This window comes from Citrobacter sp. CK189, assembly GCF_030333505.1.
In the GTDB taxonomy this organism is placed as follows: domain Bacteria; phylum Pseudomonadota; class Gammaproteobacteria; order Enterobacterales; family Enterobacteriaceae; genus Citrobacter_B; species Citrobacter_B koseri.
Genome location: NZ_JAOWFV010000031.1, coordinates 57,672 through 114,029 on the forward strand (window position 1 = coordinate 57,672; position 56,358 = coordinate 114,029).

Consider the following 56,358-nt stretch of genomic DNA (forward strand, 5'->3'; position numbering starts at 1 on the left):
TGACCCGAAACTGATTGGCGCCACTAACGTGCGGCTGATTGCCAATAAGATTGCCGGTGAACCTACGCCTGCCACTTACGATTTTAAAGCCGCAGCCATTCCGCAGGCGCTGCTGGCAGCGCAGCCGGGGGCGGTTAACGTCGCCTCATTAGGCAAAATCATTCCGGGCTGGGGCCAGACGGAAGACTTTATCGCGCCGTGGTTTGCGACGCTTGAAGCGAAGAACAAATAATGCCCGCTGGCGCTGCGCTTACCGGGCCTACAATGCACTCTCTGTAGGCCGGATAAGGCGGTTACGCCGCCATCCGGCGTAATGCCCGGTGGCGCTGCGCTTACCGGGCCTACAATGCGCTCCCTGTAGGCCGGATAAGGCGGTTACGCCGTTTGGCAAAAGGAGATTAAGGTGACTGAATTACCGCGCCCCGACTATAGCCGCAATATGCGGCTGATTGGCCATAGCGACCAGGGCGGTCGCCCGGACGGCGTACAGCTGATGGTACATCGCGGTTTTGCCTATATTGGCCATATGGTGTCGCAGGGGGTTTCGATTGTTGACGTGCGTGACCCGAAAAATCCACGGGCGGCGGGCTATGTGCCTGCACCGCCAGGCACCTGGAACGTGCATTTGCAGGCGCATGACGATCTGCTGCTGGTGATTAACGCCCGCGATTTGTTCGCCGATGCCCGCTTTGCCGATGAAAAGGTCTACTACACGCGGCAGGTCGGTGAGACGATCAGCGACGTGCAGGACCGGGGCTGGAGCGCAGGGCTGCGCGTGTTTGATATTTCCACGCCGGATAAACCGCGTGAAATCGGTTTTCTCTCCCTGAATGGGATCGGCATTCACCGCATCTGGTACGTCGGCGGACGCTGGGCCTACGTCTCGGCGCTGATCGACGGTTTCACCGACTACATCTTCCTGACCATCGATCTGGCCGATCCGCGTAAGCCAGAGGTGGCCGGGCGCTGGTGGTTGCCAGGGATGAATCAGGCGGCGGGAGAGACGCCAGACTGGCCGGAGGGCAAACGCTATGCGTTGCATCACGCGATTATCGCTGGCGATACCGCCTACGGTAGCTGGCGTGACGGTGGTCTGACGCTGCTGGATGTGCAAGACCGTACGCAGCCGAAACTGATTAGCCATCGCAACTGGAGCCCGCCGTTTGGCGGCGGCACACACACTGCGCTGCCGCTGCCGGACCGCGATCTGCTGGTGGTGCTGGACGAAGCGGTGCTCGACAATCAGGAAGACGGCGAAAAGCTGATCTGGCTGTTTGATATCCGCGAGCCGTCGAATCCGGTGAGCATCGCCACCTTCCCGCAGCCGGATGAGGCTGATTACGTGGCGAAAGGGGCGCACTTCGGGCCGCATAACCTGCACGAAAACCGCCCTGGCAGCTTTATTAGCTCGACGCTGATTTTCGCCACTTACCAGAACGCAGGGGTGCGCGCTTATGATATTTCCAATCCTTATCGTCCGGTAGAAACCGGCGCGCTGGTGCCTGCGGCGCCTGAGAAGATGATGGATACGCGGCCAAATCGCCCGCAGGTGATCCAGTCCTGCGATGTGTTTGTCGATGCGCGGGGGATTATCTACAGCACGGATTACAACGGCGGGTTATCAGTGATTGAGTATCTGGGGTAAGTATTTGCCGGGTGGTGGCTTCGCCTTACCCGGCCTGCATTCGGATCGTAGGCCCGGTAAGCGTAGCGCCACCGGGCAAACAGCCCGCACTTAGCTGTACTGCCGCACCCGCGCGATCAGTGCTTCCACGCTCTCAATCCGGTCGGCAATCACAATCAGCGCTTTTCCGAGGGTAATGGCATGGCGCAGGCATTCATGGCGCATTTCCGCATCCTGAATGGTATCGATATCCGCTACGTGCGACAGCCCGACGCTGCGGCGAATCAGCTCGGTGCCGCAAAAGCCGATGGCGTCCGCCCAGACTTTTTTCAGAAATTCCGACGCGTAGCCCGGCGCGCGTAGCGCCGCGTCGCGGGTTTTCTCCGTCGCCAGCACCTGAAAACGTTCAGCAAAGGTGTTCCACAGCGCCTGAATATCCGTCAGCCGCTGCTCGCGCGCGGCGGCGGCGTCGCGAATGCCCAGATGGCCCGGCAGGCCGCAGAAGTTCAGCAGCAGATTGCCGATGGCGGTGCCCACATCAAAGCCTATCGGCCCAAAGTAGCCGAACTCGGCGTCGATGGCTTTCAGGCGACCGTCGGCGACAAAGATCGAGCCGCTGTGGATATCGCCGTGCAGCAGCGCTTCGGCATGGGAGAAGAAACGATGTTTGAGCGCCGCCACCGCCAGCTTAAGCTGAGCATCACTGCGCAGTGCGGCGACGTCGCCTTCGATCTCCGCAGGATAGCTGTTGCGCTCGTGGATCTGGTAGGGATCGTTGAAGAACAGATCTTCGGTGATCTCACACATCTCCGGGTTAATAAATGTCGCCACCTGCGCTTTTTTGTCATGCGGGTGGAGATAAAAATCGCTGGTATGAAACAGCGTTTGCGCCAGATATTCGCCGAGCTGGCGTGCCGCCTGCGGATACCAGGCGCCTTTAATCAGTTCGCCGCGCCAGATGTTATGGTCGGAGAGATCTTCCATCACCATCACCGCCAGTTCAGGGTCGAAATGGTGGATTTTCACCGTATGCTGCGGGCAGTGCTGGTAATGCGCCACCAGCGTTTGCGCTTCAAGACGAGCGCGATCCAGCGTCAGCGGCCAGGATTCGCCGACGCAGCGCACGTAAGGCAGCGCCTGTTTGACGACAATGCGGCTTACGCCTGTGGTATCGAAAATCTTAAACACCAGATTAAGGTTGCCGTCGCCCACCTCCTGTGCCTCTACCAGTGTGGATGGATCATCGATGCTGCCAAACGTTCGGGCGTATTCCACGGCATCCTGGGCGGTAAAGGTACGGTATTGCGACATTGCCTGTTCCTCACTCATTTCACTAATAAAGACATGTAGACGTCTATACATCTGTAATTCATCCTGACACAATGTGATACAACAACGCAACAGAGAATTAACGACATGCAGACATTACAGACGACCAGCCTGCGAGTGGCGGATAATCAATTATTTATTCTCGATCAGCAGGCGCTTCCGCAGGAGAAACGCTGGCTGGATGCCTCAACGGTAGAAGCGCTGGTCGGGCATATTCACGCGCTGCGCGTGCGCGGTGCGCCGCTGATTGGTCTTTCCGCCAGTCTGCTACTGGCGCTGCTGGCGGAGTCAGGCCATCGCCGGGATGAACTGGCGATAGCGCTGGAAACGCTGCGCGCTGCGCGCCCGACGGCGGTCAATCTGATGAACAATCTCGATCGTATGAAGCAGGCGCTGAGGCAAGAAGACTTTGTTCCGGCGCTGGCGGCGGAAGCGCTGCGTCTGATCGATGAAGACAAACAACTCTGTGACGATATCGCGCGTGCGGGAAGTGCGCTGGTGAAACCGGGCAGCCGTCTGCTGACCCACTGCAACACCGGCGGGCTGGCGACAGCGGGCACGGGGACGGCGCTGGGGGTGATTGCCCGCGCGTATGCACAGGGCAACGTGCAAAACGTCTGGGTGGATGAAACGCGCCCGTTATTGCAGGGCGGCAGACTCACTGCCTGGGAACTGGGCGAACTGGGGGTTCCCTATCAACTGATTACTGACTCAATGGCTGCCAGCCTGATGGCGAAAGGGCTGGTGGACGCGGTGTGGGTAGGAGCCGACCGTATCGCCGCAAATGGCGATGTGGCGAATAAAATCGGCACCTATTCGCTGGCGGTGCTGGCGAAATTCCACGGTATTCCGTTTTACGTTGCCGCGCCGCAAACCACGCTGGACCCCCACTGTCCGAATGGCGACGCAATCCCGATTGAGCAGCGCGCGGCAGGAGAAGTCACCGGCGTGGCGGGCAGTTTTGGCTCGGTACAGTGGGCGCCGGAAAATGCGCAGGTCTATAACCCGGCGTTTGACGTGACGCCAGCAGCGCTGATTAGCGGCTGGGTGCTGGATAGCGGTGTGGTGACGCCAGAAAACGTGGCGGAGGGGGTTTTCAGGACGGAGGCGGCCTGATGCAGAGCAGGCCTGGCGTACGATAGCGTCGCCCGGCCAGATCGTTAAAGCAGGCGCGGATAGGCATCCGCAATGGCGTCGCCAGTAAACTGCGCCACCCAGCCTTCCGGGTTATCGAAAATACGGATCGCGGTAAAGTTTGGCTCTGAGCCCATATCAAACCAGTGCGGCGTACCAGCGGGCACTGAAATCAGATCGTTTTTCTCACACAGCACCTGGTAAACCTGGTCGCCAATGTGCAGGCAAAACAGTCCTGCGCCTTCAACGAAGAATCGCACTTCATCTTCGCCGTGGGTGTGTTCATTGAGAAACTTTGCACGCAGCGCCTCTTTTTGTGGATTGTCGGCGCGCAGGCTGATCACATCCCAGCTCTGATAGCCTTTCTCGGCAACCAGCTTATCAATCGCATGTTGATAGGCGGTGATCACCGTTTCTGGCGCGGGGGCCTGGCCTAAGTCGCGGTCTGCAACCCAGCGTTCGAAGCGGACGCCTTTCGCGTTGAGCTGTTGGGCGATCTCTGCGGCGTCGGTACTGTGCCACTGGGGCTGGCTGGCGTCTTTATCGGAATAAATAGTCAATGCGCTCATGAAAGGATCTGCTCCGGGTTAATGTCGTCGAATTGATGTACCTGGTGGTGGCGGCTGGCGCCATCACCCTCGCCACGAATCAGTTGCAGGGTGCGAAGACCCGCCTCTTCAGCGGCGTCCAGCTCCTGATATACATCGGAGAGGAACAGGATTTGCGACGGCGCGACGCCGATATATGACGCGATATTGCGGTATGACTGCGTTTCTCGCTTTGCGCCGATATGGGTATCAAAATAGCCGCTGAACAGATGAGTAATATCACCTTCGTCGCTATAGCCAAATAACAGTTTCTGCGCCGCGACGGAGCCGGAGGAATAAACATAGAGATCAATGCCTTGTGCTTTCCATTTCTCCAGCGCTGGCAGAACGTCCGGGTAGAGATGACCGGTGAAGTCGCCATTGACGTAACCATCGTGCCAGATAATGCCTTGCAGGGCTTTTAGCGCCGTCGATTTGCGATCTTCATCCATAAAGGTGAAAAGCGTTTCGATAAGTTCTGCGGTACTGGCGTCCGGCCGGGCAATCTCGTTGCGCAGATTATCAAGAATTGATTTTACCGGTTCGGCATACTGCCGGGCGGTGACAAACGCCGCCAGCCGCTCGCGCGCATAGGGGAACAGAACATTGTGAACAAAACGGATATCGCTGGTGGTGCCTTCAATATCCGTCACAATCGCGCGAATCATAATCTCTCCAGTTGTCGCAAACGCATTTCGCATTCAAATAAAAATTCCAGCCCCTCCAGATGACGGCGGGCCTCCTCCACTGAGCGTCCCCAGCAGGTTAAGCCATGACCGCGCAGAAGAAAACCGTAATTCAGAGAACGCTCTTGCGCGTAATGCGCAATACGTGACGCCAGCGCGTCGATATCCTGGTCGTTGTCGAACACCGGCACGCAGACGGTATCAAGATGGGTGGTCTGCCCGCTAAGCGACTTTTGCATTTCAAAACCGCTGATATATAGCTCCGGCGTTTTAACGATGCGCGAGAGCACCGTGGCGTTGACGGTGTGGACGTGCAACACCGCGTTTGCCTGGGGAAAGAGGCGATAAATCAGGGTATGCAGCCCGGTCTCCGCCGATGGTTTGCGACCGGATGGTGCGTGACTGGTGGCGATTTCCACCTGCAAAAAATCGTCGGTAGTCAGGTTGCCTTTATCTTTTCCCGACTCGCTGAGCCAGCAAAATGCGTCGTCCTGGCGGACAGACATATTGCCGCCAGTGGCGGGAGCCCAGCCTTTTGCCCCTATCCAGCGGCAGGTCTCGACCAGTTGTGTGAGTTGCAGGTTATCTGTCATCTTCCTTTTAGCCTCTCTCGGGGTCAGGAATGGGGTTTTTAGACATCTAAGCGTCTTGATTGCCAAATGCTAACATCGTGTTACGGCAGCAGCAACACAACTCTTCCAGGCAGGAGCAACAACATTGTCCTGGTGGCAGTGTGACTTGGTGGGGGAGGTGGTTGAGTTTGTCAGGAGCGGGAGTTTTGCGTATTGATTGATGCTTTCAATGGAAGCTGTAGGTTTGTCGCCCATAGCAGACCTGATAGCCCTTCGTTCAAACCGCTTTGTGCCAGGAGGGGGCATCCCTAAACTACTACAGGTATTAATCGGCAAGGTGCCGATGATCCGCTTAAATGTTCAGGGAAAGCAATGCAGGAAGTGCGCGGTTTTTTATCATGTTATTTAACAGACCCAGATACCAGACATAAATCTCCTCCTTGATATTAAGAACATTCGGGTGCACGGATGGAAAGTGGTTTATTCTCTTTTTCACAGAACAGGAATGTCAGGGCCGGGAAGAGGGGATTAGCGAGAGATTAAAACAGGCAACTCAGGAGTTCAGTAAATGGATACTAAAAAATGGCGCTGTGTTTGCGCCATTTTACCACATTAAGAATTTGTCACCGGCTTGTTCCCAAAGGGATCTCCGGGTCTGGTTGATGAGTAATCCTGTTACGCAGATCCCGACGGATAATTTCGATAGACCAGAACCAGATTAAATGTCCAAAAATTTCGGATACATTCTCATACCATGGAAGGTCAACCAAAGGTGGAGTCAGCCCCATGAGAGGGAAGGAAATCATATGGACGAAAAGCTGTGCCAGCGCACCAGCCAGCAAACCCTGCCAGAGTTTAATTTTGGGGAAAACTTCAGCAACAACACAGTAACCCACTGCGAAGACAATCGAAAAGATGATGTGTGTTACACCAACCCAGTTAAACACATGCCCGGCAAAGGTGTAGACGGCAGCGTTAGGATCAGCAAGCCCCATCCAGTCACGAAGGAAAATATAAGGGGGATTCAGGAAATTGCGGGAACAGTCAATTTGCCCGGCAGCCCTGATTAATGATTCCGGCCCGCATGCAGCAGTGAACATATCAGTCGGACTGCGGGGTGGCAAAGGTACTTCAGCGCCCCATTTAACAAATGCTGATACGATACCAGCGATTAACCCAATAAATGCAGCCAGGCCATAACGCCTGCGGTTTGGTGGAGTTTGTTCAAATATATTCATATTTCATCCGTTGAATTTCATCGTGTTAACATAATCATTTAGTAGTATTCATGAAAACCACCAAATGTAAAGATGTGTATGTGATTGTATGTTCCGTATTTGCGTCAGTAACTGGAAATTCTCAATTGAGTTGCTTTATATGGTGTAACAGGAAGGCTGTGAAAGTGGTGAGAGCGGCAAGGTCGTATGCGATCTACAGCAATATTCTCATCAGTAGAATTAATAGAGCAGCAACCACGTCGCATGGAAGAGCATGGTGCAGACAGCTGGCGTGCGAATATAGAATGGTTGCCAGCCACCGCGGATTGTATCTGCCCGGAATGACGGATCAATGTGTTTTAAGTATTAATGCCACGTCTTTTTGCTCAGGCTTGTTATAGCTGAAATGGCATGTGCTGAATCATCAAAAAGCCGGGTCAGTACAGGAACCCACTGTCTGTTTTTGTACTCAAGCACCAGATGTCCAGGCAGGTCTTTGCTGACGATGGCAAATGTCCTGAGTTCAGGCGTTGGAACAGGGAGTTCGGTTTTACCCCGAAGCTTCCCGTGCAAAAAACAGGCATAAAAAAACCAACCGTAAGAGGTTGGTTTTTCTAAGGGATTTTGGTCGGCATGAGAGGATTTGAACCTCCGCCCCCGACACCCCATATCTGCGATAAGTTAGGCTTGTACCAACGCATCAGATTCAGTGAGTGAGGTCTGATAGCGTTTTACTGCCTCAGCAAAGGCTTGCGCGGCATCTGCATTTGATACCATATATTCTTCAGTTACTCCTGTTTGAGAATGGAAAGTAATATTTCCATAAATGCAAATAGGGATTTGGTAGTTGTCTTTAAATCGACGGTCTGGCGAGCCATTCTTATTCGTTTTCGCCCATGTATGCCCATCTATGCGTGAATCACTGGGAACACCTTCTTCCTCATGGAATCTTCGATATTCTGAACTGACTTGTAATTCGCGTAAATCAATCAGAGCGAACGCCCCATCAGCTCGTGGTATGACTGCAACTCCCGGATAAAGCAAAATATCGTCGCCATTCACATTTTCAAACCGCATTGCACGACCTGTAAATTGAATGAGATCCGTTGAACTGAAATCAAAGGTAACTGGGTGACGATTAACAGACCGGGTTGCTAATGTTCTTTCAGCAAACTGGTCTGTAGCTTTATCTGCAGTAATATCCCATTTTTTGACACTCGATTTTAATATATCGAATGCACGGACCATTGCTGCATATGCGCGCTGTGAAGTATCACTGCTCTCGAAGGTTATGGCTATTTTTGTGTTGCCTTCCCAGGATATCAGGCGAGATATCTCAGCTTGCGTTAGGGGGAGTTCTGTCTCAAGTTCTGTGATGCGTCGTTTGTAAAACCAACGGAATAGACTTGATTTGCGTCGAACCAGCTCGTTCTTTTGTTTTGATTCTTCAGTAAGAGCCTCTTGTAGATCTGCTTTTATCTCTGCCCTTTGTTCTCGCGCTTTAGCAATCAAATCTCGTAAAGGTAAAAGGGAGGAACTTGTCAGGACTTCTACCGAAGCGCTGGAAATTTCATTCATGCCAGCCATGGGCATATATATTTTAGCGTTCGATGGGATGTTACTTGGGGATGCCTCCGGCATTCCAAAATGAGGTTCTGTGGAGGACGGAATTAATGGATTGGTAACAGAGTGCCCATCATCATAGGGCAGGGTAGGTGTAGTATAAGATAAGCCTGTACCCGGTAGTCCGACGGTCGCTCTGAGTCCTTTTTTCCCAACATTGACAGTTGCACCAGGTACACCGATGCTTGCGCTTATTCCACGCTTACCAATGTTGAGCCTAACGCCAGGAAACAGAGTAAAGGTTTGTCTGAAACGAAGAGACATGAAGTTATCCCTATGTAGTTTTGTGCACCAAAGTTCGAAATGTTTTTATATGAACATTGAGCTGATACAAAAGCCTATCCTTAGCTCATCTTCATACCGCCATGATGCGGCGGTTTGCTTGCTGGTGAAGTAAAACGAAAAAGCCCGCATCAGCGGGCTTTTTTGTCACTCGGGAGCCGCGGCTCCTTTGCGTATCCTTTTTTGTCCCCTCACCGTCTGGTCGGTGTCTTGCCGAGACTGCTAACTTCCTGTTTTTGCTAGTGCCGTCCTGGCACTGTCCAATCATGATTGGTGGGCTGGCGTCCCTGTAACTACAGTTTTAATATATTGATTTATATGTATATTTTATGTTTTTCTTCAATTGAGGGTTCAATTATGGAACCATTAAGCGAAATTGCTGAACGTTTGACGTCAAACTATGCCGAAAGATAATACATGCAACAGTTCAGCTACCAACTGGAAGTTGAACTCAGATCATCCGTGTCAGCTTTTCTTCCTTTAACCAGCCGAATGCGTTAGCGTCATTGAAACAGTTTCTCATGGTCATTGATGGAGAAGGTATGAAGGATAGGATCGTCGAAATACTACAATACACCCTGAAAAAAGATTCTGGTGAGGAGTTTCATCAGATCATGCATGAAGTCAGTGTTCCACTTCATACCCGGAACGGTATCGATGTGGTTGCGTACGGAAACTCTCTGCACGATCCTGACAGCTACTACCTCATACGGGCTTTTGAAAGTGAAGAACAGATGGAAAGCATTCTTGATGATTTCTATGCGAGTGCGGGTTGGCGTAGTGGCCCACGAGAAGCAATCATCAGTCGAATTGAACTCAGTTTAAAATCAGTTCTATCACTACCACAAAGCGTTATTGATGGATTGAGATAAAGTGAGCAAAGGGGGATGCGCTGTTCAAGGGGTATCCTCCGCAGTACAGAATTTAAACTGAATTATCATAATTAATTGATAAATAGATACATTTCTAAAATCCTTTTTCCGCTTCTAAAAATAGCACTTTTTGCTAAAGCCCTCTAAGTCCCGTCTTGTAACAGCATTCAATCTATTCCTTTGTGATTTGTACAAAAATCACTCACTTACGCAATAATTCCGAAAAAACAGGTGTTGATTGTCATAAGCGATATTCGAATAATAACCTCATCAAAACAACGACGAGGAAATATATGAACGAAAGAAAAAGATTTATCCGTTTACCTGAAGTATTAAATAGAACTGGCCTTTGTAAGGCTTGGATTTATCGCCTGATTAGTCGTAATGAATTTCCGGCCCAAGTAAAACTTGGTGAAAGAGCAATAGCATTCTTAGAGAGTGATATTGATAAGTGGATTGATGAAAAGATTTCTTTATCACGTAATAAAGTAGCATAAAAAGCAAAATCACAATGGTTTCGATACAGCCAGTTAGTCTATTAACCAAAAAATATAAAGTAGGAGGTCATATGTAAACACAATCGAACTTAGCATCAGCATAAAACAAAAAATATAATCTGCTCTCAAATAATGCATGAAAGTGTAGGGGGCTATACATTCAAAAATAAGGAGTAACCATATGAATACTGAAGAACTGAATAACATTAAGGACTCATCGACTAAAGCTTTTACTGCTATGGCAAAGAATCTTTATATCACAGGAATACGCATATATAAAGAACAAGAAGAGCATGAGTTATTAGCATCCATTATGTTGGATAGCAACAGAACGGAATCATATATTTCGCATGTTAAAGAATATCTGGCAAAACGCTTCGATGAACATATGGAAGAAGCTGGTAAAAGAGAAAGACTTATCTATGTTGATATGGATAAAGTTATGTTTGAAATGAGATATGTGCATACTAAAGCATTACTTTTTAGTATGAGTTAATAATAGCATACTCGGCCCTGAAAGGGGCTAATAAAAACACAATGAATTAAATAAGCATTTAACTATGAGGGTATAAATATGTCTAAAGAAAGTATTGCTAGTAATAAATCAACTGAACTGTTCTATGATCTTGCCTGCAGGTCGTTTACCGCAAGCTGGAATATGTTCATGGAAGTCAATGGTGATGGGGATGCCAATGATTATCTGGATGATCAAGAGTTTATGAGCCCATTTATTATTTATGTTATTGACCATATTCAGAACAACTTTGAAAGATTCACTGTCCAAGAAGGAAATAGTGGTGATATTAATCAAGTTGACTTTGAACTAGTCGCTGCCATGTTAGTTGAGTATTCAGAATGTTTTAGAAAATAAGAACCAATCTTGCCCCACAACGGGCCAAACCAAAACATAAAAAGGGAAATATAAATGGCAAATACAATATCTGTCGCAGTAAATATGTTTTGTGAAGAAACTCCAAAAGTAATGAATGCTATTCAAGAGCGTTATGAAATATTTGTTGCCATTACGGGATATTCAGTAGAAGAAATCATGGATGACAGCAACTTGCTTGAAGAGTTAAATCGATTTATTAATAACGAACTAGTTAATGATTTAGGGTTGGAATATGGTTCCGTTATCATAAATATCGGTTATAACAACTGATTATTTTTACTAACTATTAACATGAAAAAAGGATTAAAGATGAAAGAGATTATATTTAATAAAAGAGAAAAAGAAAAAAACGAACTTATTGCTAACATCTTACAAGGATACTGTGATGAGATCTATGCTATTTATGAAAAACATCCTGAAACAGCAATCGATATCTTGAATGGTGGGTTTCTCTCTGGCGTCATATATGATATTTTGATAACTCGTGAGATGAAGAAATACTCTATCAAAAATGATATATCTGATATCGATAGAAGAGATTTAAAAGCCACAATATTATATTGGCATCAAGAACACATTATTGAACTTGTTATGAGAAATCTAAAGCAAGATAAAAATCAAGATCCTATTTATTGGAAGTTAAAGTTCACAGTGATTTGATATTAAAGTATGATGAACATTCCCTCGTGCAGAGGGAAATAATCCTGTAAAGAATCGGAGATAACCAATATGATTGATGAATTCCATGTTATGTATATGTACAAAAAAATCCAAGTTGAAGCGGCTACTACCGACATCAAAACACTGGAACAGTTTTTGAAGAAGTTCCGCCAAGTTGTCGCGGAGCGCCGGGAAGAATACTATCGGGAGATTGGTGAGAAAAAAGCACGTAAGTTGAGAATGAAAAAAGCACAAAGATTACTTGAGAAAATGACATGTGATCGTGTTTCACCAGAGGATCTCAAGGAATGACTATTTGAGTTTATTAGAACATAAACATAGAAGCGATAATCATTATCATTTACAATGATTTTTATCGATAGTTAGGTGAATCTGGAGGAAACTGTATGAGCTTTGAAGCTAAAAAGGAACACTCCATTGCCATTATGGAAAGCAAGAAGATGTGGCGTTGTAATTATGCCCCTCCCTTGCTACGCCTCGCATGGAAAGCTGGATTCAAGATACCACCGCTACCTTTTGCCTCATTCTGGCAAATAACCTTGCTGATGGGGGTATGGTTTGGTCCGGCATGGGGGATCTGTATGTGGTTTTTTACTTGGAAGGACGAAGGGATGCAACCGGGCGCAGCATTTGTCTTAAGCATAGTCGCAGGTATTTGCTTTGGTGTTCTTATGGCTGCGTATCATTGGTGGCGAAAGGTAGTTAACAATCTCCCAGACTGGGACAGTCTGGAGTAAAGATCTCTGTAGAGGCTATATAGTATTTAAATGGACTAGGTGTGACATGGGAAAAATAAAATATTGGCTAATAGCAGGATTTATTATACTTCTTTCGATTGTTTACATTACGACCATTCAAAGGGACTCTCAGTTTTCTAAGTTGAAATCAGCAGGCGAAAAAGGAGATGTAGAAGCTCAATATGCCTTGGGTCTTATGTATTTATATAGAGAAATACTGGATATTGACTATCAGTAATCAAAATCATGGTACGAAAAAGCGGCTGCGCAAAATGATGTCGACGCGCAATTTCTGCTTGGGGAGATGTATGATGATGGTCTCGGCATCAGAACGTAGTTTATCATATTGTTTGTGTATTCTTCTTTCGGGAATTGATTTTTTAGTTCATTGGCTATATCTAAATATTAGATTAACTCACTGTTATCTGTTTTTATTTTTCTCATATAAAACCTCATTGTAAAATGATTGTTATATTATATATTGCGAGTTGAAAATTAAGTGTAAAATTACAGTGAAGCGCTCAATATAATACCCTTGATAAAATATCTATTATTCTACTTCATTAAATAGACATTCGGGTATCTTAGGGCGTTGTAGAGACAAGACTTCATCATCCGTAGATAGCTGGCTATTGCTGTCTACGTCATTATTTTCATCCGTATCTGTTCTAAAAGTATAAACGTTCTCAAATCTTTCCTTTTCATCAACAACAAATCCCTGTGCCTTTTTGACATTAGGTCGCTGTTTTGCGTTAATAGAATGAGCTTGTCCTTTAAGGAATATGTTGGAGTTCATAAAGAGATCTCCTTCTTTATCAATAATGATCCCTTTCTTTTTGAGTTTTTTAAAGACAAGGGACATATTTGACTTTTTAATATCTAACTCTCGGCATAGCTTTGCCTGTGAGATATGAAAGCAGTTTCCAAACTCCATGATATTTAAGATCCTTGCGATAACTTTTAACTCATTCTTTGAGATATCAAGTTCTGCGAGCTGCTGGAAGTTTTTCGTGAACATATGAACATAATCAACATCTTTCTTGATGGATTTGATGTTTTCTTTTCTTGAATAGATATTGGTAATATCTTTATGTGTGCTGTGGTAATGTTCGAATATCTGCACTTTCTGTTCAGTAGTAAAATGATGGTCATCAATATACTGTGTTAGCTGAAAGGGTGATAAACTGCTAAGGGATTTAAAATCTATCTGTGTCATCGTATATTTCCTTTTATTGTTTTTTATTAATACATAACAGATTAAACACTATCGTCAATAACAAAGTCAAAAATAAGTGGAAAAAGTTATAAAATAGTGGAGAGCTATCCATTGAGTATGATGGATAAAAAGCTTATTACTTTCTGGCTGGAATAAGTTTACTTAGAGTGGAATGTCCGCCAGTTATTGAATAATAGTTTTAGTGCGGAACTATAGTTATAGTTTTTGCTAACTATGGTTATAGTAAACTATAATCCGAGTTATAGATATCGATAACCATAGTTATAGGAACCTATAACCTTTATTCTGTAATATATTGTTTTATATGAGAAATAACAGCTGTAATATAGTAATAAGTTTAATATAGTAAAAGGGAATGTGTGCCTGTTGAATGGCACCTGCTGTTTTATGAATGGCGTTGGAGGTTTTCAGCAATGAAGGATGAATTGTATTGAAATATTTCTTAATTGATCTGTCCAGAAACGTTTTGCGATGAAGTTTATTTGTGCCTTATGAAAATGGCACCAATGGTGTAATCTGTTTATTTTTCTTATTCTGTTATTACAGCGGAGTGATTGTTTTCTACAATCACGAATCGCTGCTTTTATTGTGAGAGATTAATTAATTTGCCTTTGACTTTGTGTGCGTCTTCGACGCGATCTTTTTTGGATAAATCCATCACTAACAGGGATAAACCCTGCTCCAGCAATGTGATTGTCTTGAACAATCACTAAGTGCTGCTTTTATGAATATAGTTTTCCTATACGATCAAGAGAGAATGTTATATTTTATCACAGTAATGCTATGTTCAAACATAGGATCATTTTTTTATAACTGAATGATAAAACGATCTAAAACCGATCTTTTACGTCTTTACTAGAAATATTGAACTACTTTATCAAGAAAAAATATATTAATGTCAGAGTCAGGGCGTAGCCGTGCGTCAGCACATGAGCTTCAGCTCATAGATGGTGGATATTATCAAAAAAGGATTTTAATCAAACAGAGAGGAACGCTTTACAATAAAAATATAAATTTCATTCATAAGTACCTAATCATTTTTAATGTTGAAACCCTGTATGGCGATCATAAAAATCGCCCGGTTTCTTTTAATCCTCTTAAGTATTACCTCTTACTTCTTGCAAAATTAAATTAAGAAAAAATCGGCCTGTAGCCCTTGCGGTATAAGACTTATGACGAAAATACGTGACTGACTGTACGGTCAGTGTTCCTGACTCTGTGGTCAGTATTCCTGACTGTACAGTGAGCTTTCCTGACTCTGTAGTCAGTTTCTATGTCATTTTATAAACTAAAAATGACTGTGTTTTAAATTCTAGTCACTGGAATACTTGCGATTTCTAAAATATTTTCGCAAAAAAATATGCAAAAAACTTGATATCTATTTTGTGCATGGTATTTAATTAAAGATAAAATGATAAGAGGTAATAACGTGATGAATGAAATAGAAGTTGATTTAGATTTAGGCTTAAACCCTTTTTGCTTTGAGACAGAGATAAAGATTGAAACAAGAAAGAAAAATCTAACTGTTTCAAGAGGCACAGAACTTATCGAAAAGAAAGATACAGGTAAAAGCTACTTCGCCAATATCGTGCATACGCAAGAGGTCGATAAAGAAGAGTTCATTAAACTCTATACCTCTCAGATAAAAGCATACTTTGATCTCACGAAAACTGCATACAAAGTGTTTTTCATATTTTTACGAATATATCAGGATGCGATAGGCAAAGATCATTTCTACCTGAGCTGTAAAAAGGCAATGTCTCTTGCGGAAAAGATAGATCACTTTGTCTTGTCTGAATCTATCTTTTACAGAGGGATCAAAGAACTCATCGAAAAACGTATTATTGCTAAAACCAATGAGAAAAACTGGTATTTCATAAACCCTGCTATTGTCTTCAATGGTGATCGTGCTCGCTTTGTTTCAGAGATTATAAAAAAGAAAGAAGCAATGGAAGAACAACCCGAAAGCACAGTTGTCAATGGCGGCGGCAATAGCACACTTAAAGATAAAAACAGGTCCATTGAAGCAGTTATACAAGAAGTTAATAACCAAGATGACATAGATTTGTTAATCGCAAGATTGCAGTCTAAAAAGTCTCAAGGGTTAGTGAAGAGTCAAAGTATAAATGAAATCCCTTCTGTAGAGAACACAAGTCTTGTGCCACCAGAAGAACCGTTAGATTGGGATAATATTTAGTGATCCATTAACGCGACTTCTCTGAACTTTTTATACACATATATTCATATTTTAAACGTTGGGATGTGGAAGATGAAATCCTTATTAAATTAAAAGAAGCCAGATGAACTGGCCTCTTCAGAGTATTGTAATAAATTTTTTGGAGTAATCATTTATTTACTTTTAAACAGTAATCAAAAATAAAGTCATTGTCAAATTAAATTATCGTTCTCTTGATTAATTCTATTTTATTTAATATATATTAATAAGGCATTGTATTTTTATTTAATCAGAAGAAGAAAATATGGTAAATAAAATGTAATAAATTAAAGGAGTATCAAATGAATAAACTTAATAAAAATAAATGGCGAACAAATGTCTGTGTCCGCATTTTCAAAATAATCCTTCCCGCAACAATATTAATTTCAGCAACCACAGCTAACGCAGCAGTCTGTAGCCCGGATGTCAGCTCATCATTAAAACAAGCGCAATATAACGCAATGAAGCAGGATGCGGCTCAGTTAGAGCCGGTAGCGAAGAATTTCATGGATAACATCAATCAGTCACTTGAGACGATTGGTTGTACGGACGCTTGGCCTGTGGGAAACCTCGGCATCAGCCTGCCATCTGTGGATTCAATAATTAAAAAAACGAAGGAAGCAGCAATAAGTAAAGCCTGTTCGATTGCGAGAGAAAAAGTCACTCAACTGACCGGAAGTATATCCGAGAGCATTTCTATTGATATGCCCGTGATTGGGAATATCGCAAATGGAAGTGTTTCTACAGGAACTGGCTCTTCATCAGGATCGGGAGCAACCGTCAATGGAACCGATGTCTGGAGCAGCATCAGTAATTCAATGAAGTAAGAGGCAAAGGAATGTAATGATGATAAATATAAAGAAAAAAGAAGTGTCGATACTATTAGCAATATTAGCTAGTCTGTTATTAACTCAGTCAGCTTATGCCGCCGACTTATTTACCGTTCCGGAGACAGACAAATCAAAGCTGTGGTTTCTGGATATCTTATTCCCGGACAATTTAGCGGAAAGTCCCTTAGCCAGCACAATGACAATCCTTAACAGCGCCGTTTTGCTGGTTGGTGGTATTTTAGCTGCCTACACGCTGATTGCCGGAACCATGTCAACGGCACATGACGGAGAAATGCTGGGTAAGAAATGGTCTTCCATGTGGTTGCCCGTAAGAACTGCATTAGGCACGGCAATGATACTTCCGGCAGCAGGTGGTTTCTGTGCCGCTCAGGTTATGGTGCTGTGGATGATTAATCAGGGAGTCGGTCTGGCGGATACCGTCTGGAATACTTATGCCTCCAACCCCTCAGATGGAGCAGTTATCACAACATCAGCGTCTTATCAGGAACTTGACCGTATAGCGAAAACTGCGTTTATCAATAACGTCTGTATGTTGAAGGCAAGTGAGTTATGGAAGAAATCAGCGGCAGCCGATCCCTTCCCGCACGTCACGCCTGCGTTTGAAATGACGCCAGAGAAAGGTGCCTATTTATACACATACAGTTATGGAGCCAGCAATGCCGGTAATGATATGAATAAAAATTTACTGGTATCCAAGGCTGCATGTGGAAGCATCACGCTTACAGACCCCAAGGCCAAAGCTTCTTATGACGAACAGGCTAAAGCTCAGGCAACCATCGCTGCTGGGGGCATGTATATGGCTTATATGCCACAGGATATAAAGACAAATATTTCAGATGTTATTGAGGCACACAATACTGCATTCATCGGTCTTGATAATAGTATGAAAACGCTGGCTGAACAGTATGTGGCCGATAATAATATTGATATTCAGACCGGAATAAACAGCGCAACGGCCTCATATGTATCCATTATTGATACTGCAGTACGAACAGTTTTCTCCACTGGCGACCAGTGGGATGATTTCAAAGAGAATGTCCAGAAAGATGGATGGTTTATGGCTGGCGCATGGAGTATGAAACTGATCCGTGTGCAGGATGCGATTAATGGAGCAGCTCATAATCTTCCTGTAGGTGGGCAAGCGACAATGGAATACGGAGATATATTTGATAACAGTCTGAACGCGATTATGGCAAAAGTAGCTCAGGATATGGCGAAATCAACGACAGCTTCAAGATATGCGAATGGTATTGATGCGCAAAGCCGAACAGAAGCCAATACCAGTGGTAAAAGTGGCGCAGGTCCTAAAACGGATGATGCCGGGAAAATTGTTTCCTCTCTTCAGAGTGAAGCCAATAAGAGCATTTCTGGTGCAATGGCGGGTTTTCTCAGCTCCAGCGTTATCAATGGCAGAAAACAAGGGAAAATTGTTTCGTTTTCAACCGACACAACTGCTGCCAATTTACAGGCGATAAACCCATTATTAGCCGTTAAAGGGCTTGGGGATACGATCAGTGCCGCTGGCTGGACGTTATTAGGAAGTTCTGCGGTTGTTGGCGCAGGTCTTGGTGCATGGACTTCATGGACTGCAAGCTGGGTATCGGGTGCATTTGGCGCTATGGGGATTGTCATGCCACTGGTTATCCCTTTATGGATAGCTGGTGATACCTTAGCCGTCGTTATTCCTATGTTGCCTTACGTCATGTGGTTTGGTGTTTGCGTCGGCTGGATGATCCTGTGCCTTGAAGCAATGGTCGCAGCGCCATTATGGGTAATAACACATTTACATCCAGACGGTGATGGCGTAGTGGGTCGTGGTGGCGCTGGTTATGGTCTGGTTTTATCGTTAACCATGCGACCAGCGCTAATGATAACAGGATTAATAGCAGCCTATACGATGCTCCCTATCCTTGGTGGGATCGTCAATGAAACATTCTCCGGCGCGTTTGGCATGATGTCAGCCAATGCCGGGATAGGTATCATCGAGTCACTGGCTCTCATTGCTGTTTATATTGCGATGATGTTCACGGTAGTGAAGAAATCACTTTCACTGATTCACATCATCCCTGATGAAATTATGAAGTGGCTTGGTGTTCATGGTGGTCAGAGCATGTCGGGTTACGCACAGTCGGCATCAAAAGGTGTTGAAGGTGCTATGTTTACCAAAACCGTGTTGGATCAGGTTTCTCACACCTCAAATGCGATGGGTAATCAGCTCAGGAATGCGCAAATCAACAAAGACCGTGAACAGCAACGTGAGCTTCAACAACAGCAACAGGCTAAACAGGGGAAAGCACAGGCAGCTAATAAAGCCAATGATACGGGATCTGCATTCAGAACTCATATGAGTAATGCTGGCCCACTGGATCAGCAGGATGAATATCAGTCTCTTGAAAGTGCTAACTCGGCTTATAATGCGGCTGAGGCAGCAGATGCTGTTGGTGATACAGCAGGCGCTGCAGGTTATATGAATGTAGCCCAAAAGGCTGCTAACAGAGCGGTATCGTTTGGTGAACATAACAGACCGTTGCTGCCTATAAACCTTCAAGCCCAAGCTTCACCAATTGAAAGCTTTACGGCTCCAGATAAAGGGAATGGTGGTGGATCTTCCGGTGGTAGTTCATCACCCACTGAAAGTAATGACAGATAATGTGATATAAAAAGAGGGCTTTCGCCCTCTTTTTAATTGTTCGTTATCTGGAATGGAACTCACTTTATATGTTTGCTTACCAGCATAATTTAAATGACTATAGTGAAAAATAGAACCTCACCACAGCCTTTATTGAATATGGGCATTTCTCATGCAAGGTTTTATTCTCCTATAAAATGTTTTTTTCATAGGCAAAAATATATAAAAATATCGCTGCATTTATGATATTCACTCCGTTTGTTTTATATGTCCTCTGTTATATTACTTTTCAAGGTAGATGTTAAATAAATGTTTCTGTTAAAATTGACAGATCACATTTAATTAGTTAAATAATAAATTAGGTAATAAGTTAGCGGGAGTATTGTAATGAGGAACAATAAATTTAAATTAAAGAGAATAACAGTGGTTTCGGCTTTGTGTTTTTCTGTGTTATATACAAATACAGCTTTTGCTGTCTGGCCCGTCACAGAAGAGGTTTTGACACCGTATCTTATGGGGGCTTCACCTCAATCTATGGGCAATGGAATAATTGAAACATTAGTTTCAATGAACGACAAGCTGGCACAAGCAACAATAACAGCAAATGAGAATCAGAAGAATGCTGTTGTCAGTAATGCCAGTCAGGCAATCCAAGAACAGCGCATGAAAAATATCTTAAACAGAATACCTGATGCCAATGCCTGTGAAGAAGTCACGAGCGCAGGTGGTCGTGGTGCAGCAGGATCGAATACAAGCTCAGCGAAAGAGGCTTTATCTGAAAACAGCGTTAAGATGTTTACACAAGCAAATACCGGAATAAATGAGGCCAAGAAAAACATCATGGGCAGAGTATCAATAAGTGTTTGCTCCGAAGATGATGTGAAATATAACAGAGGTGGGTGCAATACTATAGGTCAGTATCCTGATAAAGATAAGTCGGCATCAAGCCTAACTACACCACCATTATCTAAATCCGATGCATTGTCTAATAAGGTTTCGAATCAGTCCTATTCTGTTGAGCAGATTGAAGTTGCTGAAGCGGCAAAAAGAAATCTGATAGGGAACTTACCAGTTGAACCATTAAAGAACAAGGGATTAGAAGATACAACTGAAGGACGAGAATATTTATCGGCCTTTTCGAGCTTTGTCTCCAGAAGCACTGCTGGAACAAACGCCATTGATTCCGTACTGGCAATGAAAAAAGCAAGTAATGTATCAGTGAACTCAAGAGGAGCCAAAATAGGATCCACATTAGGTTCTACGCAGGGAGCAAACCTTGCTTGGTCAGATGCTTCCGTAAAAAACAAGTATGCAACTCTATTTCCCGGCACAACATTCCCGGATAATCCTTCAGAGTGGGAAATGTTAAGATATGAGATCTATTCACGCTATGCAGATACAACAGGTGCTGACGCTTGGCAGGTAAAAATCAGTAGTGCTGATGAAAAAGAAACTGCGCATGAGCAGGCAAGAATGCAGGCACTTGATTTAAGATTACAAATGCTTCAAATCGAAAGAACAGAAGACACAAATATTTTGCTTGCGGCTCTGTTAGGACAACAACTACAACCAGTTGATAAGCAAATGCTGAATAATTTAAAAACAAATGCGACAAGAGCGACTCAGGCAACAAAATAATTGAAGTCATTAAAAAAACCGCCAGCGCTGGGCCAGCGGATTTGGTAGACTTGGTATGAAGATTATTTGATCTCGAAATCTTCCAGCGCCTTACCGGCTTCGAGCGCAGCAGCGATAGCACGAGGAGTTCGGCCCTGACCTGTCCATGTCTTTTCAGAACCATCGGTATCGATGTATTTATACTTAGCTGGACGTGGGGCGCGTTTCGCTCCGGTCTTGGAAGAAGATGAGTTAACAGTTGAAAGCAACTCTGCCGGGTCTATGCCATCTTCCAGTAACTTCTGACGGAATGCTTCCAGCTTGGCCTGTTTCTCTTCCTGCTGCTTTAGAAATGAGGCCTCTTCTTCACGACGTTCTTCTACAACGATAGTGAGTTTTTCTAACATCTCTTCCAAGGTTTCGAGTGTCAGTTCACGAGCCTGAGCACGGAGAGTACGAATATTGTTGATGATCTTTAAAGCATCAGACATGCGATTTCCCTAATTTTTGTGGTAAAGAATACAAGCAATAACATCATAGTTTTAATCGTTCCTGTGCACAAAATCAATACATTATATGGTATAGACGTTAGTTCCATCCTGAGTTCAAATTTTTTATTTGGGTTTGTGATTATCTTTAGCCGAGCGTGTTTCTTCAGATGATATATTATCAATGCGATTTTTAAATTTTCTTGAAAATCTGTTTTTCTCAATGCATTTTTTCTCAGCCTCTTCCTGATTATTAATGTAGTATTCGATTGTATTGCCATTATCCAAGTCATAAATGACAGAAATCAAGATATTAATATTTTCATCTCTACTGTCATGTGTAATGTCAAACTTAGATATTAGCTTTGATACAACAACATAATTTGGATGCAAAATAGTTGTCATGGTGAGTATTCCATAAAATGGATGATTAATATTTAGACGTGTCTATAGGAGACACAACGAATAGTATCTTATAGGAAAAAATTATAAATCATGAAGAAGCCAAAGCTCTTTTTATGGTTTCTTTTTTAGCTCGCGTTGCGGATAAGGAAACGCCAAAACACTTTCACCTATATTGTTTTTAGATACGGCATTCCACCATTTTTCGCGATATTCTGGATGATTACAGTAGTCTCGCTGCCGTTGAATTTCATCAAGAATATGGTCTTTTTGGTCAGGCCATTCTTCTTGCAATCTGTTTATCGTTCTGTAGAAAATATTCGACTGCATCATTATTTTGAAGAAGTTAAGCCTAAACCCTTCCAGACGTTGCTCGTAATCAGCGACAACCTTCTTATGGCTATTGATTGTGTTATTCAACTGCATCTGTATTCTACTAACCCTGTCATTAGCCATAGACGCTTCAAACTGCGACTGTTGAGAATCCAGCCTTGCCTCATTTGCCTGTTGGTAAGAGTCTACAATTTCTCTATTACGTTGCGCCGCATTATAATCATAATTCCAAAACGGATTTTTTCCAGACATAAATATACCTCGATATCAATTATTCTATGTGTATATAATTAAACATTAATTCACTTAAAAGCAAATAATTCTATTAATTAATATCATTAGTCAGATGTTTATTTTCCTTTTGTTTAATACTTTGTTTATGAGTCAAAGAAAATATGGTTATTAAATACTTCCACTCATTGCTCGCAAATATAATGTGCGTGAGATGGAACCCTGAACGTCCAGACTGGATTTAATACATCATCAGTCATAATACAGATCTCGGCATCATCGGATCTGCAATCAGGCAGCGAGTAGTTGATTTCCCTGATGTTGCTATATGGATATATAAATGTGCTGATCATATTTTTACGCAATGTCGAAGACATTACGTTTTTCTTTATATTATGGTTAAAGAGAAGAACCGAGCGTTGCATTAAATTAATGGTGAAGCCCGCCTGTTCGTATTCGTAAGACAAAACAGCATCGCTGAACGAGTCAACAAAAGCGATTTTTTGATCTTTTTCGAAGATTTCCATAGAGCTTCGCTCGTTGTTGTTTTCCATGCTCATCCCTCGCTGTTTTACTGCTTTATCTCAGCCCAGCATAGTCGCCAGTGCCAGCATACTCAAGCAAAATGATCTGTAAAATCGATCGATAAATTTATATTGATAGATATTAACGATTAAAAGGGATTTATCGATCGGTTTTTTAATTGATTTAATCGATCGATATATTGATTATGATAGTTTGTGACTATCATTTGTTTTGTATCGATCGATTTAAACGATGTGACGAACACTAAAAATAATTCAATTCTATCAATTGATTAGACGATAGCTCCTGATCTATAGGTCAGTGCGCCGGGATTGGGGTATACGAATCTGACTAAATCCTTGAGGAATAAATGAAAGGACATAACTTCTTACCACTGGCGGTCTCTCTGGTGTTTCTTTCTGGCTGCCAGCAGCTCAACGAAAGCGTGAATAGCGTTAATGGGGCAATTAACTCTTCACTGTCATCATTGAACAGCACCGTTGATAAAGCGCTGGGGGTTTCAGCTTCCGGTCAAGATAGTGGTCCAGCGACGTCCATTACTGGCCTTGGTGCTGTCTGCAAAGACTATGAAGAAAATGCGATGGCAGCAGAAAAAAAATGGACAGGCAAAAGGATCGCTATCACCAATGCCACTGTTCTTGAAGTAACAAAGGGCAGAAGTGCCAGCGACATGATGACGGGAATGCCCAAATCGGCCCCTAACTATTATCTGCTCTTCAAAACAGCAGATACCAGCTACTGCGGTGGAATGGTATGGCTGGATTACTACTCTGGTATTGATGATGCAGTTCTTACCTATAAGAAAGGCCAGAAAGTCAGCGTCACCGGAACGGTAAACAATTTCGAAGTCCGTGGATTCGCTACCGTCAACAATGCCGATATGCCAGTTCGTCTGGTTGTTCTGAGAAACGGCACGATCAATCATAAAAAGGGATAAGAACCATGCGTAAATTTTTAGCCATCGCGGGTCTTGCCGTGTTGTTATCAGGCTGCGGTGAAAAAGGGGATTTTGAGAAAGCGATCAACGCCAAGATTGGTCAATCGAAAACCTGTTTCTCACTACGAAACAACGATGTCACATTCCCAATCCAGCTCTCTAAACCGCGCTTCGATGAAACAGGCACTGGAACAGGGTCTGTGATCCTCGACGGCCTCGTAGAACAGGGCTTAATGGCTTTTGTAAAAGGCTGGGATAACAATACGCTTGGGATAACAGATGAAGGTAAACAAGCCAAAATCTGGGATGCCAAAGAAGGTGTTTGTATTGGTCGCCAAGTTGTTGATGAAGTCAAAGAATGGACTGAACCGGGCAACGGTAATCAGAAAGTTGTTCGCGTATCTTATACATGGAAGCTGGCAGATGTCCCTTCATGGGTGGACAAAAGCGCGTTCTCTGGAGTGAAAGGGATGAATGAATCTGCTGATGGTGCCATGAATCTTGTTAAAACCAGCAATGGTTGGAAAGCGAACTAGGGGACTATTATGGAAAACAATACCATCAGGTGTCCATTTTGCTTAAAGGAAAGCCAGAGAGGTGTTCATGTCTGCACCGGTTGCATGGCGACTGTTTTATATGGAGCCTACCCCGGCTGGTATGCTTTCGTGGTTATATTATTAACCTTCGGCCTGTCTATACTGATCGGAATGTCTACAGGCATGGCGGGAGCTACTATCAGCCTACCAATCATTGCGGCTGTAGGGTTTGTCGCAGGTAAGGCAATTTTCTCTGATAATGTTGTTTTCAGGAGAAGGATGTAAATATCGTTTTTAATAAATACGCCACATTTTAATCAAAGATGTGGCTTTCATAAAAATCGATTTAATTTACATAATTCAATAAATCTTATAGTAAATAAATTGTAAATGAGCAACTTATCTATTCCCTACAAATTAAAGGAAAAGATATAAATGTTATTAAAAATGATTGGGTTTTTATTGTTTAAAATTGATGTTTTTTATGTATATATCTTTTTCATTTCCATATTTTAGATGAAAAGTGGAGTAAGCATATATATTTGGCTTATCTTCTCTTATCTGCATATCTATATGTACAGTAGCAGAAGCTATCTACCAACCTATAAACGCCATTGCGATAATTAAAGTGAATAAGTCACTTGATTTAGGAAGGTTGTTTAAAAAACATAAGAACAATAGGTAGAAGTAAAATACTAATTTTAGAAATATTGTGTAAAACTTCTTACTCTTTACTGGTCATCCCTCAGTCGTGGAAAAAACACACTGTTCTATATAGGTTTTATTTGTGATATAATGAACAAGTTCTTATTTAAGAAACCTATAAATATTAAGCGACGGAAATATATCATGAAAATAGTCAGCAATACCGTTTGGGATGGACTTAAACTGCCTGATTATAGGGCTCGTTTTTTTATAGAAGTTTGGAAGGAGATTTTGTACGTCAACACTCCTTCATTTTATCAATCTAAAATGATTAATACGATGTCAGGTGCCGAGGAGTTAGTCGAAGCCATTGATGATTACATACAAGATGATAAGAGTAAAAAAAGCTTATTATCAATGATAGAAGATTACAAAGGTAATTTAAAAAAAGACTCTATAGCAAAAGACACTTTTAAAAACTTGCATGCAACGCTGTTAAAAAAAATTGAGACTGTTCCTGACCCAATATCTAGTAATTATATTTTAGAATTAAAAACAATTGTTAAATTAGTATTATCCAAAGAAAGTGACTATTATCACGAACTTAAAAAGCAGCTAAAATCATCTATTTTGTCTAACGCTGATTTGAATAAAAAAGCCCGTTTAATGGACTCCATTTATCAATTAACTAAAAGCTTTATTGGCTATCTCCTGTGGAAGGGGTATTCACCAACTTATTTATATAATAGAATGGAGTATCTTACGAGAATTAAAAATTATGGCAGTAGAGACTTTCCCGCTCAATTTAATAGTTGCCTTGATAAATTAACTATTAGGATTCATGATTATACAGTTTATTTTCTTATTACCCCCTTGTCTAAATATCTGATTGAATTGAATAATATCCTTGATGTTAGCTTTATCAATCGAGAAGGTATTATTAATGAAAAAAACTACAATAAAATTTCACAAGGGGTTGAATCTTCGGTATTAGCCAAAATTGTTGTTAATACAACAGACTACGTTTCCGCGGCGTGGCAGGCAAATGAAAAACTGGATAAAGTCATAGATTATTTAGAAATAGAGAAGCCAGAATATAATATTAGATATTCTCCTGTATGTCTTACAGAGTTTTCAAATGGTGGATTCACACACCGTCAGACTATAAACATAGGCAGATTGAAACAATTCATTACAAGTAAAAATTACAGCATTCTTGAAAATATACCTAATGAGTCCAAGGTACTCTTACGAGAGTCTATAAAACTAGACAGATATGATGTACTGACAAGATCTTTAAGGTATTTAAGAGTTGCAAAAGAATCAACTTCACTTGAGCAAAAATTGCTGGGCGTATGGATAGCTCTTGAATGTATTTTCGAGAGCACATCAGGTAATATCATTTCTGGAATAACTAACCATATCCCTACGTTCTATAGCACTCAAAGTCTAGAAATTAGAATTAGATATTCTAAAGATTTATTAGAAGCCCGATTGAAGCCTATTTCAGATAGCCTTTTAGAGATTACAGCCAATCAGAAATCTAAATTTCGAGACCTTTCTTTAAAAGAATACTTTGACATAGTGAAAATCGAAAAAAACAGGCATAAAATTTTCGATGAGTTAGTTTCCAAGGGGGATGAGTTTGCCGTTTTTCGACTAATAAAAATATTTGAATCATTCGGAACGTCAAAGAAAATAAATGATAGATTTAATGATACTAAAAAGGATGTTGAGTCTCAGCTTTATAGAATTTACAAGGTAAGAAATAAAATAACCCATAGAGCATACTACGGAAATATTAGGCCCCAATTAGTGGATCATCTTTATAGCTATTTACTAAGTGCATATAGCACACTAATTTATAGTTTAAGATATAATACAATAAATAAATTTGAACCACAAGATATGTTTAATGCATATATTATCTCGTGCGAGAGTTTAATATTCAATGTTGAAGAAGAAAAAAAACTTGAAAATATAACTATGGATGAAATAATTTTATCATAGTGAATGTTTTCTAGGTGTCGTATTCAGAAAAAATCATAAGGCCATAGTAATTATGGTCTTATATTCATCGATAGCCGGTGAATATCCAATTTTATAGGCCTATCACTATTACGTTTCTCTAAATAATGTAAAGCTGAAAGAAGAAATGATTGTTTTCATCAACAAATACATTTTTAATGAGGATTCCCCACCAAATAATTAGTATTGCAGGCGCTGTCCTCATACATACCTACAATCTTATCAATATCTTGGTGGTTTCAATTTAGATACTGATTTCCTATCTTCCGGGCTTGTTGGTGTGCATTCAAAATCATTTACAGGAGGTATAGGGTTGAGATGACGATCCGGAAAACGCTGATTCTCATTAGGTGGTTGTTCGTCATTTTGACAATTGAAACTAGACATTTTCTCAAATTTAGTTCGAGTAATATGACGGCCTAATACCTCGTCAAAGACGTAGTTTTCAGCAATACGTTTATCATGTTCCTCACTGATAAAATCAACTTTAGATTTATCTTTTTTAGACAATCTTAATTTACCCCTCATAAAATCGAATAAAATGGTAGTGATACGTTTAAAAACATTATCTTGATGTGTAGTAGTCTGTTGCCTCTTAATATGTTCAGGGGCGCTTCTGGATGCCCTGTTTGGGTTTTGAGAGGAGGATGTTTTCAGAATAGTATTTGTTCCAGAATCAGAAATACTTGCCGATGGTTTCTTACCAGCAATGACCTTACTGACTTTGGATTTATCACGGTAAGATTTGACACTACGCACACGATTATGAGGAACTGGTGCTACCAATACAGGCCTTTGTGTTTCATGAGTAGAAGAGCCGGAGTGCTTTTCTGGTAATACGATCTCTTCTGGTTCAGCAAGAACAGCCACAGTAAAGCTTCTGACATCAACAATGATTTCAAGATCAAGTTCACTGAATGTTTTGTAGACTTCAACCGCTTCCTGCTTAGCTGCATCACGAACAGCCTGTTCTGCGGCTCTTTGCTCCTGAGCAGACTTACTACGCCATTTAGCGCTGTGGATACGTTTCATTGCAGGACGATTTATTTCAGCGGCCTTAGCAAGCCATAACGCTTTTTCTTCATTATCTAAAGCTGCTGCTGCTTTTTCTAACGCTTCCTCGTGCTGGGCCTGAAGAGAACGATGATCAATACGTTCTGATGAACCAGCAGCAGCAAGATAGCTGTTAGCTATAGATGCCCATGATTCACGCCACAACACAGACATTTTTCTGTCGTTCCAGCTTCTTTCTTTTTTACCAAAACCTTCAGGGCCTATGGTTTTTAATGTCAACATAACGTGAGCATGAGGATTATCACTATCAAGATCGTGGAAAGCGATATCGGCAATCATGCCTTTATCAACGAAGTTTTTCTGGCAATACTCAAGAACAAGTTTTTTCTTGTCGTCATTATTTAACTCGGCAGGAATGGCGACATCGAAATAACGAGCTGTTTGTCCGTTGCTCTGACGCTCAACCCTTTCAACTTCATTCCACAATGCTGTAGAATCTTTTACGATATGTTCTGGAGCATTAACTGGCGCTAATATGAAATGCCCGTATAAATCGGTACGGCGGCTATAATCATAGGTATCACCCGTTCTTTCATCTGTGATTTTGCAACGAGCATGGTAAGCAGCTTTCGCAACGGAAGACCTACCTTCAGAACGTTTCACAATTTTAAAATCAAGATGAAAAATAGCCATACAATAAAAACAACCTCAATATGAATTTAAATATCAAACCAAAATATAAATCTCCAATGCGACTATGCTGGTTTTAGTTTTTCGTAAGAAAAACTTTGGTGTTGACGTTGACCTTGTTTCCGAAGGAAACGGTGTTAGCCTGCGGCAGCAACCGTCGGTAGACCCCACACACTGCGTAGTAGTGTATAGGTGGGCATTGCTTTATTTTTATATCTCCTAAAGGAGCTAAAAATAACGACAATGTAAAAAGTTTTCTTACTCTTAAATAATAACGCTAGTTTTACAGGCTGTGAAATTAAATGAGGGTGAAATCGGATGAACGGCTGAGGTATTCCAAAAATATCAAGAGTTTTGGTTTTAGAGAGCGCCCGTAAGGGCAAACTTAGTTAAATTAGTATCCCGCCGCGAGGCGGGAAAGCAGAATTTAAGATAAAAAGTGAAAATTATAAATTCTTTTATGTGTTGCACAATTCACAGGTTAAGACCAGAAATCAGAGTCAAAAAACAAGAGGTAAAATTGTTTTCATTGATTCAATAAAATAAGTAACGCGGAGAGTATCAGGTAATTAATGTTAGTGACTGCATTCGTATGTGTTGCATGTTTTTATTTTGAGCTTACTGATATCAATTTTTTAAAACCAAAACATCATTTTTCGGGATGAATCCTATCATTAACAGGAATGAACCCTGTTCCAGCAATGTGATTGTTTTGAACAATCATCTCGCGCTGCGTTATTTAATCTGGAATAAAAAGTATTCAACCTTCTGCCTATGGTTTGACCTTTTCCTTTTTTAATTGTATTCCATGTTTTTGACAACTAAAAGGAAAAGTAATTATGAATACGGATGATAAAGGTAGAAAGCCGAGATCAGAAAAAACCATTAAGCAAAAAATAGCATCAGCTCAAATGCGTCTGAATCGCCTTAAGAGTAAAGAAAAATCTCTATCCAAGAGCGCAGAGACACGCTTAAAGATCATTTTGGGTGCAGAAGTGGCTAAAGCTGTTGGCTGCAAAGTAGAAGAAGTGGATAAAGAGTTAATATTAGGATTGATATTACAATCCTCGAATATTAGCATTGAAGATAAAGCAAGGGTAAAATTAAGAGGAAAAAGATTTCTTGAGGATATGGTTGGGAGGCAGAAATGAAGTGTCTATAGCCGTGAGAAACCTCTATATAATTATATGCGTTATCTTGACATTTATAACCTAATGATTTATTAAAATGGTAGGTATTTTATCCTATGTTGATGTTCCGAGCGCCCCAGCAAGCTGTGAGCCGAGCGATCCAGAGTGAATAGGATAGAAATAAAAATGCTATTATCTATCTCTGGCTCTTTTATAGGAAACAGCGACGGGGAAAGGAGTGTCAGCTAATAGCAGCCTATAAAAATTCTCTGTGGTTGTTATATACCTTGTCCTCATATTCAGAAATATAACATAAGATATAAAAGAGATAAGGCATCAGGAGTTTTTTTTGAACCTCCAGACTTTTTATGGAGTATTAAATTTATTTGTGATTGGTGGCTATGGATAATATTTTCCAAATACAGGAATATATTTGACAATCGATATTTAATATTGTATTTATTAAGTATTCCTTGAGAATATTCACTTAAACGAAGTGTCTGATTGCCCCATATATGGGGAGTAGTTTACAGCCCAATGGGCTGATTGAGTTGCCCCAAGTATGGGGATATGTATTCTACCCAACGGGTAGTTTCCTTCAAGGGAAAAAAAGAGCCGAAAGGCTCTTTTCTCGTTAGATTATTTATATTTTATGATTTATCAGGTAACCGTGTTTTTATATAAAATTGGCGACAATTACACTTCTGGAGTGTAGGCAGTTATTATAGTTTTCCACTTGTAGCATCATGGTTTTATGATCGGGGATGAATTGAACTACTCGATCAGATCTAAAAACATGTGGAGAAAGTGGATTTTTTGCATAGGGATTATGAAATATCATCAAGCCGTCCAGAATGTTTTCATTATATTCTGAAGGCTTACATATTATCCCCTTTGGTTTACCTTCTGGTGGAACTGCCCAAACTGAGCTGATTTGACCATTTGGATTATTTTTATTCGCTAATGCAACAACCTTACCCCAAGTTGCGTTGCAATTAAAAATGATGGCGCTAATATTTTCGTACTGATTATCACAAAAAAAACCGAGCGGCACTTCTGTACCATTATCTTTAGTAATATAATCTAAATGTTGATTTGGAGGCCCTTCAGGATATAGCTCTGGATTATCTAAATAAGCATCTTCGTTTACGTAATCACTATATAGCACAGCTCTGATTGCACGATCATACTGCAAGTTAAAATATGGCTGTTCAAATGGTGCTACGGCCAAAACAAATGCTTTACCTTTGACATGATCCAACTTTGAATAACTGCTATTATATTTTCTGTCTTTTTGCGTTATAGCACTACTGAGCCTTATAATAGCTTCTCTATTCAACTCTCCAAATCGGTTTAACTTTACCATCTCTTCTGGTGTATAATTTTTTTCCCACTCAGGTGTTTTATCCCTTGCCGCATTTGCCGTTGTAGCTTCAATGACAAAGTCTGAATCAGAGATACAGAAATCCGGTGTAGAGAAATTAAAGTTAACATCTAAGCCATAATTTTTCAACACTGCATAAAGATAGACTTCCCAAAATGTTGAGTTGAATGATGTTTGAAATTCTTTTATTATTTTGTTATCTCTGTCCACAAATCCGTTTGCCCATTGATTAAAAAGAGCTTGGGCCAGTTGATCATTCTTTAATAGCACCCTTCTGAAATTTTCATGAAACAAATCCTTACTGATTACTGGCAAGAAAAAGTCCATTACTTAACCTCTCATTGACTTTAAATAAATTAATAAATCTAAACTTTCAAAGTAATAATCTAGAAAACAAAAAATAAGCCACTTCTAAGAATAGAAGTGGCTTGAAAATAGTATTAGTTAGCCATCGAATTTTTTTTATCATCTATTTCTTTGATGAAACGCCAACAACCTGATAAAAATGGTTCTAAGTCATCCCAGTATCTATTTACAAGAGTTTTGTCAGTATTAAAATCAACAGAATGAACAAGAGATTGTATATTATTAATGGATAGCAGGGTTTCTTCATCAGTCCTGCCATACCTTTCAACTAAAAGTTTGACACTATCGGTAATAAAATTATTTTTATTTAGATATTGTGCGATAAAAGCTGTATTTTTCGCAAGTGATTTATTCCAGTTAGCATTCATGCATTTCATTGTTTCCTTCGAAGTTGTCTCCAAAAAAACTCTCAGCATGACAATGCAGCTTATAGGTTCATCTAATGAACTCAAATTGCACAATTCTACAAAAATATGATATTCCTTATTGCGATACTTCGGAACATCGACTGTGTTTCGCCCCCAATCAACAAAGATATCTCTGTTTCGCGGTAGATCAGTGACAGGCCGAGCTTTGGGCCTAACGGGTTTAATTGGCTTTATTGGTCTTACTGCAGCAGGTCCGGTGTTAGCACCAGCATTAGTTACTTTATCGCCTCCTTCGCCACCGGGAATGCCTTTATTATCACCTTTCACTGGGTTTTGAGGTGTATCTTTTTTCTTGTTATAATATCGTTGTTTTATGATCGATCTATAATTATCAGCAATAGGCTGTAAGCGATCTCTCACAGCAAGAAAAAGAGAACTATCAGTACGTAATCCAGTTTTAGCTGTATTCCAAGGTAGCAAAGCCGCGTCTTTTGATACAAATTTTACCCAACAAACATAACCGTTATATTCTGAGTGCCACTTCGTTTTCCAGCCATGCGACTTCTCTGTACTCGCAGATACTATAACTCTGTCATTGCAGGAAAAGTATATACCAAAATAATCTGTTAATTTTCTATTATTTGCAAGACTATAATTATCTTCACCGGGGAATGTATATTCATTATGAATCCCTGTTTCGATAATAACATCTACTCCATCAAATTTTATTACTTCTTGTGTTGGTGGAAATTCACATTTTGTTCTTAAGCTAGGAGCTACACTTTTAATCGGTTCTCTAACATTATTCTTAACATGATGAAGAACTATTTTAAATCCTTTCCGTACATATATAGCATACCTCAAAGAAAATTCACTTACGGCATTAGTGAACCATCTATTATTATGAAGATCATTTTTTATTTCGTTTTTTAAGTTGGAAACGTTAAATAGTGACTTCCTTCTATTCTTTGTAGGAATAACATCAGCATAGACCGGGTCTTCCTTACCACCTCCGATCCCTCGATTATTAAACCTCGACTTGAAACCTTCAATACCATCATCAACATAAAAAGAAAAATCAGTACCCATTTTTAGCAATGAGCGTTTTAAACCTATTCCATATAATCCAATGCCATACTCGTGCTGAGATGGTTTATTCGTATATAATGCTCTTTTGGTAAGAGTTTCTCTATCAATACCAGCGCAATTATCAAGAACTCGAATACTATCTTCATCTATCCTTATGCAAACATAGAATCCATCATAAGTTAGAGGTAAATTATCTTTTCCTCTATTACATTTATTTGCTATTAACCAGTCTCTCGCCGCATCGATAGAGTTATCAACCAAATCAAATATTGCTTCTAAGGTCGTCACATCTTTTGTCAGAGCTTCTTCCAAAAAAGTGGCGCTAACACCGGTGTCTATTGACAAACGTTCTATTATATTATTTTCCATGTTTCTAGCCTACCTTAATAGCATTCGTTTCAATATTATTTAATGCATCATAAATTTCCCCCATGATATGTTTTGACATTAATGGGGATACACTGTTCCCAATCATTCTAAAGCTGTGCCATTTAGTATGATGGAAAACAAACCAATCTGGAAATCCCTGAAGACGGGCGGCTTCTCGAACAGTAATTACTCTTCCTTCTTCTGGATGTAAAGGACGTACAGCCTGATGACTTCCCTTATCACTTCCAGTTCCAGCCCTCAATGTTGGACATAATCCATCCCACAAAAGGCATTTCGATTTACTAACAGGATCAACCATTCCCGGTAATATCGAAGAATATCTTGCTTTAACTTTTGGAGAATGAAGTGTATTAAAAAAACCACTTATTTCACCTATCTTCATTTTATCTATGGCATTTTTCCATCCCATGCCTTTAGGTGGAAGAGATCTCATTTCTTTTGCATATTTTGATAAATTTTCTACATTTACATCTCTATACTTGTGCCAACCGAAATCAGTTATATCATTGTTTTTTGATTTCATTAGTGGTGCGGGAAGATCACTTATCGCATTCCTGACAGTATTTCTCTCATAATTACCAGCTTTGAGCGTCTCACTATTTAATCCACATTCAAACTCTTCAGGAATAAAACCTATAACCACAACCCTGCGTCTTCTCGTTGGTGCACCAAAGTCAGAAGCGTCAATGATCATAGGGTCTAGGACTTGATAATCAGCATCCAATATCTTTAGTGCTGATTTTAATTCATATACGTTTTTCTCATCCATTAAGCCTTCAACATTTTCCATAACAAAAAATTTAGGTTTTATTATATTAACTGTTCTAAAAAAATGTCTCAGAAGTGAACGGCGTGGATCATTAACGTCAGAATGCCCCATTCGGCTGTAGCCTTGACAAGGGGGGCCACCTATTATTCCATCAATTTTCTTTGACAATATTATTGAGTTCCATTCAGATTCTCCCAATAATGAAATATCGCCATTTATAATTTTAGTATTTGGAAAATTGCGGGCATAAGCTGACTGCAAAGTAGCATCTATATCAACAGCGGCTATGACATCAAAGCCTGCTAACTTGGCTCCAAGTCCAAAACCACCACATCCGCAAAAAAGATCTATTACTACGGGTGCTTTGCTCATAACTTTCCTATAAATATCCGTTTGGTAGGGCACTGTTATTCTTTACTATGCCCTTAATATTAAGAGATATTTTAGCAACTTTCTAAACTTATGGGAATATAGATGTGATATTTACATTTCCTTGTGGAGTGGGAAAATCATTTAAAATCAATGGGTAATGTATTTTTGTTGCGTTATCATATTCGAATTTTATGCCTGCTTTTGTAGCATCAACCTGCGCTCATCGAGATGTTCAGCAAGATTGATGTAAGCAGCACGACACTGTTACGCTTCTGATTGCTCATCTGGCACTTAGCAGCGTCCACTGACGGTAATCCAGACTCAATCGGGTATGCAGAAGCAATGACCACGGGGTCTGCATCGTTGTCATAGCACCTTTGATCATGTGTATTATTGATGGTGTTAAATCGACAGCTAGGCATTTGCAAGGCAAGTGGTCCAGTTATCCATTAGTGCCACCAGTTTAGGCCATAAAGTCCTATGTTGATAAGCTACTTTGACGTTGTCTGCCAACTGGTGACTTCAATGACTCTAACACGGTTAGTTAGTAGTTTCGTCAAATCAATCTCGGCATGTTGATCTGAATCCATGCAGTATTTTCATTATCATGCCGCTAGAGCCTTAAATTTCTGCGTCTGAACATAATCACCCCACCATTGCATTAGTGTTGCTCGTTCTGCTAGATACTCGGCACGGTTATAAGCGGCTACGATCTCATCTTTCTTCGAGTGAGCAAGAGCCGCCTCGAGAACTTCTGTTCTGAACTTACCAGACTCCTCTGCTGCTGTTCTGGCGATAGACCGCATACCATGAGCTACCAATTCACCACCGAATCCCATTCTGATTATGGCGGCGTTTGCTGTTTGCTCATGCATATGACTGAGGGGAGCTTTGATGCTGGGGAAAACCCATTCTCTATGACCACTGATAGGGCGCATGTTTTCAAGTATGCGAAGAGCTTCTTTACTCAATGGAACCTTATGTGGGCGTTTCATTTTCATGAATTCTGAAGGGATATTCCAAAATCCGCTCTCTTCATCAATATCACACCATCTTGCCCGAACGGCTTCACCGGGCCTTACCCACGTCAATAATTGCCACTCGATCAGCATACGGGTTTCTAACCGTATAGATGCGTTAGATAAAGCAACCATGAAGCGTGGTAGCTCATCGGGTGGAAGGGCAGGCATGTTTTGCTTCTTAGGCTTACTGAAACGCTGAGCGAGATTGTCGGCAGGATTGAACTCTATAAGCTCTTCCGTGGCAGCATAGCGAAAAATTTCATTCAGGCGAGAAATGATGCGGCGTAGAGTTTCAAGTACACCTCGTTGCTCAATTGGGTCTAGATGCTGCTTGAGCATTTTGGGGCGGATCTCTTTGACAGGAACGTCGCCCAAGCCGGGAAAAATGTTCCGTTCAAGACTACGCCATATATCTTTTGCATAGTCTTCCGTTATTTCAGCGGTTTTTATCTTCTCATCTAACCACTTTCGGGCAACAGCTTGTAGCGTATGCTCCGTGGCATCTTTCAGAGCGTTAGTTTTTTCAGTGATGTGGGCTTGAGGGTCAATACCATTAGCAAGCAAAGACAGATATTCATCACGTAAAGCTCTTGCCTTTGCTAATGAGAGGTGAGGGTAGGTTCCCAAGCTCATCTTAGTGCGCTTCTTGGTCACTGGTACTGGATATCTGAGATACCAGTTCTTCTTCCCTCCTTTTGATGAAGGAGCGATTCGTAGCAGTAGCCCATCACCATCGAAGAGATTGATCTCTTTGTCTGCTGGCTTGGTGTTTTTGATTTCAGTGTCTGTGAGTTTTTTAGTCTGCCTTGCCATGTATTGGACCCTCAAATTATTGGACCCAACCGGTGGGTCCATATAAGGGTCCCATAATGCGTAGCTTCTAGCAATTCTCAGTAGACTTCGCTAGACATGAAAAAGGCCGCAACCCTTGCGAGGTGCGGCCTTGATAGTCTTTAGTAGACTTTGTTTTACTAAAAAGTGGTGGAGCTGGCGGGAGTTGAACCCGCGTCCGAAATTCCTACATCCTCGGTACTACATGCTTAGTCAGTCTTTACATTCGCCTGGCACCTGCGGACGGACACGCCACTACCAAACTAGCCTGATTAGTTTTAACGCTTCAACCCCAGGCAGGGCATCCACGCGATCTCTTTTGGGTTTGACCTCTCTTTGATCCCCGTCTTAAGAGCGGAAGCTAGGGAGAGAGGGCTCAGAGCAGGTTATTAAGCTGCTAAAGCGTAGTTTTCGTCGTTTGCGACTATTTTTTGCGGCTTTTTACGAGGCCAACCGCCCCTCGGCATGCACCTTGGGTTTCGCAAATCCCGTCGAATCCAGAATCAGCCCCAATGTGTTACGTTAAGTATAACAGAGTTGTGACACGCGTGACCAGCCCCCGATTTTCCTTATCTTCAAGGATTTACCGCTCATTTCGCGTGATGGAACGATTTGCTTAAATAGCCAGCAACGAAAGCGGTGTTATCAGGGAACGTTTAGCGGCCTGCATTCTTCATGATACGGGCTTTATCCAGTTGCCACTCACGCTCTTTCAGGTCTGAGCGTTTATCATGCTGTTTCTTACCTTTTGCGACGCCGATTTTCACTTTGCACCAGGCGTTCTTCCAGTACAGTGAAAGCGCGACGACGGTATAACCTTCACGATTGACGCGTCCGTACAGGGAGTCGAGTTCGCGCTGGTTCAGTAGCAGTTTACGGGTGCGAGTGGGGTCGCACACGACGTGCGTTGAGGCGACGGCCATTGGCGTAAAGTTTGCGCCGAACAGATACGCTTCGCCATCCCTGAGAAGGACATAGCTATCGCTAATATTCGCTTTGCCCGCGCGCAGGGATTTAACTTCCCAACCTTGCAGGGCGAGTCCAGCTTCGAACTCTTCTTCAATAAAGTATTCGTGTCGGGCGCGCTTATTCAACGCAATAGTGGCTGAGCCAGGTTTGTGTGCTTTTTTCTTCGTCATAATGCCGCTCAGTATAGGTAATCTGAAATCGAAAAACACCCCATTTCATCCTGCGGGGGATAAGGCGTTATCTTAGCATGAACCTGCGTAGGCCCTGTTGAGGTATAGCGTTTTTTTTACCTGGGGATAAATGGTATTATTTGTTCGATTTACGTTGATGGAAATTGCTATGCCTCAGATTAGCCGGACCGCTTTAGTCCCTTATAGCGCGGAACAGATGTATAAGTTAGTGAATGATGTTCAGTCCTACCCTCAGTTTTTGCCGGGATGTGTCGGCAGCCGTGTGCTGGAATCGACGCCGGGTCAGATGACGGCGGCCGTGGATGTGTCTAAGGCAGGGATCAGCAAAACATTCACGACACGTAACCAGTTGACGAATAACCAGAGCATCCTGATGCATCTGGTCGATGGCCCTTTCAAAAAATTGATTGGCGGGTGGAAATTTACGCCGCTCAGCCAGGAAGCGTGCCGCATCGAGTTCCACCTCGATTTTGAGTTCACCAACAAGTTAATTGAACTGGCGTTTGGCCGCGTCTTTAAAGAGCTGGCTTCTAATATGGTGCAGGCGTTTACCGTTCGGGCCAAAGAGGTTTACAGTGTCGGCTAAAATTGTCGTCGAAGTGGCGTATGCGCTGCCCGAGAAACAGTATTTACAGCGTGTGACGTTGCAGGAAGGCGCGACGGTTGAAGAAGCGATTCGTGCTTCCGGTTTGCTGGAACTGCGCACCGATATCGATCTCGCTAAAAACAAAGTCGGTATCTATAGCCGCCCGACAAAACTTGCCGACGTGGTTCATGACGGCGATCGGGTAGAGATCTATCGACCGCTGATTGCCGATCCGAAAGAGTTGCGCAGACAGCGAGCGGAGAAATCGGCAAATAAATAATCATGGATGCCTGAACGCTTATCAGGCCTGCATTCTTTCGGCAAAGCGGGTTCAGGTTCGTCAATAATTAAAAAAGGTGCCAATGGCACCTTTTTTAACACCAGAAAACAATCTTACTTGTTGTCGGTCAACGCTGGCTTATTGTCGATGTTGGTCAACACGCCGTTGCTGTTAAAGGTCAGCGTTAAGGTTTGTTGCGTTACGCCTTCATGACCCGGTTGCTGACGGAACACATAGAACCATGTGTTAGTGCCAAAAGGATCGGACATCATCGGTGTACCCAAAGCATAAGCAACCTGCTGTTGCGTCATACCGACGCGCACTTTGGCGACATCGTTAGCGGTCAGATAGTTCCCCTGGTTGATGTCAGGGCGGTAAACCACTCGCTCCAGAGTGGAACAGCCTGCGGTCAACATCAGTAGTACTGCTGCGGCAGCAGTCAGCGTTTTACAGCGCATAGTGATTTGATTCCTTTTCGGGCCCGAGCAGTACGCGGCTCATATGTAATATGCCGATGATAATAGACCTTTCACCACTTTAAAACCTTTTGGTGTCGGGTCTTACGGCGATTTTGTTTTGTACTCAGACCTTAAAGGGTCAAAAAAGTTTACGCAGCCAACAGTTCTTTCGCATTTGCGAGGGTATTACGCGTCACTTCGCTGCCGCCAAGTAAACGAGCCAGCTCCTGTAACCGCGAGCGTTTATCCAGCGGTTGCATATGTGTTTCGGTCATGGCGCCGTCCGTTTCTTTGCTGACAAAGAAGTGCTGATGACCACAACCGGCAACTTGCGGAAGGTGGGTGACGCACATTACCTGAGTCGACTCACCTAACTGGCGCAGCAGTTTACCGACAACGGCCGCAGTAGGGCCGCTGATACCGACATCGACTTCATCGAAAATGAGCGCCGGGGTTTCCATTTTACGGGCGGTAATGACCTGGATTGCCAGCGCGATACGGGACAGTTCGCCCCCGGAAGCGACCTTTGCGATTGGCTGCAATGGCTGACCCGGGTTTGTGGTGACTTTAAACTCTACGCGGTCGGCACCGTCGCTGCTCAGATGATGCTCATCAAATTTCACATCAATAGTGAACTGGCCATGCGGCATCGACAGCGCATGCATGCTTTCGGTGATCAACTGCCCCAGTTCCTGCGCGTCATGCTGACGCTGAGTATGCAGCGCTTTTGCCGTCTCCAGCGCCTGCTGGCGATGTTTGTTCACCGCCAGCGTCAGGGTTTCCAGTGAGTCGGCCTGATCGTCAAGCTGCTGCTGTTCTTCGAGCAGTGACTGATAAAACTGCGGCAGCGCTTCCGGGCTGACGTGATGTTTACGCGCCAGTGAAATCTGCTTAGAAATGCGCTGCTCAAGTTCGAACAGGCGATTGGGGTCTAAATCCAGACGGTCGCAATAGTGACGCAGTTCGTCGCTGGCCTCAGTTATCTGGATTGTGGCCTCCTCCAGCATATCCAGAATGCCAGACAGTTTGCTGTCCATGCCCGTTAGTTCGGTGACTAACTGTTTTGCCGTGTACAGCTGGCTTTGCAGATTGACGTCTTCGCCATCAGTAAGCAACGTCAGCGCATTCTGGCTGGTCGTCAGCAACTGGCCGCTGTTTGCCAGTCGTTTATATTCTTCATCAATTTGCTCAAACTCACCGGGCTGCGGGTTAAATTCGTTCAGTTCTTTCAACTGATATTGCAGCAGCTCCATACGTGCGGCGCGTTCCTGGCTTTGCTGTTGATGATGCGCCAGATCGCGGCAGCTTTGATGCCACAGTTGATAGCGTGAGGACATTTCCTGAATCAGAAGCGCTTCGTTGGCGTAGCCGTCGAGCAGGGATTTTTGATGTTCAGACTTGGTCAGTAGCTGATGCGCATGCTGGCCGTGAATTTGAATGAGCAACTGGCCCAGTTCCCGTAACTGGGAGAGAGGCACGGCGGTGCCGTTGATAAAGCCGCGGGAGCGACCGTCGCTGCTAATGACGCGGCGAAGTAAGCACTCACGCCCTTCTTCCAGTTGGTTTTCTTCCAGCCAGCGCAGCGCTGCTGGCGTATCTTTCAGTGAGAAGCGGGCGCACAGGTCTGCGCGGGTTGCTCCCACCCGCACCATGTCGGCGTCTGCACGGCCACCCAGACACAAGCCGAGCGCATCAATCGCAATAGACTTACCCGCGCCGGTTTCACCGGTAATGACGGTCATTCCGCTCTGGAAATCGATCTCAAGTTCACGAACGATAGCAAAATTGCTGATGGTCAGTTGTGCCAACATAGCTGTTTTCCTGTATGAAAAACCATAACTGTAATTACATACAGTATAAACTGGTTTTTTATACAGTAAAGAGGGCGGCGTTAAATTAGAATAATTTTTTTGACCAGCCTAGTTTTGTGCTTAATGTGTTGAAATAACTGTAATCTTTAGGGTGTATCAGGTTCAGATGGTAGTCACAGCGGCGGATCAATACATCTTCGCCTTCCTGTATGGGCAGGGCAATCTGACTGTCGCAACTGATTTCTAGGTCGCTACGGCGGTGTGAGAAACGCAAACGAATCGTGCTGCTGCCGTTAATGACCAACGGGCGTGCGGATAGGGTGTGTGGGAACATCGGCACCAGCGTGATGGCGTCCAGCGACGGCGTCAGAATGGGGCCGCCCGCCGAGAGTGAATAGGCGGTGGAACCGGTCGGCGTGGAGATGATCAGACCATCGGAACGCTGAGAAAAGGCGAAGGTTTCGTCGATATACACTTCAAATTCAATCATGTGCGCCACTTTTCCCGGGTGCAGCACGACTTCATTGATGGCGGTACTGATGCGTTTCTGGCAGTTTTGCTGGCAGACCTGAGCTTCCAGTAAAAAGCGTTTCTCGGCGATATAATGGCCTTCCAGTACGTCCGCGAGTTGTTGCAGGGCGTTGTCCGGGTCAAGGTCGGTCAGGAAGCCGAGATTGCCACGGTTAATGCCGATCACTTTGATGTCATAGCGCGCCAGCGTGCGCGCCGCGCCGAGCATATTGCCATCCCCGCCGACAACGACGGCGAGATCCGCCAGTTGACCAATTTCCGCCAGCGTGCCGGTTTTTACATTTTTCAGCTGTAATTCGTGGGCGATCTGTTGCTCCACGATGACCTCGTAACCTTTTGTGCATAGCCAGCGGTAGAGCATTTCATGTGTCGTCAGTGCAGTGGGGTGACGTGGATGTCCCACAATGCCAATACACTTGAAATGATTGTTCATTTTCTCGAGGTCCTTGTAGCGAAGATTGATGACAATGTGAGTGCTTCCCTTGAAACCCTGAATCTGATCCCCATAATAAGCGAAGTTAGCGAGATGAATGCGAAAAAAAAACGCGGAGAAATTCATGAGTAGTAAAGAACAGAAAACGCCTGAGGGGCAAGCCCCGGAAGAAATTATCATGGATCAGCACGAAGAAGTTGAGGCGGTTGAATCAGACGCTTCTGCTGAGCAGGTGGATCCGCGCGATGAAAAAATTGCGAATCTGGAAGCGCAGCTTGCTGAAGCCCAGAATCGCGAACGTGACAGCGTGTTACGTATCAAAGCGGAAATGGAAAACCTGCGTCGTCGTACCGAGCTGGACGTAGAAAAGGCGCATAAGTTCGCGCTGGAAAAATTCGTCAATGAGCTGTTGCCGGTTATCGATAGCCTGGATCGTGCGCTGGAAGTGGCGGATAAAGCGAATCCAGATATGGCGTCAATGGTCGAAGGCATTGAGCTGACGCTGAAATCCATGCTGGATGTCGTGCGTAAGTTCGGCGTAGAGGTGATTGCTGACACCAACGTACCGCTGGATCCGAACGTGCATCAGGCGATTGCGATGGTGGAGTCTGAGGATGTTACCCCGGGTAACGTGCTGGGCATTATGCAGAAAGGCTATACGCTGAACGGTCGTACTATTCGCGCGGCGATGGTGACGGTGGCGAAGGCGAAAGCGTAATTTGCCATCCGTAGCGCCGGGTGGCGGCATTCGCCGTACCCGGCCTACAACATTATTCTGAGATACTCTCCCGCAACGGCTTCACCGGCAAGACTTTAACCTGCTTAATCATATTGTCCTGGACGTCGAGAATATCGATATCGTACTGGCCAATGCGCACGCGCGTTCCGGCGATGGGGATCTCTTCCAGCGCTTCCAGAATCACGCCGTTTACCGTTCGCGCATCGTCTTCCGGCAGGTGCCAGTTAAAGGCTTTGTTGATTTCCCGCACGTTGGCGCTGCCGTCGATAATCACTGAACCGTCATTCTGCGGCGTGACCTCTTCCGCCAGCGTTGGCGACATCGAGGTAGTGAAGTCGCCGACAATCTCTTCCAGAATATCTTCGACCGTCACCAGCCCCTGAATATCCCCGTATTCGTTGACCACCAGCCCGACTTTCTTTTTATTACGCTGAAATTTTACCAGCTGCGTGCTGAGCGGCGTGCCTTCCGGGATGAAGTAGATCTCATCGGCGGCGCGCAGCATGGTCTCTTTAGTGAACTCTTTTTTCTCGGACATTAACCGCCAGGCTTCGCGCACGCGCAGCATGCTGATGGCGTCATCCAGCGAGTCGCGGTAAAGCACAATGCGCCCGTGCGGCGAGTGAGAAAGCTGGCGGACGATCGACTTCCAGTCGTCATTGATATCAATGCCGATAATTTCGTTGCGCGGCACCATGATGTCATCCACGCTGACCTTTTCCAGATCCAGCACTGAGAGCAGCATGTCCTGGTTGCGGCGGGAGATTTGCGAGCGGGATTCATTCACGAGCGTGCGCAGTTCGTCTTTACTCAGAGAGCCGCTGATGACGATATCCGTTTTAATGCCCATCATACGCATCAGCAGCCGGGTAATGGTGTTAAGCAACCAGACCAGCGGCATCATCAGCACCTGCAAAGGCGCCAGCAGAAAACTGCTGGGGTAGGCCACTTTTTCCGGGTACAGCGCGGCGATGGTTTTCGGCAGCACTTCCGCAAATACGAGGACGACAAACGTCAGTACGCCGGTGGCAATCGCCACGCCCGCATCGCCGTACAGACGCATACCGACGATGGTGCCGATGGCTGAGGCGAGAATATTGACCAGGTTATTACCGATCAGAACCAGGCTTATCAGTCGGTCCGGCTTGCGCAGTAGTTTTTCCACGCGCTTTGCCGGACGGTTACCCTGTTTTGCCAGGTGGCGAAGACGATAGCGGTTCAGCGTCATCATGCCGGTTTCGGAACCGGAAAAATAGGCTGAAATAACCACCATGATGATCAGTGTGACGATCAGCGTGGTAGTGGAGATATGTTCCAGGGGGTGCTCCTTTAAGACTTAGCTTACAAACTGCTGTAATACGCGGCTGCCGAAATAGGCCAGCGTCAGAATGCCTGCGCCCGCGACGTTAAACCATACGACCCGACGTCCGCGCCAGCCTTCGTGGTAATGTCCCCACAACAGAACAATATAGACAAACCATGCCACGATAGAGAGAACGGCTTTGTCGATATTTTCCATGCTGAACAGGTTATGCATGTAAAACAGGCCAGTACACAGCGTGAGCGTCAGCAGCACCACGCCAATCTGCGTGATGTGAAACATTTTGCGCTCAATGCTCATCAGCGGGGGCATTTCATTACTGAACGCCAGCTTTTTGTTTTTGAGCTGATAGTCGATCCATGCCAGCTGCAACGCATACAGCGCGGCAATGATCAATGTGGCGTAAGCGAACAGCGACAGGCCGATGTGTATCATCATACCTGGCGTGGCTTCGAGGTGGGTGATGTACTCGTTCGGCATGAACGTGGCGAAGGCCAGGTTAATTAACGCAAAGGCGTAGACAACAGGCAGCAGCAGCCAGCCGCGATTGCGTGAAGCGACAATTGTCATGACGGTACAAATCATCAGGCTGACCAGCGAACCGACGTTCAGCAGGCTCAGGTTTTGACCGCTTTCGCCGCCGGGCAGGATTCGGGCTTCCAGCGCAAAAGCATGGCACACCAGCGCGATGACCGCAGAAAGGATAGCCATACGCCGCCAGCCGCTGTTTTTTTGCAGCAAAGCAGGAACGATCAGCGCGAGGCTGATGGAATAGGCGACAAGAGCGAGTAAAGCAAAAACGGGCATAGGAGTGTCGACAGTTGGCCAGTGAGAGAGAAGCAGTATAGCGTTACGTGACCGCTGCTCCAACCGTTGCATAACAACAAAGGCGGCTTCATGTTATACTGCGACAAAATTCTGTATATGTGTCGCGCTAGCGACCAACCGTTTCCACCCCAGGCGAGAGACAATGTTTGATAATTTAACCGATCGTTTGTCGCGCACGCTGCGCAATATCAGTGGCCGTGGACGCCTTACTGAAGACAACGTTAAAGAGACGCTGCGCGAAGTGCGCATGGCGCTGCTGGAGGCTGACGTTGCGCTTCCTGTAGTGCGAGAGTTTATCAATCGCGTAAAAGAGAAAGCGGTTGGTCATGAAGTTAACAAGAGCCTGACGCCGGGGCAGGAGTTCGTCAAGATTGTGCGCAACGAACTGGTTGCGGCGATGGGCGAAGAGAACCAGACCCTGAATCTGGCCGCGCAGCCGCCGGCCGTCGTGCTGATGGCGGGCTTGCAGGGCGCCGGTAAAACCACCAGCGTCGGTAAGCTGGGTAAATTCCTGCGCGAGAAGCACAAGAAGAAAGTGCTGGTCGTCTCTGCCGACGTTTATCGCCCGGCGGCGATCAAACAGCTGGAAACCCTGGCGCAGCAGGTTGACGTCGATTTCTTCCCGTCTGACGTCGGTCAGAAGCCGGTTGATATCGTCAATGCCGCGCTGAAAGAAGCGAAACTCAAATTCTACGACGTGCTGCTGGTGGATACCGCCGGTCGCCTGCATGTCGATGAAGCGATGATGGACGAAATCAAACAGGTCCACGCTTCTATTAATCCGGTAGAGACCCTGTTTGTCGTCGATGCGATGACCGGTCAGGATGCCGCGAATACCGCGAAAGCGTTTAACGAAGCGCTGCCGTTGACCGGCGTGGTACTGACGAAAGTCGACGGTGACGCCCGTGGCGGTGCCGCGCTCTCTATTCGTCATATCACCGGCAAGCCGATTAAATTCCTCGGCGTTGGCGAGAAAACCGAAGCGCTGGAGCCGTTCCACCCGGATCGTATCGCGTCCCGTATTCTCGGCATGGGCGACGTGCTGTCGCTGATCGAAGATATTGAAAGCAAAGTTGACCGCGCGCAGGCTGAGAAATTAGCCAGCAAACTGAAAAAAGGCGACGGCTTTGATCTGAACGATTTCCTCGAACAGCTCAACCAGATGAAAAACATGGGCGGTATGGCGAGCCTGATGGGCAAGCTGCCGGGCATGGGCCAGATTCCTGACAACGTGAAATCGCAGATGGATGACAAGGTGCTGGTGCGGATGGAGGCGATCATCAACTCGATGACGCTGAAAGAGCGCGCGAAGCCAGAAATCATCAAAGGTTCCCGTAAACGCCGTATCGCAGCCGGTTGTGGCATGCAGGTACAGGACGTTAACCGTCTTCTGAAACAGTTCGACGACATGCAGCGCATGATGAAGAAAATGAAGAAAGGCGGGATGGCGAAGATGATGCGTGGCATGAAGGGTATGATGCCGCCAGGCTTCCCGGGTCGTTAATCAGCCTGGCTTGTTTGCCATTTCGGCACCGGGGTGTGCTCGCCATCCTCACGTACTGCGTGTACGCTCCGGTGGCTGCGCGCACACCGGCACCGAACTGCCTGCACCGCCGACGGCCTTTTATAGCAGAGTTATCAACTGCTGATTGCATTTTCCCCAGAAATCAGTAAAATTTTCGGGCTTTTAATATGACACCCGGGCTCCGTTCCTCGATGGGGCCTGGGTGTTTTATTCACACAAGAGGATGTTATGGTTACTATTCGTTTAGCTCGTCACGGCGCTAAAAAGCGTCCGTTCTACCAGGTTGTTGTTACCGACAGCCGTAATGCACGCAACGGTCGCTTCATTGAGCGCGTTGGCTTCTTCAACCCGATCGCCAGCGAAAAAGAAGAAGGCACCCGCCTGGATCTGGATCGCATCGCTCACTGGGTTGGCCAGGGCGCGACTATTTCTGATCGCGTTGCAGCGCTGATCAAAGCAGCAAACAAAGCAGCTTAATCTGTCACGGTGGTCATGATGAGCAAGCAACTCACTGCGCAAGCGCCCGTTGAACCCATCGTTTTGGGGAAAATGGGGTCGTCTTACGGTATTCGTGGGTGGCTCAGAGTGTTTTCTTCCACCGAAGACGCCGAAAGCATTTTTGACTATCAGCCCTGGTTTATCCAGAAGGCGGGTCAGTGGCAGCAAGTACAGTTGGAAAGCTGGAAGCACCACAATCAGGATCTGATCATCAAGCTGAAAGGCGTTGACGATCGTGATTCGGCGAATCTACTGACTAATTGCGAAATTGTCGTGGATTCCTCGCAGTTGCCTGCGCTGGAAGATGGTTCCTACTACTGGAAAGACCTTATGGGCTGCCAGGTAGTGACCACTGAAGGCTACGATCTCGGTAAAGTCGTCGATATGATGGAAACCGGTTCGAATGACGTCATCGTCATCAAGGCAAACCTGAAAGATGCGTTTGGTATCAAGGAACGTCTTGTGCCGTTCCTCGATGGGCAGGTTATCAAGAAAGTCGATCTCGCTACTCGTACTATCGAAGTAGATTGGGATCCTGGTTTTTAAACCACCGGATAAACGGTAAAAGTCGGCGTTATGGGGATTGGCTTGTGTTTATAGGTATCGTTAGCCTGTTTCCTGAAATGTTCCGCGCAATTACCGATTACGGGGTAACTGGCCGGGCAGTAAAAAATGGCCTGCTGAGCATCCAGAGCTGGAGTCCTCGTGACTTCACGCATGACCGGCACCGTACCGTGGACGATCGTCCTTACGGCGGCGGACCGGGGATGTTAATGATGGTGCAACCCTTGCGGGACGCCATTCATGCAGCAAAAAGCGCGGCGGGTGAAGGCGCTAAGGTGATCTATCTGTCACCTCAGGGACGCAAGCTTGATCAAGCGGGCGTCAGCGAACTGGCAACGAATCAGAAACTGATTCTGGTGTGCGGTCGCTACGAAGGAATAGATGAGCGCGTGATTCAAACCGAAATTGACGAAGAATGGTCAATCGGCGATTACGTACTCAGTGGTGGTGAGTTACCAGCAATGACGCTGATTGACTCCGTTTCCCGGTTCATTCCGGGGGTTCTGGGTCATGAGGCTTCGGCAATCGAAGATTCCTTTGCCGATGGATTACTGGACTGTCCACACTATACTCGACCTGAAGTGTTGGAAGGGATGGAAGTACCGGCAGTATTGCTGTCAGGAAACCATGCTGAGATACGTCGCTGGCGTTTGAAACAGTCGCTGGGCCGAACCTGGCTTAGAAGACCTGAACTTCTGGAAAACCTGGCTCTGACTGAAGAGCAAGCAAGGTTGCTGGCGGAGTTCAAAACGGAACACGCACAACAGCAACATAAACATGATGGGCTGGTCTGAGACCCCCAAATATCAGTTTACCCAGGATAAGAGATTAAATTATGAGCAACATTATTAAGCAACTTGAACAAGAGCAGATGAAGCAGGACGTACCTTCCTTCCGTCCGGGTGATACCGTGGAAGTGAAAGTATGGGTTGTTGAAGGTTCCAAAAAACGTCTGCAGGCATTCGAGGGCGTGGTTATCGCTATTCGTAACCGCGGTCTGCACTCTGCATTCACTGTTCGTAAAATTTCCAACGGCGAAGGCGTTGAGCGTGTCTTCCAGACTCACTCTCCGGTAGTTGACAGCATTGCTGTTAAACGTCGTGGTGCCGTTCGTAAAGCTAAACTGTACTACCTGCGTGAGCGTACTGGTAAGGCTGCTCGTATTAAAGAGCGTCTTAACTAAGATATCGCTCAGGCGACATCCTGTAAGAAAGGGCTGGCCAGTTGGCTGGCCCTTTTTTTATCTTCATGAAGCTCACAATATTAACCATTAGTTCATAAATCATTTACAATGCCCGTTCGTTACGGGAGGGGCAGTGGTTATCGGTACATTTCGTCAGCCTGCGTATCAACGCAACGCGACATGGCTCGCGATGTTTGCGATCCTGCTGATCGTGGTGGCGCCGCTTATCTCCGTCTCGTTGCAAAAAGATCCCATGAGCGCCATGCCTGGTATGCATCATGACATGAGCATGATGGCTGAACATGTTGGACATCATGGGCAGTCTTCATCAATGCCGATGCCTGTCGATCACGGTGAAGCGTGCGGGTATTGCGTCCTCCTGACCCATGTTCCTGGCCTGATGCTGGCGCTGGTCATCCTGTTGTCCGGGATGCTGCTCAGACAAAAGCTGACGCCGCCACGCCCGGTTGTTAAACACTGGCATTTCTTCCCCTGGCTTTATCCCGATACGCGCGCACCGCCGCGCAGGTCTGCTGTTTCCTGAATCTAACAATACGTTTGTGCGCATAAGCGTCACGACACATGTGTGCTTTCTCTGAGGAAAAGTATGACAACCTGCACTCCGCGCGCGGCATGGATAACCCTGCTGCGACGTTTTCATTTCTACACAGGTCTGTTTGTCGGGCCATTTATCTTTGTGGCGGCCTTAACCGGTACGCTCTACGTTGCGACGCCGCAACTGGAAGAGGCGCTCTATGCACCGGCGCTACAGGGCACAGGGCAAGGAGAGCGGCAACCGCTGGCGGCGCAAATCGCCGTTGCCCAACAGGTGACGGGAGGGCATTTACGACTGCATGCCGTTCGTCCCGCTCTTGAAGAGGGCGCAACGACGCGGGTGATGTTTGCCGACCCCGGACTTGCCGCTTCCGAGAACCGGGCGATTTTCATCGATCCAGTGACGCTGGCGGTGAAAGGCGATATGACGGTCTATGGCACCAGTGGCATTTTGCCCCTGCGTCAGTGGATTGATTATGCTCACCGCTCTTTGCTATTGGGGGATATCGGGCGAATTTACAGCGAGCTGGCGGCCTCCTGGATGTGGGTTGCGGCGACTGGCGGCATCATGCTCTGGTATTTCACCCGACCAAAACGTCGGCTGAATAATCGGGTGCAAAATAACCGGCGTTTACACGTAATGCTGGGGTGGTTATTGCTGGCGGGGATGCTGCTGTTCTCGGCAACCGGTTTAACCTGGTCCCAGTGGGCCGGAGGCAACGTGGATAAAATGCGTGCGGCTTTTGGCTGGCTGACGCCGCAGGTGAATACGCAGCTTTATGGCGACGAACACCCTGCTGATGAACATGCCGATCATCATGCCGGGCAGGAAATGCCGGTTATGCATATGGATGTCAGCCAGTTTGATGCGGTTCTGCATACGGCGCAGGCGGCGGGAATTGATGCTAAAAAGCTGGAGATTCGTCCGGCCAAAGATGCGCAACATGGCTGGACGGTAACTGAAATTGATCGCCGCTGGCCGACACAGGTTGATGCGGTATCAGTAGACGCCGCAACCCTGCATGTTATCGACCGGACGCATTTTGCTGACTTTCCGCTTATGGCAAAGCTGACGCGCTGGGGCGTCGATTTCCATATGGGCATACTGTTTGGTCTGCCAAATCAGTTACTGCTGATCGCCTTCGGCATCGGGCTTTGCCTGATGATTATTATCGGCTACCGTCTGTGGTGGATTCGCCGACCGGCCAGGTCAGGCGTTAACCCGGCACAAACGCTGATGCAGTGTTGGCTTACGTTAGGTTGGCCGGGAAGGTGCGGGGTTCTGGTGCTGGCTGTCGCCCTGGGGATGGCGATGCCGGTGCTGGGAGGCAGTCTGCTGGTATTTATCGTTATCGACTGGCTGCGCTGGTTCAGCACGTCTCGCGCCGCCCTTGCGCAGCCAGTTGACTAACATTACGGCGTGCTGATGACGACGGCAACGCGGCGGTTTTCAGCACGACCTTTCGCGCTCTGATTGCTGGCGACCGGGTGCTTTTTACCTAAACCCTGCGTCGTCAGATTGCTGCGTGGGATGTTGGCGCCTTCGGCCCAGGCGTCAGCAACCACATTGGCGCGCTTGAGCGACAATGCCTCGTTATAACTGTCTTCGCCGTAGTTGTCAGTATGGCCATCCATACGGGCATGTTTCAGCCCGGTGGCTGCCAGCCTGGAGGCCATCTCGCGGATTTGCTGCTGGCTTTCCGGGCGTAACTTATAGTCGTTTTTATCAAATAAAATGTTGTCAGACAGCCCCAGAGACCAGTCGCCTGCTGATTCAGTAAACCCATAGGATTTCATTGCCGCAACTTGTTCGGGCGTAAATTTCCCCTGCGGCGTCTGGCAACCCGCCAGAATCAACGCTATCAGAATGATCGGGGAGAAAAGTCGCTTTAGCATATATCTATTCCTGTTATTTAATTGAACGTTCAGAACGCTGATGTTTGGCCTGATACATATTACGATCGGCCAACTCTTGTAATTTTTCTGCGGAAGCATGTTCCCACGTCAGCGCGAAACCAATACTCAGCGTCATACTCGCCAGATGCCCGTTATGCAGATCAAAGGGGCGATTAAATTCTTGCGATAATGCCGAACAAATGCGTTTAACTTCGTACTCCGAATGCACGTTGTAAAGCACCATGGCGAATTCATCTCCGCCAAGTCGATATGGCTGGTGGTGATTGCCGCCAAACTCCGCCAGTCGCCGGGCGACCTCGATCAAAACGCGATCTCCTGCGGCATGCCCCCATGTATCGTTAATGAATTTGAAATTATCGCCGTCCAGAAATAGCAGCGCCGAACAGCTACGGGCGGAGCTGTCGTTCATCAACTCGGTTATGCTGTTACGAAAGGCGGCACGATTAGCAAGACCAGTAAGGGGGTCGTGCAGCGCGGTACGCAAAAGCTGGGCGTTTTTAGCCTGTAGCCGCAGTTGCCACTCTTCCATCTCATCCAGCAGGCTGTTGAAATCCTGGGCAAAAAGATGGAACTCTTCAATGCGTTCCTCAGAAACGCGACGTGAAAAGTTACGGTTCGTGCGTACATCATGTACCACATCGGTGATGTTTTGCAGCGCGTCCACCACGCCATTATGCAAATAACGCGTGAGCATTAACGCAATGCCGGATGCGAGCAAAATACACCCGGTAAGAACCGCCAGCGAGAGCCAGATAAAATGACCAATCAAGCTGTCGCGCGCGGTCAGGCAGACCTCGCCGATAATTTTGCCATTGTGCCAGACGGGCTGAGTCACCGGCAGCGGGAAAAGCCACTGGCTGATCAGGCCATTGAGCTTATCGTCCGACGCTTGTGCGTCATAGTACCAGGAGGCGATCACCTTCTGGTTTTTATCGCGAACCTCTGCGGCCGAGAACTGCCCCTGGCGTCCCAGCGCGGCCAGCGTTTCTGTCGCGGCGACGCCATCGGAAAACACCAATGCGGCCTCAAGACTATGGGTCATTGTCGCGGCAGTCAGATCCAGATTTTTTTGCGCATATTGTTTCAGCGTCAGGACAGAGGCGACGCAAAGCAGCAGCCAGATCAGCAACATGGTGACCAGTACGCTGATCATGTTGATCCGGCGTAATGTGCGCTTAAAGGTCGGGCGCGTTGTAGGGAAAAAATCCTTATCCATGCTTTTGATTCCGTGCAAGCATCAATACGTCGGGGTTCACTCTTACGCCACTGCGTGACAGGGAATCCAGATTTACGGAAAATCTGACTTCATCATTGTTTATGATCAGACAAAATGCGCTGCCAATAATGCATTCAGTATTTTGTTCGGCAATTAATAACAATGCCTTAGACGGATATTTATTCGTTAATTCTACCTGGTACGCCGGAGATTCACTGCCGAAATAAAAGCCATCGCAACGGGCTGTCAGAGCTTCCTGCTCCGTGCGGATGATGACGGGCAGATAAGGTAATGACCTGGCGCTGTTGTCGTTCAGCACATCGGCAAAACGAGACGAGGCGAAAATACATAGCCGTGGAGGGCCAGATAATGCAGGCCAGCGTGTATAGCTGACGATACCGGAAACGATTGAGCGTACAGATTTCGCTTCTTCTGTGATGCCCTGAGCATACAGTGGTAATCCTGCCAGTAATAGCGTTAGCAGGAGTATGAGTCGGTGAGAAAAGCTCATAAACAGGTGCCCACCAGCGTCAGTCAAAAAGCATCAAAATACATCCGTGATTGTTTGCAGCAAAATAACATTATTTTGCCTGTCAGTCATTACACCATGCCGATTAATGGTATTTCCTTAAGTTAAATCCCATACTTATTTATTGGTAAGGTCTTAATTAATTTAGCCGCATTGAGCGAACACCTTCGTCTGCGCCTTTTTGCCAGGCATCATGCAATTGACTGGCGTTTTCAACCGTGTCGCAACTGGCGGGAAATGTTTTTCCGGCCAGTCCTCTGGCGTGGACAAAGTTTAACTGGCAGGTTTTTCGCTGGCCTTCGGCGTAGCCCTTAAGATATTGCGTTCGCTCCACGTCAGGATCGTTCCAGGCGTCAGCCAGTGTTTCGTTATCTTTGACGGCAACGCCTGAAATCGCATCTTCGATACCGGCGCTATACCAGTCGGTCGCGGTCCAGGTGGGAGCATGCGTGTAAGGATCGATCTGACATCCGCTGATGAATAAAACAAATAAGGCGCCTGCGAAACGCTTCATTGCCTGTTCTCCTGTGTTTTTCAAAGCATAGTGGATGCGCAAATATAATGATGTAAATTTTTATGTACGATTTGAATGGCGTTAATTGCGAGATAAATGGTTTGTGTAAAGTAAAATTTACGGAATGTGGATTGAAATCTTTACCGATTATGTTATCGTTACGCCATCCTCTGTGAGGATCATTTATCGCAAACGAGCTAAACAGGATCGCCATCATGCAAAAAGACGCGCTGAACAACGTACACATTACCGACGAACAGGTTCTGATGACCCCGGAACAACTCAAAGCGGCGTTCCCGCTGAGTTTGTCGCAAGAGGCGCAAATCGCCCAGTCACGTAAAACAATTTCTGACATCATCGCCGGTCGCGATCCGCGTCTGCTGGTGGTGTGCGGCCCTTGTTCTATCCACGATCCTGAAACCGCTCTGGAATACGCACGTCGATTTAAAACTCTTGCCGCAGAGGTCAGCGATAGCCTCTACCTGGTAATGCGCGTCTATTTTGAAAAACCCCGTACCACTGTCGGCTGGAAAGGGTTGATTAACGATCCTCATATGGATGGCTCGTTTGATGTGGAAACCGGCCTGAAGATTGCGCGTCAACTTCTGGTGGAACTGGTGAACATGGGCTTGCCGCTGGCGACGGAAGCGTTAGATCCAAACAGCCCGCAATACCTGGGCGATCTGTTTAGCTGGTCGGCAATCGGCGCGCGTACGACCGAATCCCAAACCCACCGTGAAATGGCCTCTGGCCTTTCCATGCCCGTTGGCTTTAAAAACGGGACGGATGGCAGCCTGGCGACGGCGATTAACGCCATGCGTGCCGCTGCTCAGTCACACCGTTTTGTCGGTATCAACCAGGCGGGGCAGGTCGCTTTGTTGCAAACGCAGGGCAACCCGGATGGCCATGTCATTCTGCGCGGTGGAAAAGCGCCAAACTACAGCCCGGCAGATGTCGCGCAGTGTGAAAAAGAGATGGAACAGGCAGGACTCCGCCCGTCTCTGATGGTAGATTGCAGCCATGGTAACTCGAATAAAGATTACCGTCGCCAGCCTGCCGTGGCAGAGTCTGTGGTCGCGCAGATCAAAGACGGCAACCGTTCCATTATTGGCTTGATGATTGAAAGTAATATTCACGAAGGCAACCAGTCCTCCGAGCAACCGCGCAGTGAAATGAAATACGGCGTGTCTGTTACGGATGCGTGTATCAGTTGGGAAGCCACGGATGCACTGCTGCGTGAAATTCATCAGGACCTGAACGGCCAACTGGTGGCGCGTGTAGCATAAGAGGTTGGTTATGGTTGCTGAGTTGACCGCGTTACGCGATCAAATAGATGAAGTGGATAAGGCGCTGCTGGATTTACTGGCTAAGCGCCTGGAGCTGGTGGCCGAAGTCGGTGAAGTGAAAAGCCGCTTTGGGCTGCCGATTTACGTGCCTGAGCGTGAAGCGTCTATGCTGGCTTCGCGCCGTGCGGAGGCGGAAGCGCTTGGCGTTCCTCCCGATCTGATTGAAGACGTCTTGCGTCGGGTGATGCGTGAGTCTTACTCCAGTGAGAATGACAAAGGGTTTAAGACGCTTTGTCCTTCTCTGCGCCCGGTGGTTATCGTCGGCGGCGGCGGTCAGATGGGCCGTTTGTTTGAAAAAATGCTCACGCTGTCGGGATACCAGGTACGCATACTTGAGCAACAGGACTGGGGACGGGCGCAGGAGATCGTGGCCGATGCCGGGATGGTGATCGTAAGTGTGCCGATTCATATCACGGAGCAGGTGATCGCGAAATTACCGCGTTTGCCTGCGGACTGTATTCTGGTCGATCTTGCATCGATTAAAAACGGACCGCTACAGGCGATGATGGCGGCGCACGATGGTCCGGTACTGGGCTTACACCCGATGTTTGGCCCGGACAGCGGCAGTCTGGCAAAGCAGGTGGTTGTCTGGTGCGATGGCCGTCAGCCGGAGGCGTATCAGTGGTTCCTTGAGCAAATTCAGGTGTGGGGCGCGCGGCTGCATCGGATTAGCGCCGTTGAGCACGATCAGAATATGGCGTTTATTCAGGCGCTGCGTCACTTTGCGACGTTCGCTTACGGTTTGCACCTGGCGGAAGAGAATGTCCAGCTGGAACAACTGCTGGCGCTGTCGTCACCGATTTACCGTCTCGAACTGGCGATGGTTGGGCGACTGTTTGCGCAGGACCCGCAGCTGTATGCCGATATTATTATGTCGTCGGAAAATAACCTGGCGCTGATCAAACGCTACTATAAACGTTTTGGCGACGCGATTGGTTTGCTGGAGCAGGGCGATAAGCAGGCCTTTATCGACAGTTTCCGCAAGGTTGAGCATTGGTTTGGTGATTACGCCAAACGCTTCCAGAACGAAAGTCGCACGCTGTTACGCCAGGCGAACGATAGCCGACAATAAGTGAGATGCCTGATGGCGACGCAGGTGCGTCTTATCCGGCCTACAAAATTGTATGAATCGTAGGCCGGATAAGCGTAGCGCCATCCGGCATTATCAAACAGTTAGTTCGGATCGACAGGCACAACGTTCTCGCTGGGGTAGCAGCCCAGTACCTTCATTGAGCGGGTAATTTCCCCCAACTCTTTCAGCGCTTTTTTCATCTCCGGTGATTCCAGGTTGGCCTGGATATCGAGATAAAACATCTCTTCCCACGGGTTGCCGTGAATCGGACGGGACTCCAGTTTGGTCATGATCAGGTTGTGATTGCGCAGCACCAGCAGCGCCTCAACCAGCGCACCTGCCTGTTGACCCGTGGCGATCAGCAGCGTGGTTTTCGCCGGGACCTGGTCGGAAACATTGACGGCTTTGCGCGCCAGCACCACGAAACGGGTAATATTCT

59 protein-coding genes, 1 other RNA gene and 1 pseudogene (2 of these 61 running past the window's edge) are annotated in these 56,358 nt (G+C 45.5%); 32 read left to right on the forward strand and 29 right to left on the reverse strand.

Features of this window, described 5'->3' with window-relative positions:
• On the forward strand, positions 1 to 232 hold the 3' end of the coding sequence (locus OGV83_RS01145) for a sugar ABC transporter substrate-binding protein (RefSeq protein WP_012134743.1). Its footprint begins 827 nt before the window's first position; only the last 232 of its 1,059 coding nucleotides appear in the window; the start codon falls outside the window, past its left edge; the stop codon is at positions 230 to 232.
• Positions 233 to 403: 171 nt separating this feature from the next.
• The gene (locus tag OGV83_RS01150) at positions 404 to 1,645 is read left to right on the forward strand and encodes an LVIVD repeat-containing protein (protein ID WP_286463038.1); all 1,242 of its coding nucleotides are present in this window, start codon (positions 404 to 406) and stop codon (positions 1,643 to 1,645) included.
• Positions 1,646 to 1,735: 90 nt separating this feature from the next.
• On the opposite strand, the gene mtnK is transcribed toward OGV83_RS01150, so the two are convergent.
• Positions 1,736 to 2,935, reverse strand: coding sequence for an S-methyl-5-thioribose kinase (gene mtnK / locus OGV83_RS01155; RefSeq protein ID WP_286463039.1), 1,200 nt, complete (start codon positions 2,933 to 2,935; stop codon positions 1,736 to 1,738).
• A 105-nt stretch (positions 2,936 to 3,040) separates the two neighbouring features.
• Here mtnK and mtnA point away from each other — a divergent pair, with 105 nt between their 5' ends.
• Positions 3,041 to 4,069 (forward strand): S-methyl-5-thioribose-1-phosphate isomerase, encoded by a 1,029-nt coding sequence (gene mtnA, locus OGV83_RS01160; protein WP_286463040.1) that lies wholly within the window; start codon positions 3,041 to 3,043, stop codon positions 4,067 to 4,069.
• Positions 4,070 to 4,113: 44 nt separating this feature from the next.
• On the opposite strand, the gene OGV83_RS01165 is transcribed toward mtnA, so the two are convergent.
• The 5 genes from OGV83_RS01165 to OGV83_RS01185 all read right to left on the reverse strand — a co-directional run bounded on the left by OGV83_RS01165 (position 4,114) and on the right by OGV83_RS01185 (position 9,036).
• Positions 4,114 to 4,656: a 1,2-dihydroxy-3-keto-5-methylthiopentene dioxygenase gene (locus tag OGV83_RS01165; RefSeq protein WP_012134737.1), complete on the reverse strand. Its 543-nt coding sequence runs from the start codon at positions 4,654 to 4,656 to the stop codon at positions 4,114 to 4,116.
• Positions 4,653 to 5,342, reverse strand: coding sequence for an acireductone synthase (mtnC, locus tag OGV83_RS01170; protein WP_012134736.1), 690 nt, complete (start codon positions 5,340 to 5,342; stop codon positions 4,653 to 4,655). Before mtnC ends, OGV83_RS01165 begins: the two co-directional genes overlap by 4 nt.
• Complete coding sequence (locus OGV83_RS01175) at positions 5,339 to 5,953, reverse strand: methylthioribulose 1-phosphate dehydratase (RefSeq protein ID WP_047461809.1); 615 nt, start codon at positions 5,951 to 5,953, stop codon at positions 5,339 to 5,341. Before OGV83_RS01175 ends, mtnC begins: the two co-directional genes overlap by 4 nt.
• 602 nt (positions 5,954 to 6,555) lie before the next feature.
• A complete protein-coding gene (locus tag OGV83_RS01180; protein WP_024130867.1) occupies positions 6,556 to 7,170 on the reverse strand; it encodes a YagU family protein in 615 nt (204 codons plus the stop codon).
• A 660-nt stretch (positions 7,171 to 7,830) separates the two neighbouring features.
• Positions 7,831 to 9,036 carry a DUF4236 domain-containing protein gene (locus OGV83_RS01185; protein ID WP_134769141.1) on the reverse strand — a complete coding sequence of 402 codons (1,206 nt, stop codon included), beginning with the start codon at positions 9,034 to 9,036 and terminating at the stop codon, positions 7,831 to 7,833.
• A 560-nt stretch (positions 9,037 to 9,596) separates the two neighbouring features.
• On the opposite strand from OGV83_RS01185, the gene OGV83_RS01190 reads away from it, so the two are divergent.
• From OGV83_RS01190 to OGV83_RS01225, 8 genes are all read left to right on the forward strand, one after another.
• On the forward strand, positions 9,597 to 9,926 hold the full coding sequence (locus tag OGV83_RS01190; protein ID WP_021535618.1) for an NIPSNAP family containing protein: 330 nt from the start codon (positions 9,597 to 9,599) through the stop codon (positions 9,924 to 9,926).
• Between the two features lie 293 nt (positions 9,927 to 10,219).
• Entirely contained in the window at positions 10,220 to 10,423 is a 204-nt protein-coding gene (locus OGV83_RS01195; protein WP_021535617.1) for a helix-turn-helix transcriptional regulator, read from the forward strand.
• 181 nt (positions 10,424 to 10,604) lie between these two features.
• Positions 10,605 to 10,919, forward strand: a complete 315-nt coding sequence (locus OGV83_RS01200; RefSeq protein ID WP_021535616.1) for a hypothetical protein — start codon at positions 10,605 to 10,607, stop codon at positions 10,917 to 10,919.
• A 78-nt stretch (positions 10,920 to 10,997) separates the two neighbouring features.
• The gene (locus OGV83_RS01205) at positions 10,998 to 11,294 is read left to right on the forward strand and encodes a hypothetical protein (protein WP_021535615.1); all 297 of its coding nucleotides are present in this window, start codon (positions 10,998 to 11,000) and stop codon (positions 11,292 to 11,294) included.
• A 54-nt stretch (positions 11,295 to 11,348) separates the two neighbouring features.
• Entirely contained in the window at positions 11,349 to 11,585 is a 237-nt protein-coding gene (locus tag OGV83_RS01210; protein ID WP_021535614.1) for a hypothetical protein, read from the forward strand.
• 39 nt (positions 11,586 to 11,624) lie between these two features.
• Entirely contained in the window at positions 11,625 to 11,975 is a 351-nt protein-coding gene (locus OGV83_RS01215; protein WP_021535613.1) for a hypothetical protein, read from the forward strand.
• Positions 11,976 to 12,044: 69 nt separating this feature from the next.
• Positions 12,045 to 12,287 (forward strand): H-NS family histone-like protein, encoded by a 243-nt coding sequence (locus OGV83_RS01220; protein WP_021535612.1) that lies wholly within the window; start codon positions 12,045 to 12,047, stop codon positions 12,285 to 12,287.
• Positions 12,288 to 12,382: 95 nt separating this feature from the next.
• Positions 12,383 to 12,733 carry a DUF6404 family protein gene (locus tag OGV83_RS01225; RefSeq protein ID WP_021535611.1) on the forward strand — a complete coding sequence of 117 codons (351 nt, stop codon included), beginning with the start codon at positions 12,383 to 12,385 and terminating at the stop codon, positions 12,731 to 12,733.
• Positions 12,734 to 13,283: 550 nt separating this feature from the next.
• Here the strand turns inward: OGV83_RS01225 and OGV83_RS01230 are convergent.
• On the reverse strand, positions 13,284 to 13,949 hold the full coding sequence (locus OGV83_RS01230; protein ID WP_021535609.1) for a hypothetical protein: 666 nt from the start codon (positions 13,947 to 13,949) through the stop codon (positions 13,284 to 13,286).
• 1,453 nt (positions 13,950 to 15,402) lie between these two features.
• On the opposite strand from OGV83_RS01230, the gene OGV83_RS01235 reads away from it, so the two are divergent.
• From OGV83_RS01235 to OGV83_RS01250, 4 genes are all read left to right on the forward strand, one after another.
• Positions 15,403 to 16,167 carry a hypothetical protein gene (locus OGV83_RS01235; protein WP_021535608.1) on the forward strand — a complete coding sequence of 255 codons (765 nt, stop codon included), beginning with the start codon at positions 15,403 to 15,405 and terminating at the stop codon, positions 16,165 to 16,167.
• 320 nt (positions 16,168 to 16,487) lie between these two features.
• Entirely contained in the window at positions 16,488 to 17,012 is a 525-nt protein-coding gene (locus OGV83_RS01240) for a hypothetical protein (protein ID WP_001037950.1), read from the forward strand.
• A gap of 16 nt (positions 17,013 to 17,028) precedes the next feature.
• Positions 17,029 to 19,686, forward strand: coding sequence for a DotA/TraY family protein (locus OGV83_RS01245; RefSeq protein ID WP_097448449.1), 2,658 nt, complete (start codon positions 17,029 to 17,031; stop codon positions 19,684 to 19,686).
• Positions 19,687 to 20,052: 366 nt separating this feature from the next.
• Positions 20,053 to 21,303 (forward strand): conjugal transfer protein TraW family protein, encoded by a 1,251-nt coding sequence (locus OGV83_RS01250; RefSeq protein WP_001245426.1) that lies wholly within the window; start codon positions 20,053 to 20,055, stop codon positions 21,301 to 21,303.
• Positions 21,304 to 21,365: 62 nt separating this feature from the next.
• Here the strand turns inward: OGV83_RS01250 and OGV83_RS01255 are convergent, their stop codons facing one another.
• The 4 genes from OGV83_RS01255 to OGV83_RS01270 form a co-directional block, all read right to left on the reverse strand.
• Positions 21,366 to 21,773 (reverse strand): H-NS family histone-like protein, encoded by a 408-nt coding sequence (locus OGV83_RS01255; RefSeq protein ID WP_001278197.1) that lies wholly within the window; start codon positions 21,771 to 21,773, stop codon positions 21,366 to 21,368.
• Positions 21,774 to 21,896: 123 nt separating this feature from the next.
• On the reverse strand, positions 21,897 to 22,175 hold the full coding sequence (locus tag OGV83_RS01260; RefSeq protein ID WP_000207639.1) for a hypothetical protein: 279 nt from the start codon (positions 22,173 to 22,175) through the stop codon (positions 21,897 to 21,899).
• Between the two features lie 111 nt (positions 22,176 to 22,286).
• Entirely contained in the window at positions 22,287 to 22,757 is a 471-nt protein-coding gene (locus OGV83_RS01265; RefSeq protein ID WP_000014601.1) for a hypothetical protein, read from the reverse strand.
• 164 nt (positions 22,758 to 22,921) lie between these two features.
• Positions 22,922 to 23,290: a hypothetical protein gene (locus OGV83_RS01270; RefSeq protein ID WP_000429936.1), complete on the reverse strand. Its 369-nt coding sequence runs from the start codon at positions 23,288 to 23,290 to the stop codon at positions 22,922 to 22,924.
• 341 nt (positions 23,291 to 23,631) lie between these two features.
• Here OGV83_RS01270 and OGV83_RS01275 point away from each other — a divergent pair, with 341 nt between their 5' ends.
• From OGV83_RS01275 to apeA, 4 genes are all read left to right on the forward strand, one after another.
• A complete protein-coding gene (locus OGV83_RS01275; RefSeq protein ID WP_000675878.1) occupies positions 23,632 to 24,219 on the forward strand; it encodes a hypothetical protein in 588 nt (195 codons plus the stop codon).
• 5 nt (positions 24,220 to 24,224) lie between these two features.
• Positions 24,225 to 24,755 (forward strand): SEN1982 family lipoprotein, encoded by a 531-nt coding sequence (locus OGV83_RS01280; protein WP_001224688.1) that lies wholly within the window; start codon positions 24,225 to 24,227, stop codon positions 24,753 to 24,755.
• Between the two features lie 9 nt (positions 24,756 to 24,764).
• A complete protein-coding gene (locus tag OGV83_RS01285; RefSeq protein WP_024170141.1) occupies positions 24,765 to 25,040 on the forward strand; it encodes a hypothetical protein in 276 nt (91 codons plus the stop codon).
• Between the two features lie 564 nt (positions 25,041 to 25,604).
• Positions 25,605 to 27,410, forward strand: a complete 1,806-nt coding sequence (apeA, locus tag OGV83_RS01290) for a HEPN family anti-phage protein ApeA (protein ID WP_021535605.1) — start codon at positions 25,605 to 25,607, stop codon at positions 27,408 to 27,410.
• Positions 27,411 to 27,650: 240 nt separating this feature from the next.
• Here apeA and mobQ read toward each other — a convergent pair whose 3' ends face one another.
• A complete protein-coding gene (mobQ, locus tag OGV83_RS01295) occupies positions 27,651 to 29,135 on the reverse strand; it encodes a MobQ family relaxase (protein ID WP_116319146.1) in 1,485 nt (494 codons plus the stop codon).
• Positions 29,136 to 29,971: 836 nt separating this feature from the next.
• Here mobQ and OGV83_RS01300 point away from each other — a divergent pair.
• Positions 29,972 to 30,283 carry a conjugal transfer protein TraD gene (locus tag OGV83_RS01300; protein ID WP_001090614.1) on the forward strand — a complete coding sequence of 104 codons (312 nt, stop codon included), beginning with the start codon at positions 29,972 to 29,974 and terminating at the stop codon, positions 30,281 to 30,283.
• A gap of 655 nt (positions 30,284 to 30,938) precedes the next feature.
• Here the strand turns inward: OGV83_RS01300 and OGV83_RS01305 are convergent.
• The 7 genes and pseudogenes from OGV83_RS01305 to smpB form a co-directional block, all read right to left on the reverse strand.
• Entirely contained in the window at positions 30,939 to 31,973 is a 1,035-nt protein-coding gene (locus tag OGV83_RS01305; protein WP_000345320.1) for a hypothetical protein, read from the reverse strand.
• 113 nt (positions 31,974 to 32,086) lie between these two features.
• The gene (locus OGV83_RS01310; RefSeq protein WP_000429745.1) at positions 32,087 to 33,838 is read right to left on the reverse strand and encodes an ATP-binding protein; all 1,752 of its coding nucleotides are present in this window, start codon (positions 33,836 to 33,838) and stop codon (positions 32,087 to 32,089) included.
• 4 nt (positions 33,839 to 33,842) lie between these two features.
• Positions 33,843 to 35,000 carry a DNA cytosine methyltransferase gene (locus OGV83_RS01315; protein ID WP_021535603.1) on the reverse strand — a complete coding sequence of 386 codons (1,158 nt, stop codon included), beginning with the start codon at positions 34,998 to 35,000 and terminating at the stop codon, positions 33,843 to 33,845.
• A 201-nt stretch (positions 35,001 to 35,201) separates the two neighbouring features.
• A pseudogene (locus OGV83_RS21590) lies at positions 35,202 to 35,332 on the reverse strand (tyrosine-type recombinase/integrase); the annotation flags it as partial.
• A 273-nt stretch (positions 35,333 to 35,605) separates the two neighbouring features.
• The gene (locus tag OGV83_RS01325; RefSeq protein ID WP_001438852.1) at positions 35,606 to 36,835 is read right to left on the reverse strand and encodes an integrase domain-containing protein; all 1,230 of its coding nucleotides are present in this window, start codon (positions 36,833 to 36,835) and stop codon (positions 35,606 to 35,608) included.
• A gap of 166 nt (positions 36,836 to 37,001) precedes the next feature.
• Positions 37,002 to 37,364: a transfer-messenger RNA gene (ssrA, locus tag OGV83_RS01330) on the reverse strand.
• Positions 37,365 to 37,509: 145 nt separating this feature from the next.
• Complete coding sequence (gene smpB, locus OGV83_RS01335) at positions 37,510 to 37,992, reverse strand: SsrA-binding protein SmpB (RefSeq protein WP_012134708.1); 483 nt, start codon at positions 37,990 to 37,992, stop codon at positions 37,510 to 37,512.
• Between the two features lie 169 nt (positions 37,993 to 38,161).
• Between smpB and ratA the strand changes: the two genes are divergently transcribed.
• The gene (gene ratA / locus OGV83_RS01340; protein WP_024130854.1) at positions 38,162 to 38,599 is read left to right on the forward strand and encodes a type II toxin-antitoxin system toxin RatA; all 438 of its coding nucleotides are present in this window, start codon (positions 38,162 to 38,164) and stop codon (positions 38,597 to 38,599) included.
• Complete coding sequence (locus tag OGV83_RS01345) at positions 38,589 to 38,879, forward strand: RnfH family protein (protein WP_012134706.1); 291 nt, start codon at positions 38,589 to 38,591, stop codon at positions 38,877 to 38,879. Before ratA ends, OGV83_RS01345 begins: the two co-directional genes overlap by 11 nt.
• A 113-nt stretch (positions 38,880 to 38,992) precedes the next feature.
• Here OGV83_RS01345 and bamE read toward each other — a convergent pair whose 3' ends face one another.
• The 3 genes from bamE to nadK form a co-directional block, all read right to left on the reverse strand.
• The gene (gene bamE, locus OGV83_RS01350) at positions 38,993 to 39,337 is read right to left on the reverse strand and encodes an outer membrane protein assembly factor BamE (RefSeq protein ID WP_012134705.1); all 345 of its coding nucleotides are present in this window, start codon (positions 39,335 to 39,337) and stop codon (positions 38,993 to 38,995) included.
• A 149-nt stretch (positions 39,338 to 39,486) separates the two neighbouring features.
• Positions 39,487 to 41,148: a DNA repair protein RecN gene (recN, locus tag OGV83_RS01355; RefSeq protein WP_115625823.1), complete on the reverse strand. Its 1,662-nt coding sequence runs from the start codon at positions 41,146 to 41,148 to the stop codon at positions 39,487 to 39,489.
• An 85-nt stretch (positions 41,149 to 41,233) separates the two neighbouring features.
• Positions 41,234 to 42,112, reverse strand: coding sequence for an NAD(+) kinase (gene nadK / locus OGV83_RS01360; RefSeq protein WP_024130853.1), 879 nt, complete (start codon positions 42,110 to 42,112; stop codon positions 41,234 to 41,236).
• Between the two features lie 124 nt (positions 42,113 to 42,236).
• On the opposite strand from nadK, the gene grpE reads away from it, so the two are divergent.
• Positions 42,237 to 42,830, forward strand: coding sequence for a nucleotide exchange factor GrpE (grpE, locus tag OGV83_RS01365; RefSeq protein WP_024130852.1), 594 nt, complete (start codon positions 42,237 to 42,239; stop codon positions 42,828 to 42,830).
• A 52-nt stretch (positions 42,831 to 42,882) separates the two neighbouring features.
• Here the strand turns inward: grpE and OGV83_RS01370 are convergent, their stop codons facing one another.
• Together OGV83_RS01370 and OGV83_RS01375 are read right to left on the reverse strand one after the other, a co-directional pair.
• Positions 42,883 to 44,169 (reverse strand): HlyC/CorC family transporter, encoded by a 1,287-nt coding sequence (locus OGV83_RS01370; RefSeq protein ID WP_047461874.1) that lies wholly within the window; start codon positions 44,167 to 44,169, stop codon positions 42,883 to 42,885.
• An 18-nt stretch (positions 44,170 to 44,187) separates the two neighbouring features.
• Positions 44,188 to 44,979, reverse strand: coding sequence for a cytochrome C assembly family protein (locus tag OGV83_RS01375; RefSeq protein WP_114848789.1), 792 nt, complete (start codon positions 44,977 to 44,979; stop codon positions 44,188 to 44,190).
• Positions 44,980 to 45,142: 163 nt separating this feature from the next.
• Here OGV83_RS01375 and ffh point away from each other — a divergent pair, with 163 nt between their 5' ends.
• The 7 genes from ffh (at position 45,143) to OGV83_RS01410 (ending at position 50,736) form a co-directional block, all read left to right on the forward strand.
• The gene (gene ffh / locus OGV83_RS01380) at positions 45,143 to 46,504 is read left to right on the forward strand and encodes a signal recognition particle protein (protein ID WP_012134699.1); all 1,362 of its coding nucleotides are present in this window, start codon (positions 45,143 to 45,145) and stop codon (positions 46,502 to 46,504) included.
• A 249-nt stretch (positions 46,505 to 46,753) separates the two neighbouring features.
• Positions 46,754 to 47,002, forward strand: coding sequence for a 30S ribosomal protein S16 (gene rpsP / locus OGV83_RS01385; protein WP_012134698.1), 249 nt, complete (start codon positions 46,754 to 46,756; stop codon positions 47,000 to 47,002).
• A gap of 18 nt (positions 47,003 to 47,020) precedes the next feature.
• Positions 47,021 to 47,569 (forward strand): ribosome maturation factor RimM, encoded by a 549-nt coding sequence (gene rimM / locus OGV83_RS01390; RefSeq protein ID WP_024130851.1) that lies wholly within the window; start codon positions 47,021 to 47,023, stop codon positions 47,567 to 47,569.
• Between the two features lie 44 nt (positions 47,570 to 47,613).
• Positions 47,614 to 48,381: a tRNA (guanosine(37)-N1)-methyltransferase TrmD gene (trmD, locus tag OGV83_RS01395; RefSeq protein WP_024130850.1), complete on the forward strand. Its 768-nt coding sequence runs from the start codon at positions 47,614 to 47,616 to the stop codon at positions 48,379 to 48,381.
• A 41-nt stretch (positions 48,382 to 48,422) separates the two neighbouring features.
• The gene (rplS, locus tag OGV83_RS01400; RefSeq protein ID WP_012134695.1) at positions 48,423 to 48,770 is read left to right on the forward strand and encodes a 50S ribosomal protein L19; all 348 of its coding nucleotides are present in this window, start codon (positions 48,423 to 48,425) and stop codon (positions 48,768 to 48,770) included.
• Positions 48,771 to 48,960: 190 nt separating this feature from the next.
• Positions 48,961 to 49,314 (forward strand): DUF2946 domain-containing protein, encoded by a 354-nt coding sequence (locus tag OGV83_RS01405; protein ID WP_012134694.1) that lies wholly within the window; start codon positions 48,961 to 48,963, stop codon positions 49,312 to 49,314.
• 63 nt (positions 49,315 to 49,377) lie between these two features.
• The gene (locus OGV83_RS01410; protein ID WP_200096358.1) at positions 49,378 to 50,736 is read left to right on the forward strand and encodes a PepSY-associated TM helix domain-containing protein; all 1,359 of its coding nucleotides are present in this window, start codon (positions 49,378 to 49,380) and stop codon (positions 50,734 to 50,736) included.
• 2 nt (positions 50,737 to 50,738) lie between these two features.
• On the opposite strand, the gene OGV83_RS01415 is transcribed toward OGV83_RS01410, so the two are convergent.
• The 4 genes from OGV83_RS01415 to OGV83_RS01430 all read right to left on the reverse strand — a co-directional run bounded on the left by OGV83_RS01415 (position 50,739) and on the right by OGV83_RS01430 (position 53,501).
• Positions 50,739 to 51,221 (reverse strand): OmpA family protein, encoded by a 483-nt coding sequence (locus OGV83_RS01415; protein WP_058667979.1) that lies wholly within the window; start codon positions 51,219 to 51,221, stop codon positions 50,739 to 50,741.
• Between the two features lie 13 nt (positions 51,222 to 51,234).
• On the reverse strand, positions 51,235 to 52,458 hold the full coding sequence (dgcN, locus tag OGV83_RS01420) for a diguanylate cyclase DgcN/YfiN (protein ID WP_012134690.1): 1,224 nt from the start codon (positions 52,456 to 52,458) through the stop codon (positions 51,235 to 51,237).
• Positions 52,451 to 52,969 carry a regulatory sequestration protein YfiR gene (gene yfiR, locus OGV83_RS01425; protein WP_047461885.1) on the reverse strand — a complete coding sequence of 173 codons (519 nt, stop codon included), beginning with the start codon at positions 52,967 to 52,969 and terminating at the stop codon, positions 52,451 to 52,453. The genes dgcN and yfiR overlap by 8 nt, the downstream gene beginning before the upstream one ends.
• A 157-nt stretch (positions 52,970 to 53,126) precedes the next feature.
• Positions 53,127 to 53,501, reverse strand: coding sequence for a DUF2799 domain-containing protein (locus tag OGV83_RS01430; protein ID WP_012134688.1), 375 nt, complete (start codon positions 53,499 to 53,501; stop codon positions 53,127 to 53,129).
• 215 nt (positions 53,502 to 53,716) lie between these two features.
• On the opposite strand from OGV83_RS01430, the gene aroF reads away from it, so the two are divergent.
• Both aroF and tyrA read left to right on the forward strand, forming a co-directional pair.
• Positions 53,717 to 54,787, forward strand: a complete 1,071-nt coding sequence (aroF, locus tag OGV83_RS01435; RefSeq protein ID WP_047461890.1) for a 3-deoxy-7-phosphoheptulonate synthase AroF — start codon at positions 53,717 to 53,719, stop codon at positions 54,785 to 54,787.
• A gap of 10 nt (positions 54,788 to 54,797) precedes the next feature.
• Positions 54,798 to 55,919 (forward strand): bifunctional chorismate mutase/prephenate dehydrogenase, encoded by a 1,122-nt coding sequence (gene tyrA, locus OGV83_RS01440; RefSeq protein WP_049011863.1) that lies wholly within the window; start codon positions 54,798 to 54,800, stop codon positions 55,917 to 55,919.
• A 101-nt stretch (positions 55,920 to 56,020) separates the two neighbouring features.
• On the opposite strand, the gene pheA is transcribed toward tyrA, so the two are convergent.
• Positions 56,021 to 56,358: the final stretch of a bifunctional chorismate mutase/prephenate dehydratase gene (gene pheA / locus OGV83_RS01445; protein WP_024130846.1), read on the reverse strand. It continues 823 nt past the right edge of the window; 338 of the gene's 1,161 nt are visible here — the last part of the coding sequence; its start codon lies off the right edge, out of view — the gene reads right to left on this strand; the stop codon is at positions 56,021 to 56,023.

What these genes read in the sequence shown, in the direction of transcription:
- rimM (WP_024130851.1), top strand. Translation starts at nt 47,021, where the DNA reads ATGAGCAAGCAACTCACTGCGCAAGCGCCCGTTGAACCCATCGTTTTG.
- grpE (WP_024130852.1), top strand. Translation starts at nt 42,237, where the DNA reads ATGAGTAGTAAAGAACAGAAAACGCCTGAGGGGCAAGCCCCGGAAGAA.
- OGV83_RS01225 (WP_021535611.1), top strand. Translation starts at nt 12,383, where the DNA reads ATGAGCTTTGAAGCTAAAAAGGAACACTCCATTGCCATTATGGAAAGC.
- ratA (WP_024130854.1), top strand. Translation starts at nt 38,162, where the DNA reads ATGCCTCAGATTAGCCGGACCGCTTTAGTCCCTTATAGCGCGGAACAG.
- OGV83_RS01285 (WP_024170141.1), top strand. Translation starts at nt 24,765, where the DNA reads ATGGAAAACAATACCATCAGGTGTCCATTTTGCTTAAAGGAAAGCCAG.
- OGV83_RS01280 (WP_001224688.1), top strand. Translation starts at nt 24,225, where the DNA reads ATGCGTAAATTTTTAGCCATCGCGGGTCTTGCCGTGTTGTTATCAGGC.
- aroF (WP_047461890.1), top strand. Translation starts at nt 53,717, where the DNA reads ATGCAAAAAGACGCGCTGAACAACGTACACATTACCGACGAACAGGTT.
- OGV83_RS01215 (WP_021535613.1), top strand. Translation starts at nt 11,625, where the DNA reads ATGAAAGAGATTATATTTAATAAAAGAGAAAAAGAAAAAAACGAACTT.
- OGV83_RS01250 (WP_001245426.1), top strand. Translation starts at nt 20,053, where the DNA reads ATGAGGAACAATAAATTTAAATTAAAGAGAATAACAGTGGTTTCGGCT.
- OGV83_RS01230 (WP_021535609.1), bottom strand. Translation starts at nt 13,949, where the DNA reads ATGACACAGATAGATTTTAAATCCCTTAGCAGTTTATCACCCTTTCAG.
- OGV83_RS01200 (WP_021535616.1), top strand. Translation starts at nt 10,605, where the DNA reads ATGAATACTGAAGAACTGAATAACATTAAGGACTCATCGACTAAAGCT.
- apeA (WP_021535605.1), top strand. Translation starts at nt 25,605, where the DNA reads ATGAAAATAGTCAGCAATACCGTTTGGGATGGACTTAAACTGCCTGAT.
- OGV83_RS01305 (WP_000345320.1), bottom strand. Translation starts at nt 31,973, where the DNA reads ATGGACTTTTTCTTGCCAGTAATCAGTAAGGATTTGTTTCATGAAAAT.
- ffh (WP_012134699.1), top strand. Translation starts at nt 45,143, where the DNA reads ATGTTTGATAATTTAACCGATCGTTTGTCGCGCACGCTGCGCAATATC.
- recN (WP_115625823.1), bottom strand. Translation starts at nt 41,148, where the DNA reads ATGTTGGCACAACTGACCATCAGCAATTTTGCTATCGTTCGTGAACTT.
- OGV83_RS01195 (WP_021535617.1), top strand. Translation starts at nt 10,220, where the DNA reads ATGAACGAAAGAAAAAGATTTATCCGTTTACCTGAAGTATTAAATAGA.
- OGV83_RS01255 (WP_001278197.1), bottom strand. Translation starts at nt 21,773, where the DNA reads ATGTCTGATGCTTTAAAGATCATCAACAATATTCGTACTCTCCGTGCT.
- OGV83_RS01165 (WP_012134737.1), bottom strand. Translation starts at nt 4,656, where the DNA reads ATGAGCGCATTGACTATTTATTCCGATAAAGACGCCAGCCAGCCCCAG.
- rpsP (WP_012134698.1), top strand. Translation starts at nt 46,754, where the DNA reads ATGGTTACTATTCGTTTAGCTCGTCACGGCGCTAAAAAGCGTCCGTTC.
- OGV83_RS01405 (WP_012134694.1), top strand. Translation starts at nt 48,961, where the DNA reads ATGTTTGCGATCCTGCTGATCGTGGTGGCGCCGCTTATCTCCGTCTCG.
- OGV83_RS01245 (WP_097448449.1), top strand. Translation starts at nt 17,029, where the DNA reads ATGATGATAAATATAAAGAAAAAAGAAGTGTCGATACTATTAGCAATA.
- OGV83_RS01180 (WP_024130867.1), bottom strand. Translation starts at nt 7,170, where the DNA reads ATGAATATATTTGAACAAACTCCACCAAACCGCAGGCGTTATGGCCTG.
- OGV83_RS01270 (WP_000429936.1), bottom strand. Translation starts at nt 23,290, where the DNA reads ATGGAAAACAACAACGAGCGAAGCTCTATGGAAATCTTCGAAAAAGAT.
- OGV83_RS01235 (WP_021535608.1), top strand. Translation starts at nt 15,403, where the DNA reads ATGAATGAAATAGAAGTTGATTTAGATTTAGGCTTAAACCCTTTTTGC.
- yfiR (WP_047461885.1), bottom strand. Translation starts at nt 52,969, where the DNA reads ATGAGCTTTTCTCACCGACTCATACTCCTGCTAACGCTATTACTGGCA.
- OGV83_RS01260 (WP_000207639.1), bottom strand. Translation starts at nt 22,175, where the DNA reads ATGACAACTATTTTGCATCCAAATTATGTTGTTGTATCAAAGCTAATA.
- OGV83_RS01240 (WP_001037950.1), top strand. Translation starts at nt 16,488, where the DNA reads ATGAATAAACTTAATAAAAATAAATGGCGAACAAATGTCTGTGTCCGC.
- OGV83_RS01430 (WP_012134688.1), bottom strand. Translation starts at nt 53,501, where the DNA reads ATGAAGCGTTTCGCAGGCGCCTTATTTGTTTTATTCATCAGCGGATGT.
- OGV83_RS01210 (WP_021535614.1), top strand. Translation starts at nt 11,349, where the DNA reads ATGGCAAATACAATATCTGTCGCAGTAAATATGTTTTGTGAAGAAACT.
- smpB (WP_012134708.1), bottom strand. Translation starts at nt 37,992, where the DNA reads ATGACGAAGAAAAAAGCACACAAACCTGGCTCAGCCACTATTGCGTTG.
- OGV83_RS01300 (WP_001090614.1), top strand. Translation starts at nt 29,972, where the DNA reads ATGAATACGGATGATAAAGGTAGAAAGCCGAGATCAGAAAAAACCATT.
- nadK (WP_024130853.1), bottom strand. Translation starts at nt 42,112, where the DNA reads ATGAACAATCATTTCAAGTGTATTGGCATTGTGGGACATCCACGTCAC.
- OGV83_RS01310 (WP_000429745.1), bottom strand. Translation starts at nt 33,838, where the DNA reads ATGGAAAATAATATAATAGAACGTTTGTCAATAGACACCGGTGTTAGC.
- OGV83_RS01190 (WP_021535618.1), top strand. Translation starts at nt 9,597, where the DNA reads ATGAAGGATAGGATCGTCGAAATACTACAATACACCCTGAAAAAAGAT.
- tyrA (WP_049011863.1), top strand. Translation starts at nt 54,798, where the DNA reads ATGGTTGCTGAGTTGACCGCGTTACGCGATCAAATAGATGAAGTGGAT.
- rplS (WP_012134695.1), top strand. Translation starts at nt 48,423, where the DNA reads ATGAGCAACATTATTAAGCAACTTGAACAAGAGCAGATGAAGCAGGAC.
- OGV83_RS01415 (WP_058667979.1), bottom strand. Translation starts at nt 51,221, where the DNA reads ATGCTAAAGCGACTTTTCTCCCCGATCATTCTGATAGCGTTGATTCTG.
- OGV83_RS01220 (WP_021535612.1), top strand. Translation starts at nt 12,045, where the DNA reads ATGATTGATGAATTCCATGTTATGTATATGTACAAAAAAATCCAAGTT.
- OGV83_RS01275 (WP_000675878.1), top strand. Translation starts at nt 23,632, where the DNA reads ATGAAAGGACATAACTTCTTACCACTGGCGGTCTCTCTGGTGTTTCTT.
- OGV83_RS01315 (WP_021535603.1), bottom strand. Translation starts at nt 35,000, where the DNA reads ATGAGCAAAGCACCCGTAGTAATAGATCTTTTTTGCGGATGTGGTGGT.
- mtnK (WP_286463039.1), bottom strand. Translation starts at nt 2,935, where the DNA reads ATGTCGCAATACCGTACCTTTACCGCCCAGGATGCCGTGGAATACGCC.
- bamE (WP_012134705.1), bottom strand. Translation starts at nt 39,337, where the DNA reads ATGCGCTGTAAAACGCTGACTGCTGCCGCAGCAGTACTACTGATGTTG.
- mtnA (WP_286463040.1), top strand. Translation starts at nt 3,041, where the DNA reads ATGCAGACATTACAGACGACCAGCCTGCGAGTGGCGGATAATCAATTA.
- OGV83_RS01205 (WP_021535615.1), top strand. Translation starts at nt 10,998, where the DNA reads ATGTCTAAAGAAAGTATTGCTAGTAATAAATCAACTGAACTGTTCTAT.
- OGV83_RS01175 (WP_047461809.1), bottom strand. Translation starts at nt 5,953, where the DNA reads ATGACAGATAACCTGCAACTCACACAACTGGTCGAGACCTGCCGCTGG.
- OGV83_RS01265 (WP_000014601.1), bottom strand. Translation starts at nt 22,757, where the DNA reads ATGTCTGGAAAAAATCCGTTTTGGAATTATGATTATAATGCGGCGCAA.
- OGV83_RS01185 (WP_134769141.1), bottom strand. Translation starts at nt 9,036, where the DNA reads ATGTCTCTTCGTTTCAGACAAACCTTTACTCTGTTTCCTGGCGTTAGG.
- OGV83_RS01325 (WP_001438852.1), bottom strand. Translation starts at nt 36,835, where the DNA reads ATGGCAAGGCAGACTAAAAAACTCACAGACACTGAAATCAAAAACACC.
- mobQ (WP_116319146.1), bottom strand. Translation starts at nt 29,135, where the DNA reads ATGGCTATTTTTCATCTTGATTTTAAAATTGTGAAACGTTCTGAAGGT.
- OGV83_RS01375 (WP_114848789.1), bottom strand. Translation starts at nt 44,979, where the DNA reads ATGCCCGTTTTTGCTTTACTCGCTCTTGTCGCCTATTCCATCAGCCTC.
- OGV83_RS01410 (WP_200096358.1), top strand. Translation starts at nt 49,378, where the DNA reads ATGACAACCTGCACTCCGCGCGCGGCATGGATAACCCTGCTGCGACGT.
- dgcN (WP_012134690.1), bottom strand. Translation starts at nt 52,458, where the DNA reads ATGGATAAGGATTTTTTCCCTACAACGCGCCCGACCTTTAAGCGCACA.
- mtnC (WP_012134736.1), bottom strand. Translation starts at nt 5,342, where the DNA reads ATGATTCGCGCGATTGTGACGGATATTGAAGGCACCACCAGCGATATC.